Annotated in this window: 52 protein-coding genes and 1 pseudogene (2 of these 53 running past the window's edge); 30 read left to right on the top strand and 23 right to left on the bottom strand. The window is 67.6% G+C overall.

Features of this window, described 5'->3' with window-relative positions:
* A protein-coding gene (locus OWC43_RS02090) for a CsbD family protein (protein ID WP_393955522.1) crosses the window boundary here: on the top strand, positions 1 to 218 show its 3' portion. Its footprint begins 166 nt before the window's first position; 218 of the gene's 384 nt are visible here — the last part of the coding sequence; its start codon lies beyond the left edge, outside the window; the stop codon is at positions 216 to 218.
* Between the two features lie 88 nt (positions 219 to 306).
* Positions 307 to 795 (top strand): YidB family protein, encoded by a 489-nt coding sequence (locus OWC43_RS02085; protein WP_393955521.1) that lies wholly within the window; start codon positions 307 to 309, stop codon positions 793 to 795.
* 210 nt (positions 796 to 1,005) lie between these two features.
* Here the strand turns inward: OWC43_RS02085 and OWC43_RS02080 are convergent, their stop codons facing one another.
* From OWC43_RS02080 to gntA, 3 genes are read right to left on the bottom strand one after another with little or no spacing between them, the layout of a single operon-like run.
* Positions 1,006 to 1,935: an L-histidine N(alpha)-methyltransferase gene (locus OWC43_RS02080; RefSeq protein WP_393955519.1), complete on the bottom strand. Its 930-nt coding sequence runs from the start codon at positions 1,933 to 1,935 to the stop codon at positions 1,006 to 1,008.
* A 1-nt stretch (position 1,936) separates the two neighbouring features.
* A complete protein-coding gene (locus OWC43_RS02075) occupies positions 1,937 to 2,932 on the bottom strand; it encodes a methyltransferase (protein ID WP_393955518.1) in 996 nt (331 codons plus the stop codon).
* Positions 2,933 to 2,934: 2 nt separating this feature from the next.
* The gene (gene gntA, locus OWC43_RS02070; RefSeq protein WP_393955516.1) at positions 2,935 to 3,690 is read right to left on the bottom strand and encodes a guanitoxin biosynthesis heme-dependent pre-guanitoxin N-hydroxylase GntA; all 756 of its coding nucleotides are present in this window, start codon (positions 3,688 to 3,690) and stop codon (positions 2,935 to 2,937) included.
* A gap of 327 nt (positions 3,691 to 4,017) precedes the next feature.
* Between gntA and rpoZ the strand changes: the two genes are divergently transcribed.
* The 5 genes from rpoZ (at position 4,018) to OWC43_RS02045 (ending at position 9,704) form a co-directional block, all read left to right on the top strand.
* Entirely contained in the window at positions 4,018 to 4,428 is a 411-nt protein-coding gene (gene rpoZ / locus OWC43_RS02065) for a DNA-directed RNA polymerase subunit omega (RefSeq protein WP_091946491.1), read from the top strand.
* 225 nt (positions 4,429 to 4,653) lie between these two features.
* The gene (locus OWC43_RS02060; RefSeq protein ID WP_137829298.1) at positions 4,654 to 6,864 is read left to right on the top strand and encodes a bifunctional (p)ppGpp synthetase/guanosine-3',5'-bis(diphosphate) 3'-pyrophosphohydrolase; all 2,211 of its coding nucleotides are present in this window, start codon (positions 4,654 to 4,656) and stop codon (positions 6,862 to 6,864) included.
* 209 nt (positions 6,865 to 7,073) lie between these two features.
* Complete coding sequence (locus tag OWC43_RS02055) at positions 7,074 to 7,826, top strand: AAA family ATPase (RefSeq protein ID WP_393955514.1); 753 nt, start codon at positions 7,074 to 7,076, stop codon at positions 7,824 to 7,826.
* Between the two features lie 240 nt (positions 7,827 to 8,066).
* Positions 8,067 to 8,657 carry an orotate phosphoribosyltransferase gene (gene pyrE / locus OWC43_RS02050; protein WP_137829300.1) on the top strand — a complete coding sequence of 197 codons (591 nt, stop codon included), beginning with the start codon at positions 8,067 to 8,069 and terminating at the stop codon, positions 8,655 to 8,657.
* Positions 8,658 to 9,044: 387 nt separating this feature from the next.
* Entirely contained in the window at positions 9,045 to 9,704 is a 660-nt protein-coding gene (locus OWC43_RS02045; RefSeq protein ID WP_137829301.1) for an NYN domain-containing protein, read from the top strand.
* 158 nt (positions 9,705 to 9,862) lie between these two features.
* Here the strand turns inward: OWC43_RS02045 and OWC43_RS02040 are convergent, their stop codons facing one another.
* Both OWC43_RS02040 and OWC43_RS02035 read right to left on the bottom strand, forming a co-directional pair.
* A complete protein-coding gene (locus tag OWC43_RS02040) occupies positions 9,863 to 11,056 on the bottom strand; it encodes a site-specific DNA-methyltransferase (RefSeq protein WP_393955512.1) in 1,194 nt (397 codons plus the stop codon).
* 12 nt (positions 11,057 to 11,068) lie between these two features.
* Complete coding sequence (locus tag OWC43_RS02035) at positions 11,069 to 11,311, bottom strand: hypothetical protein (RefSeq protein ID WP_393955511.1); 243 nt, start codon at positions 11,309 to 11,311, stop codon at positions 11,069 to 11,071.
* 172 nt (positions 11,312 to 11,483) lie between these two features.
* Between OWC43_RS02035 and OWC43_RS02030 the strand changes: the two genes are divergently transcribed.
* From OWC43_RS02030 to OWC43_RS02005, 6 genes are all read left to right on the top strand, one after another.
* Positions 11,484 to 11,831, top strand: a complete 348-nt coding sequence (locus tag OWC43_RS02030) for a septal ring lytic transglycosylase RlpA family protein (RefSeq protein ID WP_393955509.1) — start codon at positions 11,484 to 11,486, stop codon at positions 11,829 to 11,831.
* A gap of 251 nt (positions 11,832 to 12,082) precedes the next feature.
* Positions 12,083 to 12,400, top strand: a complete 318-nt coding sequence (locus OWC43_RS02025) for a polyhydroxyalkanoic acid system family protein (protein WP_137829305.1) — start codon at positions 12,083 to 12,085, stop codon at positions 12,398 to 12,400.
* A gap of 348 nt (positions 12,401 to 12,748) precedes the next feature.
* The gene (locus OWC43_RS02020) at positions 12,749 to 14,572 is read left to right on the top strand and encodes an ABC-F family ATP-binding cassette domain-containing protein (protein ID WP_393955508.1); all 1,824 of its coding nucleotides are present in this window, start codon (positions 12,749 to 12,751) and stop codon (positions 14,570 to 14,572) included.
* A 381-nt stretch (positions 14,573 to 14,953) separates the two neighbouring features.
* The gene (locus OWC43_RS02015; protein ID WP_393955507.1) at positions 14,954 to 16,648 is read left to right on the top strand and encodes a porin; all 1,695 of its coding nucleotides are present in this window, start codon (positions 14,954 to 14,956) and stop codon (positions 16,646 to 16,648) included.
* Between the two features lie 244 nt (positions 16,649 to 16,892).
* Positions 16,893 to 18,848 carry a flagellar motor protein MotB gene (locus OWC43_RS02010; RefSeq protein ID WP_393955506.1) on the top strand — a complete coding sequence of 652 codons (1,956 nt, stop codon included), beginning with the start codon at positions 16,893 to 16,895 and terminating at the stop codon, positions 18,846 to 18,848.
* Positions 18,845 to 19,126 (top strand): hypothetical protein, encoded by a 282-nt coding sequence (locus tag OWC43_RS02005; protein WP_393955504.1) that lies wholly within the window; start codon positions 18,845 to 18,847, stop codon positions 19,124 to 19,126. The genes OWC43_RS02010 and OWC43_RS02005 overlap by 4 nt, the downstream gene beginning before the upstream one ends.
* Here OWC43_RS02005 and OWC43_RS02000 read toward each other — a convergent pair.
* Entirely contained in the window at positions 19,066 to 20,319 is a 1,254-nt protein-coding gene (locus OWC43_RS02000) for an adenylate/guanylate cyclase domain-containing protein (protein WP_393955503.1), read from the bottom strand. The genes OWC43_RS02005 and OWC43_RS02000 overlap by 61 nt on opposite strands.
* A 105-nt stretch (positions 20,320 to 20,424) precedes the next feature.
* Positions 20,425 to 22,752 carry a transglycosylase SLT domain-containing protein gene (locus OWC43_RS01995; RefSeq protein ID WP_393955501.1) on the bottom strand — a complete coding sequence of 776 codons (2,328 nt, stop codon included), beginning with the start codon at positions 22,750 to 22,752 and terminating at the stop codon, positions 20,425 to 20,427.
* Positions 22,753 to 23,012: 260 nt separating this feature from the next.
* Here OWC43_RS01995 and dapA point away from each other — a divergent pair, with 260 nt between their 5' ends.
* A complete protein-coding gene (gene dapA, locus OWC43_RS01990) occupies positions 23,013 to 23,903 on the top strand; it encodes a 4-hydroxy-tetrahydrodipicolinate synthase (protein WP_137829313.1) in 891 nt (296 codons plus the stop codon).
* Positions 23,904 to 23,976: 73 nt separating this feature from the next.
* A complete protein-coding gene (smpB, locus tag OWC43_RS01985) occupies positions 23,977 to 24,450 on the top strand; it encodes an SsrA-binding protein SmpB (protein WP_091946509.1) in 474 nt (157 codons plus the stop codon).
* A gap of 114 nt (positions 24,451 to 24,564) precedes the next feature.
* Here the strand turns inward: smpB and OWC43_RS01980 are convergent, their stop codons facing one another.
* The 3 genes from OWC43_RS01980 to OWC43_RS01970 form a co-directional block, all read right to left on the bottom strand.
* A complete protein-coding gene (locus OWC43_RS01980; protein ID WP_393955500.1) occupies positions 24,565 to 24,984 on the bottom strand; it encodes a hypothetical protein in 420 nt (139 codons plus the stop codon).
* 253 nt (positions 24,985 to 25,237) lie between these two features.
* On the bottom strand, positions 25,238 to 25,897 hold the full coding sequence (locus OWC43_RS01975) for a 3-oxoacid CoA-transferase subunit B (protein WP_137829315.1): 660 nt from the start codon (positions 25,895 to 25,897) through the stop codon (positions 25,238 to 25,240).
* Positions 25,898 to 25,998: 101 nt separating this feature from the next.
* Positions 25,999 to 26,745, bottom strand: coding sequence for a CoA transferase subunit A (locus OWC43_RS01970; RefSeq protein WP_137829316.1), 747 nt, complete (start codon positions 26,743 to 26,745; stop codon positions 25,999 to 26,001).
* A gap of 368 nt (positions 26,746 to 27,113) precedes the next feature.
* Between OWC43_RS01970 and OWC43_RS01965 the strand changes: the two genes are divergently transcribed.
* The gene (locus OWC43_RS01965; protein WP_393955498.1) at positions 27,114 to 28,979 is read left to right on the top strand and encodes an AsmA family protein; all 1,866 of its coding nucleotides are present in this window, start codon (positions 27,114 to 27,116) and stop codon (positions 28,977 to 28,979) included.
* Positions 28,980 to 29,109: 130 nt separating this feature from the next.
* Here the strand turns inward: OWC43_RS01965 and OWC43_RS01960 are convergent, their stop codons facing one another.
* Positions 29,110 to 30,348 (bottom strand): D-alanyl-D-alanine carboxypeptidase family protein, encoded by a 1,239-nt coding sequence (locus OWC43_RS01960; protein WP_171015459.1) that lies wholly within the window; start codon positions 30,346 to 30,348, stop codon positions 29,110 to 29,112.
* A gap of 187 nt (positions 30,349 to 30,535) precedes the next feature.
* On the opposite strand from OWC43_RS01960, the gene OWC43_RS01955 reads away from it, so the two are divergent.
* The 6 genes from OWC43_RS01955 to OWC43_RS01930 all read left to right on the top strand — a co-directional run bounded on the left by OWC43_RS01955 (position 30,536) and on the right by OWC43_RS01930 (position 34,146).
* Positions 30,536 to 30,898, top strand: a complete 363-nt coding sequence (locus OWC43_RS01955; RefSeq protein WP_393955497.1) for a hypothetical protein — start codon at positions 30,536 to 30,538, stop codon at positions 30,896 to 30,898.
* A gap of 72 nt (positions 30,899 to 30,970) precedes the next feature.
* On the top strand, positions 30,971 to 32,131 hold the full coding sequence (gene rnd / locus OWC43_RS01950; protein ID WP_393955495.1) for a ribonuclease D: 1,161 nt from the start codon (positions 30,971 to 30,973) through the stop codon (positions 32,129 to 32,131).
* Between the two features lie 139 nt (positions 32,132 to 32,270).
* Positions 32,271 to 32,558 (top strand): hypothetical protein, encoded by a 288-nt coding sequence (locus OWC43_RS01945; RefSeq protein WP_393955493.1) that lies wholly within the window; start codon positions 32,271 to 32,273, stop codon positions 32,556 to 32,558.
* Positions 32,559 to 32,579: 21 nt separating this feature from the next.
* On the top strand, positions 32,580 to 33,527 hold the full coding sequence (locus OWC43_RS01940; protein ID WP_393958470.1) for a DNA-3-methyladenine glycosylase family protein: 948 nt from the start codon (positions 32,580 to 32,582) through the stop codon (positions 33,525 to 33,527).
* Positions 33,528 to 33,647: 120 nt separating this feature from the next.
* Positions 33,648 to 33,860, top strand: a complete 213-nt coding sequence (locus OWC43_RS01935; RefSeq protein ID WP_137829321.1) for a hypothetical protein — start codon at positions 33,648 to 33,650, stop codon at positions 33,858 to 33,860.
* Between the two features lie 10 nt (positions 33,861 to 33,870).
* A complete protein-coding gene (locus OWC43_RS01930) occupies positions 33,871 to 34,146 on the top strand; it encodes a hypothetical protein (RefSeq protein ID WP_393955492.1) in 276 nt (91 codons plus the stop codon).
* 3 nt (positions 34,147 to 34,149) lie between these two features.
* Here the strand turns inward: OWC43_RS01930 and OWC43_RS01925 are convergent, their stop codons facing one another.
* The 3 genes from OWC43_RS01925 to OWC43_RS01915 form a co-directional block, all read right to left on the bottom strand.
* Entirely contained in the window at positions 34,150 to 35,067 is a 918-nt protein-coding gene (locus tag OWC43_RS01925; RefSeq protein ID WP_393955491.1) for a metallophosphoesterase, read from the bottom strand.
* Between the two features lie 45 nt (positions 35,068 to 35,112).
* Positions 35,113 to 35,328 carry a hypothetical protein gene (locus OWC43_RS01920; RefSeq protein WP_137829324.1) on the bottom strand — a complete coding sequence of 72 codons (216 nt, stop codon included), beginning with the start codon at positions 35,326 to 35,328 and terminating at the stop codon, positions 35,113 to 35,115.
* Positions 35,329 to 35,679: 351 nt separating this feature from the next.
* Positions 35,680 to 37,071 (bottom strand): aminotransferase, encoded by a 1,392-nt coding sequence (locus OWC43_RS01915; RefSeq protein WP_393955490.1) that lies wholly within the window; start codon positions 37,069 to 37,071, stop codon positions 35,680 to 35,682.
* A 115-nt stretch (positions 37,072 to 37,186) separates the two neighbouring features.
* On the opposite strand from OWC43_RS01915, the gene OWC43_RS01910 reads away from it, so the two are divergent.
* Positions 37,187 to 37,726: a hypothetical protein gene (locus OWC43_RS01910; protein ID WP_393955489.1), complete on the top strand. Its 540-nt coding sequence runs from the start codon at positions 37,187 to 37,189 to the stop codon at positions 37,724 to 37,726.
* Positions 37,727 to 37,731: 5 nt separating this feature from the next.
* Here OWC43_RS01910 and OWC43_RS01905 read toward each other — a convergent pair whose 3' ends face one another.
* Together OWC43_RS01905 and cobF are read right to left on the bottom strand one after the other, a co-directional pair.
* Entirely contained in the window at positions 37,732 to 38,100 is a 369-nt protein-coding gene (locus OWC43_RS01905; RefSeq protein ID WP_393955488.1) for a hypothetical protein, read from the bottom strand.
* A gap of 401 nt (positions 38,101 to 38,501) precedes the next feature.
* Complete coding sequence (cobF, locus tag OWC43_RS01900) at positions 38,502 to 39,275, bottom strand: precorrin-6A synthase (deacetylating) (protein WP_393955487.1); 774 nt, start codon at positions 39,273 to 39,275, stop codon at positions 38,502 to 38,504.
* Between the two features lie 585 nt (positions 39,276 to 39,860).
* Here cobF and OWC43_RS01895 point away from each other — a divergent pair.
* From OWC43_RS01895 to OWC43_RS01885, 3 genes and pseudogenes are all read left to right on the top strand, one after another.
* Complete coding sequence (locus OWC43_RS01895) at positions 39,861 to 41,174, top strand: glycosyltransferase (RefSeq protein WP_393955486.1); 1,314 nt, start codon at positions 39,861 to 39,863, stop codon at positions 41,172 to 41,174.
* Positions 41,175 to 41,270: 96 nt separating this feature from the next.
* Positions 41,271 to 41,594, top strand: a complete 324-nt coding sequence (locus OWC43_RS01890) for a hypothetical protein (RefSeq protein ID WP_393955485.1) — start codon at positions 41,271 to 41,273, stop codon at positions 41,592 to 41,594.
* Between the two features lie 46 nt (positions 41,595 to 41,640).
* Positions 41,641 to 42,192: pseudogene (locus tag OWC43_RS01885) on the top strand (Uma2 family endonuclease).
* On the opposite strand, the gene OWC43_RS01880 reads toward OWC43_RS01885, so the two are convergent.
* On the bottom strand, positions 42,189 to 43,232 hold the full coding sequence (locus OWC43_RS01880; protein ID WP_393955484.1) for a threonine aldolase family protein: 1,044 nt from the start codon (positions 43,230 to 43,232) through the stop codon (positions 42,189 to 42,191). The pseudogene OWC43_RS01885 and the gene OWC43_RS01880 overlap by 4 nt on opposite strands.
* Before the next feature lie 221 nt (positions 43,233 to 43,453).
* On the opposite strand from OWC43_RS01880, the gene OWC43_RS01875 reads away from it, so the two are divergent.
* A complete protein-coding gene (locus OWC43_RS01875) occupies positions 43,454 to 44,131 on the top strand; it encodes a GntR family transcriptional regulator (protein WP_137829333.1) in 678 nt (225 codons plus the stop codon).
* 18 nt (positions 44,132 to 44,149) lie between these two features.
* Here the strand turns inward: OWC43_RS01875 and OWC43_RS01870 are convergent, their stop codons facing one another.
* Both OWC43_RS01870 and OWC43_RS01865 read right to left on the bottom strand, forming a co-directional pair.
* Complete coding sequence (locus OWC43_RS01870; protein ID WP_393955483.1) at positions 44,150 to 44,965, bottom strand: enoyl-CoA hydratase/isomerase family protein; 816 nt, start codon at positions 44,963 to 44,965, stop codon at positions 44,150 to 44,152.
* Between the two features lie 147 nt (positions 44,966 to 45,112).
* Positions 45,113 to 46,333, bottom strand: coding sequence for a CaiB/BaiF CoA transferase family protein (locus OWC43_RS01865; protein ID WP_393955482.1), 1,221 nt, complete (start codon positions 46,331 to 46,333; stop codon positions 45,113 to 45,115).
* Between the two features lie 347 nt (positions 46,334 to 46,680).
* On the opposite strand from OWC43_RS01865, the gene OWC43_RS01860 reads away from it, so the two are divergent.
* Entirely contained in the window at positions 46,681 to 47,142 is a 462-nt protein-coding gene (locus tag OWC43_RS01860) for a hypothetical protein (RefSeq protein ID WP_137829336.1), read from the top strand.
* A 166-nt stretch (positions 47,143 to 47,308) separates the two neighbouring features.
* Positions 47,309 to 47,728 (top strand): FKBP-type peptidyl-prolyl cis-trans isomerase, encoded by a 420-nt coding sequence (locus OWC43_RS01855; protein WP_137829337.1) that lies wholly within the window; start codon positions 47,309 to 47,311, stop codon positions 47,726 to 47,728.
* A gap of 101 nt (positions 47,729 to 47,829) precedes the next feature.
* Here the strand turns inward: OWC43_RS01855 and OWC43_RS01850 are convergent, their stop codons facing one another.
* The 3 genes from OWC43_RS01850 to carA all read right to left on the bottom strand — a co-directional run bounded on the left by OWC43_RS01850 (position 47,830) and on the right by carA (position 54,607).
* The gene (locus tag OWC43_RS01850; RefSeq protein WP_393955481.1) at positions 47,830 to 51,858 is read right to left on the bottom strand and encodes a PAS domain S-box protein; all 4,029 of its coding nucleotides are present in this window, start codon (positions 51,856 to 51,858) and stop codon (positions 47,830 to 47,832) included.
* Between the two features lie 259 nt (positions 51,859 to 52,117).
* Positions 52,118 to 53,131, bottom strand: coding sequence for an adenosine kinase (locus OWC43_RS01845; protein WP_393955480.1), 1,014 nt, complete (start codon positions 53,129 to 53,131; stop codon positions 52,118 to 52,120).
* A 216-nt stretch (positions 53,132 to 53,347) separates the two neighbouring features.
* The gene (carA, locus tag OWC43_RS01840; RefSeq protein ID WP_393955479.1) at positions 53,348 to 54,607 is read right to left on the bottom strand and encodes a glutamine-hydrolyzing carbamoyl-phosphate synthase small subunit; all 1,260 of its coding nucleotides are present in this window, start codon (positions 54,605 to 54,607) and stop codon (positions 53,348 to 53,350) included.
* Between the two features lie 205 nt (positions 54,608 to 54,812).
* Between carA and OWC43_RS01835 the strand changes: the two genes are divergently transcribed.
* The gene (locus tag OWC43_RS01835) at positions 54,813 to 55,271 is read left to right on the top strand and encodes a GatB/YqeY domain-containing protein (RefSeq protein WP_137829341.1); all 459 of its coding nucleotides are present in this window, start codon (positions 54,813 to 54,815) and stop codon (positions 55,269 to 55,271) included.
* A 9-nt stretch (positions 55,272 to 55,280) separates the two neighbouring features.
* Here OWC43_RS01835 and OWC43_RS01830 read toward each other — a convergent pair whose 3' ends face one another.
* On the bottom strand, positions 55,281 to 56,192 hold the 3' portion of the coding sequence (locus tag OWC43_RS01830; RefSeq protein WP_393955478.1) for an L-dopachrome tautomerase-related protein. The gene runs 243 nt beyond the window's last position; only the last 912 of its 1,155 coding nucleotides appear in the window; its start codon lies off the right edge, out of view; it ends in the stop codon at positions 55,281 to 55,283.

The following is a 56,192-nucleotide window of genomic DNA, read 5'->3' as shown; positions in this document are numbered from 1 at the left end:
ATCTCGCCGATGACGGTCGCCATGCCGCCACCGTGATGCGCGAGCGCGCGGACGCCCTAATGCGCGATGGGCGTCGCTTCGCCCGCGAGGCCGGACGCCACGGCGACCGCTACGGGCGACGGGCGCTGCGCATCGCCGATTCCAACCGTGCCGGCACGCTGATCGGACTCGCCGCCCTCGCCTTTTCGGCCGGTTGGCTCGCACGCCGGACCCGCTGACCGCAATGATCGCCGCACGAGCTCGCCACTGGTTGCGGACGTCCTCCCCCGAAGGCCGCGAGGCCCGAAACACGTCAAGGAGAGCGCGATGAGCAAGGGATACCCGTCGATGACTGCCCTGTTGGGGCTGCTGGCGGTCGCCGGCTATCAGAATCGGGACAAGATCGCCGAATGGCTCGGCAGTCAGACCAAAGGCGCGCCGCACGCGCCCGACCTGGATCGCGCGCCGACGACGGTGCCCTCCGCCGCGACGGTTTCCGACCGCCCCTCGAGCCTGGACGGGTTGCTCGGCGGTTTGGGCTCCGGCGGTGTCGGCGGCCTCATTGCCGGTGGCCTGAGCGAACTCGTCGACCACTTCACCCGCGGCGGCCATGGCGAGACGGCGAAGTCCTGGATCGATCACGGCGACAACCGGGCCATGGATGAGTCCCAATTGGAGCGCGCCATCGGCTCCGAGACGCTGGACCACCTCACCCAGCAGACGGGCCTCAGCCGCGCCGCCCTCCTCGCGCGCCTGTCACGGGAATTGCCCTCGGCGATCGACCGCTACTCGCCCGACGGACGCCTGCCGGTCTGAGGTGACCCCGACTCCACGCGGCGACGGAACGCAATCTCGAAGCATCGTTCTCTGTCGGAGAAGGCTTGTCCAAAGCCTCCGAAGCGAAGCATCCGGCCCTTCGCTTCGGACGATACGATACAGCCGACTTTCCGATCCCGCAGAAACTTGGCCAGCCGAGGATGCCCCCCCGGAAGGCCACAGTCGAAGCGATGATCGCCGATCGAACGTTTACCCCCGCAACAGATGAAGGCTGAAACCACCCTGGGGATCGAGCCACAGGCGTTCCGGCGTCCAGCCGCTGCTTCTGGCGAGCGCCTGGAATGCGTCAGGAGCGTATTTGTGGGACGTATCCGTGCGGATGCTCTCATCTGCCTGGAAGAAAATATCCCGCCCGCCGAGCCGGTAGGTCGCAGCTTCGCGCGCGACGAGATGCGCCTCGACCCGGAAGGGGTCCTCCACCACCCTCGCCTCGTGGACGAAATTGGCCAGGTCGAAATCGGACCCAAGTTCGCGATTCATGCGGGTCAGCATGTTGAGATGGAGAGCGGGCATCAGCCCGCCGCACGCGCCGTAAGCCCGCCTCAACCGGTCCGGATCGCGGGTCGGATCGGCCCCGACCAGGAGCCGGCTGGTGCCGAGGGTGTCTCGGGTGCGGCGTAGGAAAGCACCGGCCTCGTCGGGTGAGAAATTGCCGATGCTGGTTCCGGCGAAGAAGCCGAGCACGTTGTCACCGACCAAGCCCGCGGGCAGGTGGATCGGCTTCGAATAATCCGCACTGACCGGCGTCATCGTCACGGCAGGATAGTCGGGCGCGAGCCGGCCAAGCGCGGCATCAAGATAGGAACCGCAAATGTCCAAGGCGATGTAGGCCTGCGGTGCATCGAGGGCGTCCAGAAGGATGCGGATCTTGCGGCTCGCGCCGGCGCCGAACTCGACGACGCTTACATCCTGCCCGACCATGCCGGCCAGTTCGGCGCAGGCTAAAGGGAAGAGCGTCATCTCGCGCTCTGTGGGATAATAGTCCGGATGTGCGCAGATCCGGTCGAACACATCCGAGCCGGTCTCGTCCCAAAGATATTTTCCGGGCAGTGTTTTGGAACCGTGAGACAGCCCGGCCAGGGCGTCGTGCAGGAATGCAGCCCTCTCGGCCTCTTCCATCTCAAGCACTCCGGGTCGCTGTGAGGACGCAGAGCGCGATGCGCTCGACTTTCGCGTAGACCGGCTCGGCGAGTTCCTCGCCATAGGCATCCGGATCGTACTCACGGTAGGTCCAGTCGAGACCGCTCCGGTCGCTCAAGGCGATGGCGGCCTCGCGGAAGCCGTCATGTCCGTCGACGATGGCCGAGCCCGTGAACAGAACGAGGCTTCCGTTCGGGTTGAGCCGTTCGGTGGCCGCCTCGACCACCCGCAGCGGCAGGCCGGCGCCGAGCGTTCCGCCACCGTCGCGGTAGGCCCGGCCACCGGCATCGATCATGAAGGGCGGATTCGAGATGATCAGGTCGAAGCCGCCTTCGACATCCTGCAGCATGTCGCTCAGAGCGGGACGGATATTGCTCACATCCGCGAGCCGGGCGTTCACCTGCGCGAGGTCCAGCGCAGCCGGGTTGATGTCGACCAGAACCATTTCGGCCTCGGGCAGACGCTTGGCGACGAGGATGCCGGCGGCCCCCGAGCCGCAGCCGAGATCGACCCCGCGTCGCGGCGCCGGCAGCCCCGCCCGCGCGCGATCATCGAGATGCGCCTGAACCGCGCCGACATAGCGCACGGTGTCGGGCCCGAAGAAGACGGCGTCGGCGGCGAGCGGCGGATAGGCCGCGTGCAGGAACAGCGCGTCATCGAGGCTGGAGAGGCGAAGCCCGGCCCGCATGAGACCGGTGTTGCGGTCGCGTAGAAGAATGCCCGCCTGCTCCATGAGATTCAGCAGATCCGACGGCACCAGCCCGGTCTCGAAGGGCCGGCTCCAGCCGAACACGTCGCGCAGCGAGCGGGCGCGGGCATTTTCCGGGCGCGCATTGACATGGCCGTGGGAGGCCGGCGTCACGGTCGTGAAGCGATAGCCCGTCTCGCGCAGCGCCTGCGCGAGTGCGAAGAGTGCATCGCGACGCGCGTCGTCCGTTCTTTGAAGATCGACAACCGGGCTGACAGCTTCCCGCATTGTCAGCCTTCCATCTGGTCGATGAGGAAGGCGCCCGAGCGCAGATCGGCGGCGATCTGTTGCGCATCGTATGCCGGGCTGCCTGTCCTGCGGCTGTAGGGACAGACCCAATCCTCCGGCACCGCCCGGCCGCTGAACTGGCGTGCCGCGGAGCGCTCGCCATGCTGGGCCAGCATCGGGTTGGGCGAACCCGCCCAGGCGACGTCGCGCTCGACGATCGAGTCGCGCAGCCGCTCGTAGCGGCCTTCCTCGCGCAGCCGCGCGAACTGGTCGTGCAGGTTGAACACGAGGACCGGGGCCTCGAAGCGCCGGGCCCGTCGGCTGGCCCGCGGATGCAGGCCGACGATGAAGAAGCCTTCTCCCCCAAGGCTCATCGAGAAATGCGGATCGTCCGGATCGGCAGCGACGCGCGGGTCGTGGCTGTGGCCGAGACCGCTGTCACGATCCGACAGCGATTGCATGCGCGCCCACAGGGCCGCCTCGAACGCTTCCTCGGACAGCGGCCCGGATGTCTCGAAGACGACGGCGAAGCTCTGAAACAGTTCGGGCCGGCTTCGGTACCGGCTGATGAAGGCGAGGATCGCCGGGTAGATCCGCCCGTCATCCCGGTCCGACGCGATGTCGTGCGCGACCATCACCTTAAGACGCCCGCGGGACAGGGCAGATTTGGCACCGACACAGGGGAACGGTTGTTGCCGAATGAAGTGCCGGAATCGTTCGGCGAGCGGATGGCCGGCATCGTCGGTAGGCAGCAGCATGACACCTCGTGCGTGCAGGCGAGCCGACGCGGGCAAGCGTCGACAGCGGGCCGGCTGGCCCGGCCACGGTGGGATGGTGGGGAAGTCCTCCGACATGGTCGTGCGCCCGGCGTACGGCTCGGGTCGGAGTGCGGTGGGAACCGCACGATTCCGTGAATGTTCCTGGCAGGCTCGAACGCCCGCTCGACCGTCCACAGGGTGCTGCGTGCCGTCGCCCGACCTCTGGACAGGTCAACCGCGCGCCGCTTGTTGCGCGGCGGCATCCGGTGTAGGAGACGCGTTCATCACGCACATCGTCCGTTCTGCCCGAGGAAGGAGCCGCCTCGCATGGCTCGCGTTACCGTCGAAGACTGCATCGAGAAGGTCGAGAACCGGTTCGAACTGGTCCTGCTCGCCAGCCACCGCGCCCGCCTGCTGGCTGCCGGCGCGCCGCTGACGATCGAGCGCGACCGCGACAAGAACCCGGTCGTGGCCCTGCGCGAGATCGGCGACGAGACGATCACTGCCGAGGATCTCAAGGAGCAGCTGATCCACTCGATGCAGAAATACGTCGAGGTGGACGAGCCCGAGGCCGAGACCGTGCCGCTGCTCTCCTCGTCGCCGGCCGCCGCCGCCGTGGCGCCGCAATCCTCGTCGGACGACAAGGATGTCCAGTTCGACCGCATGAGCGAGGATGACCTGCTCCGCGGCCTGGAGAACCTCGCTCCGCCGACCGAGACGGACGACGAAGCCGAGTAAGTCCGACCCTGTTTTCCCGAGAGGTTCGCGCCCGCCCTCGTTTCTCGAGCGGCGGGCGTCGTCGTTTTCGACGCATGCGCCGCAAGCGGGTTCGGGACGACGAAACTGCAACGTCTGCGACGCCTTGCATCTGGCGCAAAGGCGCTTGATGCGGGAAGCTGAGCGCAGGACGTCGCGGCCATCCCGGTCGGATTGTGCGATCTGCGTGTTAGGAATCCCCGGCGGATGATGCGCCAATACGAGCTCGTGGAACGGGTCAAGCGCTACAACCCGACCACGAACGAGGCGCTTCTCAACCGCGCCTATGTCTACGCCATGCGAGCGCACGGCACGCAGAAGCGTGCCTCCGGCGACCCCTTCTTCGCCCATCCCCTCGAAGTCGCGGCGATTCTCACCGATCTGCATCTCGACGATGCGACCATCGTTGCGGCGGTTCTGCACGACACGGTGGAAGACACCGCGGCGACCCTCGACGAGATCCGTGGCATCTTCGGCGACGAGATCGGCGCGCTGGTCGACGGCCTGACCAAGCTCAAGCGGCTCGACCTCGTGTCGAAGCGCGCGGTCCAGGGCGAGAATTTCCGCAAGCTGCTTCTGGCGGTGGCCGAGGACGTGCGGGTGCTGCTGGTCAAGCTTGCCGACCGCACCCACAATATGCGCACCCTCCACTTCATGCCTCCGGAGAAGCGCACCCGGATCGCCGAGGAAACCCTCGACATCTATGCCCCCCTGGCCGGGCGCATGGGCATCCAGGAGATGCGCGACGAGCTGGAGGACCTGTCCTTCCGCGTGCTCAAGCCCGAAGTCTTCGCCACCATCACCAAGCGGCTGGAAGACCTCTCGGCCAAATCCAGCAACGTCATCGAGAGCATCGAGCACGATCTGACCGCGCGGCTCGCCGCCCAAGGGCTCACGGCCCAGGTGAAGGGGCGGCTCAAGCGCCCCTATTCGATCTGGTCCAAGATGGAGCGCAAGTCGGTCGCCTTCGAGCAATTGTCCGACATCGTCGGTTTCCGCGTCATCGTCGGCACCTTGGCGGAGTGCTACGCGGCGCTCGGCGTGGTCCATACCAGCTGGCCGATGGTTCCCGGTCGCTACAAAGACTATATCTCGACGCCCAAGCAGAACGACTATCGATCGATCCACACGACGGTGATCGGCCCGAAGCAGCGCCGCGTCGAGCTTCAGATTCGCACCGCGGCGATGGACGAGATCGCCGAATACGGCATCGCCGCCCACGCGCTTTATAAAGAGGGTGCCGCCGCCGGCGAGGGCGAAGTGCATCCCCGGCTTGCGACAGAGAGCGGCGCCTATCAATGGCTGCGCCGAACCATCGAGTTGCTGGCCGAAGGGGATTCGCCGGAAGAATTCCTCGAGCATACCAAGCTCGAACTGTTTCAGGATCAGGTGTTCTGCTTCACCCCGAAGGGTCGGCTGATCGCCCTGCCCCGGGGGGCGACGCCGATCGACTTCGCCTACGCGGTGCACACCGATATCGGCAACTCGGCGGTGGGCGCGAAGATCAACGGTCGGCTCGCGCCGCTCCTGCACGAACTCGCCAACGGCGACGAGGTCGAGATCGCCTGCTCCGACGGCGCCGCCCCGCCTGCAGCCTGGGAATCACTCGTCGTCACCGGCAAAGCGCGGGCCGCGATCCGGCGGGCGACCCGTGCCGCCGTGCGCCGCCAATATGCGGGACTCGGTCGGCAGATCCTCGACCGCGCCTTCGAGCGCGCAGGTAAGAGCTTTTCCGACGAGAAGCTGCGGGGCGCCCTGCCCCGATTGGCCCGCGCCTCGACCGAGGACGTGTTCGCCGCTGTCGGGCGCGGTGAGATGTTCTCCGGCGACGTGGTCAAAGCGGTCTATCCCGACTTCAAGGATGAGCGTCGCTCCAGCAGCGCGGCGGCGAATGGCGGGGCCGGACGTCTCACCCGCTCCGGGGATCAGACGATGCGCCTGACCTTCTCCGGGGACGGCAGCGGACCGGGCGCGATCCCGATCCGGGGGTTGGCCGGCGATCTGCCGGTGAGCTTCGCCCCCAATGGCGGTGCCTTGCCGGGGGACCGCATCGTCGGGATCCTGACGCCGGGCGTCGGCGTGACGATCTATCCGATCCAATCGGCGGCGCTCGCGGCCTTCGACAACGAACCCGAGCGCTGGCTCGATGTCCGCTGGGACGTGGAGGATTCGAACGAGCGCTTCCCCGCCCGCATCGCTCTCGAATCGATGAACGAGCCCGGCACGCTCGCGCAGATCGCGCAGGTCATTGCCGAGCATGACGGCAATATCGACAACGTCTCGATGAAGCGCCGCACCCAGGACTTCACCGACATCGCCATCGATCTCTCGGTGCCGGACCTCAAACACCTCACCGCCATCGTCGCTGACTTGCGCGGCAAGCGCTCGGTCAGCCGCGTGGAGCGGATCAACGGTTAGGGCGCCGGCTGATAACTGTAGAAAGGCCGCTCCGCCAGCGACGGATCGCGCACCAGCGGACTTTCCAGCAATGCCGCCGCTGAGTTGTATCTGAAGTCGAGAGCGCTGAAAGCTTACACGGGAAGCTCTCATCATCCTGCCGGTGGGAAGACCGCGAGGTCGAACGAAGCGGCAGTCGCGGTGAGATACGCGATCATGGAGACGACCCGGTGGCGCGATCGGCTCGGAGGCCCCTGCCGCCCCCCTACTTGCGGAAAGTCTGGCTGGACGCGGGGCCAACTCATGATCCCTCCGTCTATCCTTACTGTCTTCCCCTGTTCAGCAGCGGCACGTTCGAAATCGCGTTCGATCGTCCGATCACGATCATTGCCGGGGAGAACGGCGTCGGCAAATCGACGCTCCTGGAGGGGATCGCGGTTCTCGCAGGGTTCGATGAGAGCGGTGGCGGCCCCGGCTATCGCGCCGTCGACAATGCGCGTGCGAAGGAAATGGGAGGCGGAAGCCTTGCCCGTTCTCTGAGGGCGAGCTGGTTACCTAAGGTTGGTCGAGGCTGGTTCTTTCGCGCCGAGAGTTTCTTCGCCGTCGCACGCTATCTCGACGAGGCGGTGAGTCCGTCCGCCGACTTCCTGTCCCATTCCCACGGGGAAGGCTTCATCCGCTTCTTCGAAGAGCGCTGCACGAAGCCCGGCCTCTTCCTGTTCGACGAGCCGGAATCGGCGCTGTCGCCGAAACGCCAGTTCGACTTCCTGAAGCTGCTCGATCGGATGGAGGTCGGTCGGCAGAGCCAGGTGCTGATCGTGACGCATTCCCCGATCATCATGGGGTATCCGAACGCGCATCTGCTGCGGATGAGCCGATACGGATTGGAGCCGGTCGCGTTGCAGGATACCGATCATTTCCGGATCATGCGTGAATTCGTGAGCGATCCGCACGGCATGATCAAAGCCATGATCGAAGAGTGATCCGCGCGGTGAGACGGGATCACGAACCGTCCGCGAAGCAAGATCTTGTCGTGCTCCACCGCGCTCTTCACCCTCCGCCAGCCAGCCGAAGCAACCCTCGTATCGCGTCGGGCCTTGAGGCTCGCGGCAGAACCGCCCTTTTGACCCTAGCGGAGTGCACACCGGTCGAGCGTGGGCCGCTTGCACCCTGCCCGCGCCGCTGCGACAAGCGCCGGCGCATGGGATTGAAGGCAGGTTGCGATGAACGCGGATGATGTTCTCGAAGAATTTCGCTCGGCAGGCGCGCTGTTGCAGGGGCATTTCATCCTGAGTTCGGGCCTGCGCTCGCCGGTCTTTCTTCAGAAGATGACGATCTTCTCCGATCCGGTGCGGACCGAGCGGCTGTGCCGCGCTTTGGCGGAGGCGATCACCGCACGGTTCGGGCGGATCGATATCGTCGTTTCGCCCGCCATCGGCGGCATCGTCCCCGGTTACGAGACCGCCCGCCATCTCGGGGCCAAGGCTATCTTCGTCGAACGCGATCCCGGCGGTCCCTTCACCCTGCGACGCGGGTTCACGATTCCCTCCGGCACCCGTGCCGTGATTGTCGAGGATATCGTGACGACCGGTCTGTCGGCGCGGGAATGCTTGGCATCCCTGAAGGACGAGGCCGGAGAGGTGGTGGGGGCCGCCTGCCTGATCGATCGCTCGGGCGGCCGTGGCGAAATCGGATTGCCGTTGGTGTCGCTCGCCGCCCTCGATATTCCGACTTACCCGGCGGACGCCTTGCCGCCCGAACTCGCCGCCATTCCGGCCATCAAGCCGGGTAGTCGTGCAATGCTCAAGCCCTGATAAGCGGGATTGGCCGCGATCAACCTCAGGTCGCTCAAATCATCCAGCGACATTAACTGCGTGATCGCGGCCAGGAATACGCAACCAGGGGTCGGGACATTTTCTGCCCAACTGGGCGCGATGCCGCCGCTACGAAACGTTTACCTTTCGCTCATCTTGACAGCCTGTCAGCGCTCGGTCAGACGAACCCTGTGAGTGTCGTCTTAGAAGAACCAGCTAGATAATATGCTCCTCAAATAGGCAACGCCTGCATCCCTCAATCGAAAGATGTGGGACATTTTGCTAACCTGTTCGATGAAAATATGCTCGTCTATGTCACAAGATAGTCATTTCACCACGAACTCATTTTCGTGATTTTTCAGACAACGCAAACACATGGATAGAACGATGAGCGATCGGCAACGTACTGCCATTTTCATAGATGGAGCAAATCTCTACGCGACCACCAAGGCGCTCGGCTTCGACATCGATTACAAGCGGCTTCTCAAGGATTTCCAGAGCCGCGACAATCTCATTCGCGCTTTCTACTATACTGCCATGATCGAGGATCAGGAGTATTCCTCAATCCGCCCGTTGATCGATTGGCTCGACTATAACGGGTATCGGGTGGTCACCAAACCCGTCAAGGAGTTTACGGACTCGTCGGGCCGCCGCAAGATCAAGGGCAACATGGACATCGAGCTCGCCATCGACGCGCTCGAACTCGCCCCGCATCTCGATCAGATGGTGCTGTTCTCCGGAGACGGCGATTTCCGTTCGCTCGTCGAGGCCGTCCAGCGCAAGGGCGTCCGGGTCTCCGTGGTCTCGACCATCCAGACCCAGCCCCCGATGATCGCCGACGACCTGCGTCGCCAAGCCGATGAATTCGTGGAACTGGCCCATCTCGCCAACCGCATCGGGCGCGATCCGAGCGAGCGCCCGGCCCGCGCACCTGGGGAAGGTCCCCGCCGCGAATTCGCCGAGCGAGCCCCGCGCTCGAATCCGGGCCTCGAGAGCCGCTACGGCATCCGTCCGCCGTCCGCGACCCCGGACGAGACCGACGCCTGAAGTCCTGGAGCGTCGATCCGCAACCGGGATCGACGCCGCAAAGGTGTGTCGGGCTGCCTTATGGGCAGCCGGGCATTCCGCAACGACAGGGCTTCCGCGGCAGGCTCCGTGCCGGCCGCGACGCCGTTGGACCGATCATAGAGCCTGGGGCGCGCCGTCTAGCCTTCCGCCCGTTCTCGCATCGTCGCGCGGAACCCATCGATGCAGACGAGTTGACCATCGCGCTCGGCCTGCCAGAAGGTCCAGCCGTTGCAGGCCGGAAGTCCCTGAACCAGCGCGCCGATCTTGTGGATCGAGCCCATGGCTGGGCCGACGGCCAATTGTCCGTCCGGACGCACCACCGCCTTGAAGCGGCGGCGCTCGTCGGTCAGCGTCTCACCGGGTCGCACGAGACCGGCCTCGACCACGCTGAGGAACGGCACACGCGGTTCGGCCCGCTTCGGCGTCGCCAGGGCCAGCGACGCTGCCGACAGCGGTTCGACCGAAGCGATCCGGGCACGGGCCGCCGCCGCGTAGGTGGGGTCGCGTTCGCACCCGATGAAATGGCGTCCCAGACGCTTCGCGACGGCGCCAGTGGTGCCGGTGCCGAAGAACGGGTCGAGCACCACATCGCCGGGATTGGTCGCCGCCATGAGCGTCCGGGCGATCAGCGCCTCGGGCTTCTGGGTCGGATGGACCTTGCGGCCCTGCCCGTCCTTCAGACGCTCCTCGCCGGTGCAGAGCGGCAGGAACCAATCGGAGCGCATCTGAAGGTCTTCGTTGCCGGCCTTCAGGGCATCGTAATGGAAGGTGTACTTGGCCTGAGGCGAGCGGGACGCCCAGATCAGGGTTTCGTGGGCGTTGGTGAATCGCTTTCCACGGAAATTCGGCATCGGGTTGGCTTTGCGCCAGACGATGTCGTTCAGGATCCAGTAACCGAGATCCTGCAACGCGCTCCCGACCCGAAAGATATTGTGATACGACCCAATTACCCACAGGGTCGCATTCGGCTTCATCGCGCGGCGAGCGGCCGAAAGCCAAGCCCGTGTGAAGTCATCATAGGCGGAGAAGCTCGAGAACTTGTCCCAATCATCGTCGACGGCATCGACGACGCTGTGATCGGGGCGCGTGAGCCCAGCCTCGCCCAGCTGAAGATTGTAGGGCGGGTCGGCGAAGACGCAGTCGACGCTCTCGGCCGGCAGCCGCTCCATCGCGGCGATGCAATCGCCGATCAGGATGTCGTCGAGGGGAAGTTGGGGGAGACGCTGGACGGAGGGTGCGAGACCCATCCGCGGCGTCGACGCGATCCGCCCGGTACGCGAGACCTGATTCCGGGCGGTGGCGCCGACGACCGCGGTACGCGGGGAAGCCATGGCAAACACCGGTTACGCGACTGACAACCGGACCATGCGGCGATCACGGTAAAGGGCGGGTTTGCCGTTTCCGAAATCATGCGTCTCGATATGGGTCGGCAGTTTTTGCCGGGCGCAGCCATGCAAGTGCTGCAAGCCTGAACCTCCGTTCGCAGTCGATTCCTGCAGGTTCCACCAGGCTTCAGAGCCACGCCGAACCACCGCTCGAACACTATCGCGATAAGCATTGATGATTTGGCGCGCCGGATCGCTCATGAATTGGCAAATAATCAATTCTTAATCGGATCCTGCAGCTCGGAAAATCGCGTCTTTAGTCGCATGCAAGGCATTTTTGCGACGCAACATCGCTGTCTTATTTTGGCCCGGTTCGGGCTCATTTTCCGCGGCCTTCGCAATAAGTCGCAACAATAAGGGAATGCGATCCACGATGAAGGTCACCAGCTGGACCGTTGCCGCCTGCCTCGCCACCATCGTCGGCACCGCTGCGGTGCTGCCGGCCCAGGCCCAGAGCGGCCGGGCATCTTGGTATGGGAGCGGACACCGCACGGCCAACGGCGAGCGGTTCAACCCCAACGGAATGACGGCCGCCCATCGCAGCCTGCCCTTCGGCACCCGCGTCCGCGTCACCAATCGGTCCAATGGTCGCTCGGTCGTCGTGCGCATCAATGACCGTGGTCCGTTCGTTGGCGGTCGCGTCATCGATCTGGCCCGCGGCTCGGCCAAGGCCCTCGGCATCGGCGGCGTCAGCTACGTCTCGCTCTCCGTGGTGCGCTGAGCGCCGGCAGCCGGACACACCCGGCGGACGTCGTGAGCCTCACCGTCCATGGGCGCGGCACCGCAGCGGCGTGCCGTATCAAGCCTCACCGGGCAGAGCTTCGACACCCCTGCTCCCCACGCGGAGCCTCCTCGGCAACGCCGTTTCACGGCACGTGCTACGGCCGGCGTTGCCGAGGGGATGGCCCATTCCCATAATCTCTTCCGTGCCCACGAAGTGGGTGACGCGAGAGTGCAGGAAACGAGGTCGAGATGGCGAAGCCGATGGTGGTCGAGATCCCGCACGAGCTCGGCCGCGAGGAAGCCCGTCGTCGCATCGAGACCGGAACGATCAAGGCGCGCGACGCCCTGGGCAAGAGCGGCGTCGTCATCGACACCCTCAACTGGACCGGTGATCGTCTCGACTATTCCGTCACCGCGCTGGCGCAGACGGTGACCGGACAAATTGATGTCGGCCAGGACTCTGTGCGGGTCGAGGTGCGATTGCCCCTCCTCCTGTCCATGTTCGCCTCGAAGATTCAGACGATCCTCGGTCGCGAGGGCAACAACCTCCTCATCACCAAGAAGTAGCGGAACTCGCGCGGGGCGGGGCTGTTGGCCCCGTTCGCGGCCCCACGGAGCCGCACGAGCAAGGTCCGTTGCCCCATGTCGAATCCCGGCTCCATTCCGGAAGCGCCCCAACCCACGACACCCGACCCGGCGCCGCCGGTCGAGCCGCCGCAGGCACCCGAGCCCGATCCCGCACCGGAGATCCCCGGCAACACACCGGCCGAGGCACCAGGGGACACGCCGACGGAGATTCCGGTGGAAGCCCCCGGCCTCCCAGGCTCCACACCGACGGGCCCCGCCAACCCGATCGCCTGATCACCCCATCGAATCGGGTTTGTTCCGGGCTGCGGCTGCTGCCATAAGCCCGGCATGGCCGCCCCCCCCCTCCTCACCCTCCAAGACGTTGCCCTCACCTTCGGAGGGACACCGCTGATCGAGCGGGCGGAGCTGACCATCGCCCCGGGTGAGCGGGCCTGCCTCGTCGGCCGCAACGGTTCGGGCAAGTCGACGCTGATGCGCATCGCCGCCGGGCTGGCCGAGCCCGATCGCGGCGAGCGCTTTCTCCAGCCCGGCACGACGGTGCGCTATCTGGCGCAGGAGCCCGACTTCTCGGGTTTCACCTCCACCCTCGACTTCGTGCAGGCAGGTCTTGCCCCCGGCGACGACGCGCACCGGGCCCGTTATCTTCTCGAAAGCCTCGGGCTGACCGGCGACGAGGATCCGAGCCGCCTGTCCGGCGGCGAGGCGCGCCGCACCGCCCTGGCCCAGGCGCTCGCGCCGGAGCCCGACATCCTGCTTCTCGACGAGCCCACCAACCATCTCGACCTTCCGGCCATCGAGTGGCTCGAGACCGAGCTGAAGCGCACGCGTTCGGCCCTGATCCTGATCAGCCACGATCGCCGGTTCCTCACGGCCTTATCACGGGCGACGATCTGGCTCGACCGCGGCGTCACCCGCCGGATCGAGCAGGGCTTCGGCAGCTTCGAAGCGTGGCGCGACGCCTTCTTCGAGGAGGAGGAGCGAGACAAGCACAAGCTCGACCGCAAGATCGCGGCCGAGGAGGATTGGTTGCGCTACGGCGTCACCGCCCGCCGCAAGCGAAATGTCCGCCGCCTCTCCGACTTGCACGACCTGCGCAAGCAGAGCCGCGATCATCGCCGCCCGGTCGGCCAGGCGGTGATGACGGCGACGGAGGGCGAGGCCTCCGGCACGCTCATCGCCGAGGCGCGGCGGGTTTCGAAGGCGTATGGCGACAGGACGATCGTCGATGATCTGTCTCTGCGCGTGGCGCGCGGCGACCGACTCGGCATCGTCGGACCCAACGGGGCGGGCAAGACCACGCTCATCAATCTTCTGACCGGGGCGCTCGCGCCCGATTCGGGCGAGATCCGCCTCGGCACCGGCCTCAACATGGTTCATCTCGATCAGAGACGGGCCAGCCTCGATCCGAACGCCACCGTCGCCGAGGTGCTGACCGGAGGACGTGGCGACAGCGTTTCGGTCGGCGGACGCAGCCGTCACGTGATCGGCTACCTCAAGGACTTCCTGTTCGCGCCCGAGCAGGCCCGCACGCCGGTGAGCGTGCTCTCGGGCGGCGAGCGCAACCGGCTTCTGATCGCCCGGACGCTGGCGCAAGCGTCGAACCTGCTCGTGCTCGACGAACCGACCAACGATCTCGATCTCGAAACCCTCGATCTCCTCCAGGAGATGCTCGGCGATTATGCCGGCACGCTGATTCTGGTGAGCCACGATCGCGACTTCCTCGATCGGGTGGCCGGAAGCGTGTTGGTCAGCGAGGGCGAGGGATGCTGGGTCGAGTATGCCGGCGGCTACACCGACATGCTGGCCCAGCGGGGTCGCGGCGTCGAGGCGCGGGAGACGAAGGACGGGAAGGCGCGTGAGCGGGCCGAACCCAGGGAGCGTGCGCCGCGTGCCGAAGCGAAGGATACGACCAAGACCAAGCTCGGCTTCAAGGAACAGCACGAGCTGAAGACTCTGCCGGGGCGGATCGCGGAACTCGAATCAGGCATCGCCAAGCTTCGCGATGTACTGTCGGATTCCGGGCTGTACGGCCGCGATCCGGAGCGCTTCAAGAAAGCCACGGCCCTCCTCGGTGCCGCCGAGACCGAACTCGCGACGGCGGAGGAGCGATGGCTGACCTTGGAGATGCTGCGAGAGGCGCAAGGCGCGTGATGGATTCGGGGGCCGGACGTCCACCGAGACCGCAGCGCAACATGATGGCCTGCCGTTAGTCAGCAAAGTTGTCCTGTAATTACCGCGCGTTGGGGAAAAACCCCTTTGTAAGCCGACCAATACGTTGCTGGCCTGCAACAGCCCCCGGAGAAGCCGGTTTCGGAAGCTTTTGAGACGTTCGAGTCGGTTGCCCGTACGGCCGCGCTCGCTCATGGTGCCCTCGCGAACGGGAGAACCCCGGCGCAAGCTTGGCCGAAGCCCCGGTGGGGAGGGCCGAAGCACCAAGGGACAGAAGGACGAAGCGGGTGCCGTCCGCTGAGAGGCGGGCGCCCCCAGAAGAAGTCCGATCCCATGGGTCTCGAAACTTCTGGAGGTTCCACAATGAAGCTCGTCAAGAGCCTTCTCCTCGGATCGGCGGCGGGGCTGTCCGTCGTGGGCGGGGCTCAGGCCGCCGACCTGCCGGTGAAGAAGGCCGTTCCGATCGAGTACGTCCGCGTCTGCACTGCCTACGGTGCCGGCTTCTTCTACATCCCTGGCACCGATACCTGCCTTCGCGTCTCGGGCCGCGCCCGCGCCGAGTACGGCTATATCGGCAGCGATAGCCGGAACGTTCCCGGCGGTGGCGATCTCTCGGGCTTCACGGGCCTCGCCCGCTTCAACATCGACGCCCGCACCCAGACCGGCTACGGCACCCTGCGCGCCTTCCTGCGTCTCGACGCTGCGAGCCGCACCGGCCACACCAAGTTCTCCTCGGGCACCAACGAGCGCATCGGCTACGCCTTCTCCGGCACCGGCCAGGACCAGCGCGGCCGCGTGCAGAACTTCATCAACGTCGACAAGGCGTTCGTGCAGTTCGCCGGCCTGACCGCCGGTCGCGCCTCCTCGTTCTTCGACTTCTACGCCGCCGATTACGAGATCATCGGCTCGTCGCTGGGCTCCAACCTGCCCTCCACGAACCTCCTCGCCTGGACGCAGAAGTTCGAGGGCGGCTGGTCGGCCACGATCTCGATGGAAGACCCGAACTACCGCAAGAACCCGCTCTTCTCCGACGCCTTCACGGCGACGGCGCAGCCCGGCTCCGGCGGCCTCTCGGGTGTGAACAACGTGTTCACCACCGCTCCGACGCCGATCATCCTTGCGACCGCCGCCAACGGCAACGCCACCGCGGTGTACTTCCTCGATGCCGTGCAGCGCTCGCGCATGCCCGACTTCGTCGCTTCGCTGCGCTACGACGCCCCCTGGGGTTCGGCTCAGCTCTCGGCCGCTGTGAAGGACGTCAACATCGGCGGCCCGATCGCCAACTCGGCCATCACCAACTCGGCCGCCCTCGGCGCGCCGACGAACGCTGCCGGCGCCGTGACCGGCATCGCCAACCTCACCACCGCCCAGATCGCCGCTCTGCAGGCCGCTCGCGGCATCAATGCCGGTTCGCAGACGGAATACGGCTGGGCCGTGCAGGGAGGTGCGAAGTTCAACCTGCCCTTCATCGCTCCCGGCGATGGCCTGTACCTGCAGGGCGCTTATGGTGAGGGCGCTTCGCTCTATACCGGCATCAACCGCTTCACCGCCGGCTACCTGAGCAACGCCGCCGTCTACACCGGCAACCCGTTCAACCAGTTCTTCTCGGACGCGATCGTCAACCCGCTGACCGGCCGTATCGAACTGTCGAACAGCTTCACCGCGGTGGCTTCGTTCCTTCACTACTGGTCGCCCGAGTGGCGCTCGGCCTTCTACGCCAGCTACGGCGAGATCTGGTTCTCGCAGGGCGCCCGCCAGGCGGTCAGCCAGACCAGCGCGATTGTCGGCCAGAGCGCTGCCAACTCGCCTCCGTCCTACCTGACCAACCCGTTCGGCTACGCCAACAGCGCCGCGCTCCGCGACACCTACCAGGTCGTCACCGGCGCGAGCCTGATCTGGTCGCCGGTCAAGGATCTCGATATCGGCGTCGAGGGCCAGTACATCAAGACGGGCGTCAAGAACGGCCGCGTCTTCGACACGAACCGCGGTGGCAATCCGTTCACGGTGTCCTCGGAAGACGTGTACCAGGCTCGCTTCCGCGTTCAGCGCGACTTCTAAGCGGACCTGCAAGTCAACTCCCCCGCTCCGATGGGCGGGGGAGCCATTTACCAGAACCTCCGACCCCGGCCTCACGGCCGGGTTTTTTGCTTTCTCGGGCGTTCGACGCTCCACAGGTTCGGTCGTCGCCGCCGATATCCTGCGCACGCAGCCTTCAAGTCGCCCCGAACATCCGTATCCTCACGCTCCTGTGCATCCTCGGGCGTCCCGCCGATGCGGGCGCCGGCATGCGAGGTCGGCCTGCTTGTCCCTGCCTTCTCCATCCTCATGGATCCGCACCCGGTTCGGCTGGCTTGCCGGGTTGCCGGCGCTCGGCCTGGTCGGCGTCGCCACCGCCTATCTCGCGGTCCCGAGCATCGAGGATCAGATTGCCCGCGCCGCTGCCGAGGTCGCGCGCGGGACGGGCGACGGCCAGCCCGAACCGTGGCTGCGGGTCTCGGTCCAAGGCCGCGACGTCGTCGCCGCGGGCGAAGCCCCGCACGCCCCGGACCGGGAAGCGGCCCTCGGACGGCTCGCGGGGATCCAAGGGGCGCGACGGCTGATCGATCGGACCGGGCTGATCGAGGAAGTCTCTCCGTTCGTCTGGACCGTAGAGCGACCGGCCATCGACCGCCTCGAATCGGTGGGCAGCCGCCCGGCGGAGATCGGTGCCTTCGAACTGGCTCAGCGTCTCAAGCCGGCTCTTCCTCGCGCCGCGACCCTGGAGGACCGGACACGGGCCGCCCGCGGCGCTCCCCCGGACTTCCCCGACGCCGCGGCCTACGCCGTCGAGCGCCTCGGCGACTTGACGACCGGCTCCGTCGCCACGGTCAACGACACCGTGATCTCGTTCCGGGGCGAAGCCGCGAGCCTCGCCGCCTACGACGCCGTCCGCACGGCCCTGGCGCATCCGCCGGAAGGCTTCAGTCTCGGCTCCGTCGAGATCCTGCCGCCGGTCGTGGCCGATCTCCGTCTCACCGTGGAACGGCGACCCGACGGCAGCCTCGAACTCGGTGGGCACGTCGCCTCCCCGGAGGCGCGCGAGGCGATCCGGGCCGCCGCTGCGGAGACCGCCGACGGCGGCGCCGTCGATGACCGGATGCAGGATGCCCGCGGCGCGAGGCTCGACGGCCCGACTCTGGCCGCTCACCTCCTCAAGATCGCTGCCCTGCTGCACGAGGGTCGCGTCGCCTACGAGCAGGGCCGCGTCTCGGTGTCCGGTAAGGCCCTGGATGACGGCGCGGTCGGCGAGATCGAGGCGCTCCTGCGCGAAGGGCTGCCCTCCGGGATCGAAGCGGGCACCATTGCGCTCACCGCCCGGCCGATCGTCCCCTACATCCTCCGCATTCGGCGCGGCGCGGAGGCAGTAGCGCTGAGCGGTCATCTGCCGGACCGGGCCACCCGCGAAACGCTGCTGAACCGGGCCCAGACCCGACTCTTCCGCGAATCGGTCCAGGATCGGTCGCGCCTCGCGCCTGGCGCACCGGCCGGGTTCGCCGCAGCGGTCGCGACCGGACTCGATGCGCTGATGACACTGGCGAGCGGTGAGGTCACCGTCACCGGCACAAGCCTGCGCCTGTCCGGAACGAGCCTCTATCCGGAGGCCGCGGCGCGGCTTCCGCGCACGCTGTCGGCGGCGATGCCGACAGGCTGGACTGCCACCGTGTCGGTCTCGTCCGGCGAGCCGGTGGTGCGGCTCGACCCGCAGGAATGCGGGCGGCGCCTCGCCGAACGGGTCGCCGGGCATCCGCTGCGATTCGCCCCCGGCAGCACGGCGTTGGCAGCGGATTTCTATCCCGTCCTCGACGCCGTGGCGGCCCTCGCCCGCGACTGTCCGTCTGAACGCATCGAGATCGTCGGCCATCTCGACGCGCCGAATGCCAAGCCGGCCGAAGCCGATCCGGTTGCCGCCGAGGCGGCGCGCGAATCGGCGCCGAAGCCGAAACCTGCGGCGCCCAGGAAGGATGCGAAGCCGGCCCAGGGCGACAAGAAGGACGATAAGAAGGGCGGCAAGACCGAGAAGGCGGAAGCGAAACCGCCTCAAGCGGATAAGCCCGACATTTCCCCCTCCGAGACCGGCGCCGACCTCGCGCGGGCGCGGGCCCTCGCCGTCATCGACTACCTGCAGAAGGCGGGCGTACCGCTCGACCGCGCTTCGATCGCGGAGGGCGCGGTCCCTCTTACCGAACGGCAGGGCATCGGACTCGCCCTTCGCTCGTGACCGCCCTCCTTCTTCCGCTTTGGCCGGCCCTCGCGGTGGCGTTCGGGCTCGGTATCGCGTGCGGCCTGATGACGGGCTTTCCGCGAAGCCGGACGACACTCGTCGCGGCAGCCGTGCCGATCCTCGCGCTCACCGTGCTGACGGGGCTCGCGCGGACCGAGCCCGTGCCCGGGCGCGCCGGCCTGTATCTCGAGATCGCGGCCCTTCTGCTCGCCGGCTATGTCGCCGGCTGCGTGCTGGGCGCACTCGCCGCACGAGTGTCCGGTCGCGGGTCCTGAGGCAAGGCCCAGATCCGCTGCGCCCGTTCGATCCCGCGCAACGAGAACGCGCCGACCTCGGTCAACGGCGCGGCGCAGCGGCCCGCGAAGGCGTCCGAGATCAGCAGATGTCGGTCCAGCGCGTCGCAGAGGCGCTCGATCCGACTCGCCTCGTTGACGGCGCGGCCGATGACGGTGAAATCGAGTCGCCGGTCGGTTCCGACATTGCCGTACACCACCGGTCCGAAATGCAGCACGATATCGGCGGTCAGGACCGGCAGGCCGCGACGATGGCGGGCGGCATTGAGTTCGTCGTTGCGCGCCAGGGCCTCCTGCGCGGCGGCCAGCGCCCCGGTGCAGGCCGGACAGGCCGACGCATTCGAATCGGTGACGGAAAAGACCGCGAGGAAGCCGTCGCCGAGGAATTTCGAGATCTCACCGCCATGCCGTCGCACCGGCTCGCCGAGCGCGTCGAAATGCTCGTCGAGCCAGCTGACGACCTTCAGCGGATCGTCACGGTCGGCCAGCGCAGTGAAGCCGCGCAGGTCCGCGAGCATGATCGCAGCCGGCACCACGGCGCTCTGACCGCGCCGCGTCTCGCCCGCAAGGACGCGGGCGGCGCTGGTCGGGCCGAGATAGGTGCCGGCCACCTCGCGCAGGGTATGGGCAAAGCTCAGCTTGGCGGTCGCCAGGGCGATGGCGGGGACCAGGGCCGTCAAGGCGTCCAAGTCATCCTGGGTGAAGCCGCCCGTCCGATCGGTACAGAAGGAGATGCCGGCTCCCTCGATGGCGCTGCCCGGCGCGAACCCGACCAAGTGGAGCAGATAATCCGTACCGCCCGCCGCACGAAGCTCCCTCAGGAGCGGTAGAAGCGGTTCGTCGGGACCGTCGAGGCACCAGCGCACGAGGTCCCGGTCATTCTCCTGCAGCCATGCGATCGGAGAGCGGGCATAGCTCGCCTCCCCTTCCGGGCCATGAGCAGCGGGAAACAGGGACAACCCCTCGCCGCGCCGCCACGCGAGGCTCGCGCCGCGAAACAAGGGATCGATGGCCGGAACGGACAGGCTGAGACGCCAGAGCGGCAGGCCCGCCGCGACGATCCCCTCGCAGAGTTCGGTGACGATCGCGTCCCCGTCATCCGAAGCGACCGCCCGTGCGACGAGCCGGGCCTCGACGGCGCGCAGGGCAGAGGACCGGGTCGACGGCTGAGGCATGATGGTGGACAGCCTAACCCAAGGGCGACGCCGGTGTCCCGGTCACCGCCCATTTTCCAGCGCGAAACCGCCGATTCCGTCGGCCAGGGCGCCTGCGGAATGACGTTACGGCGTCGCCGGTTGCGCCTCGGCGCTGACCGCCGTCCGGGTACCGCGGGCGAGGTCGCGCTCGATGGCGAGCGTGCTCTTGCCGTCGAGGCGGTTGCGGTAGACCTGCAGGTTCTCCATCACCCGCTGCACGTAGTTGCGGGTCTCGGTGAAGGGGATGCGCTCGACCCAGTCGATGGGATCGACGTCCGGACGGCGCGGGTCGCCGTAGGCATCGATCCACTTCTTCACGTTGCCGCCGCCCGCATTGTAGGAGGCGAAGGCGAGGATGTAGGAGCCCTTCCAGTCCTCCATCAGCTCACCGAGATGGGCCTGCCCGAGACGGGCATTGTAGGCGGGGTCGCTGGTCAGCCGATCGGTGTCGTAGCTCGTGGAGACACGCCGGGCGGTGCGCTGGGCGGTGGCCGGCATCATCTGCATCAGGCCACGTGCCCCGACACCGGACTGGGCGCGGGGATCGAACTGGCTCTCCTGGCGGGCGATGGCGAAGACCATGGCTCGCTCCACCTGTGGCACCGCCGTGAAGGTCTCGTAATCGGGAATTCCGATGGTCGGGTAGGCATGGGTGTCAAGGGCGAGGCCGCGCTGCGTCGCGAGCTTGCCGATGGCCACGAGGGCGCGGGCGTCCTTCGCTTCAATTGCCGTCTCGCCGAGGGCGTTGACCTGCGCCTCATCGGTGAGCGACTTCGCCGCGTCGATGTAGAGCGGCAACGCCAATTCCTTAAGGCTCGCCGCGGCGAGCAGCTTGAGGCCGCGCACGAACAGGCGATCGTCGAAGGCGGCCCGTGCCGCGGAGGACAACTCCGCCGCCCGGCGCAGCGGAAGGCTGTTCTGACCGAGCTTGGCCCGGGCAAGCTGGCCGTAATAGGCGATCGGCTGGAGCGCCGCGCGCTCGTAGAAACCCTTGGCTTCCGGAGCCTTGCCCGCCGCCTCCGCCGCGCGGCCCTGCCAGTAGGCAGCGCGGGCCAGTGAGATCGGCGTCTCCGCGATGGTGGCGGCCTGCGCGAAGTGATGCTCGGCCGCGCCCGGATCGTTGAGGAAGCGCAACGCGATCCAGCCAGCGTGGAACTCGGCCTCGATGCGCTTCTCCGTGGTGCGGGCGGAATGGCCGGCGGCGACGGCCTGGGCGGTCTTGGCGTCGCCGGAATCCATCAGCTTGCGCGCGACGATGCGGCGCTCGACCCACCACTCGTCGCCATCGACCAGAATCTCGGGGTTGGTCGGCGCGGCGAGCAGAACCTTGGCCGCGTCCTCGGCCTTGTCGGCACGGCGGAAATACTGGGCCCGGGACAAGAGGTAGGAGGAATCGTTGCGCAGGCTCGGCGGCACCGCGTTGAGGGCGCTGGCGCCACCGCTCTTGGTCTCGACGGCACGGCGCGCCCGCACGAGGCTGGCATAGGAGCCACCCGCGTAATCGGCGGCGCGGCCGGCCGTGGCCCAATCCTCCTTGAGGAGGGCGCGCTCCATACGGGCACGGTGGTCGATCACCGTGAGGATACCGGGAAACGTGTCCGTGACCCGGGTTTCGAGGTTTCGGCCGAAGCTGTCCTCGCGCCAGAGGTCGCGAACGAGCGTGGCGGCGTCGGCCTCCAACCCGTCGGCGCGCAGCGCCAAAGCGAGAGCGAACTTGCCCGGCGCGCTGGCCGGCTTCGAGGTCGCGAAAAAGGCCCGCACGATGGCCGGGCTCTTCTTCTCGGACAGTAGCATCTCTTCGGCACGCCGACGCAGCAGGGGCCCGGCCGGCCAATCGGGATTGGCGCGGGTGAAGGCGACGACCCGCTCGAAACCGATTCCCGCGCCGGCCCGGATCGCCACCCATTCGAGCAGGGCGCGGGCAGCCGGATCGGAAAAGCCCGCGGCCGATCGGTCACCGTCGGCAACCTTGCCCTTTCGGTAGAGATCGATCGCCTGCCGAAGCTGGCTCAGATCGGTCTCGCCGGACAGGACCGGGCGGTTGGGGTCGGGCACCTCCGGCGCGGGGGCTGCCGGCGAGACCGTGGCATCGGGCAGCGGGAAGGCGATGGGCGCATCCGAATCGGTCGATGCGTAGCCGGAAGCGGCCGCCGGCAGAGCCTTGTCGGGCGCCGCTTCGCCCGTTCCGGTCGGGTCGATCCGCAGGGCATCGGCCGCGACCGGATCGGCAGCGGCCTTGCCGGCATCCTTCATCTGCGCCGCCGGCGCGGTGGCGTCGCTCGCCGGCACGGCCGGGGCCGAGGCCGGATTCGGGTTGCGGATCTCGGCCTGACCCTGCTGCGCGGCCAACACGGCGCCGCCCGTCAGGGCGAGGCCGAGGAGCAGGGGCAGGGTGCGGGCGGGGAAGGTCATGTGTGAAGACACCCCGACTCGTGGGCCAAGCCTTAAGCTGGCCCCCGGGTCGTTAAGAAGGGATAAACCAACCCGGGAAAGAACGAGCGATCCTGGCGGATCGTCGCCCCTCCCCGGGTCTCGGTTTCACGGTGAAGGCCGCCCGCTCGAAGCGTTTGCCTAGGAACAAGCGACAGCCTATGTCTGCGCGTCCCGTCGGCGGCCGGCCCTGTGAGCTGCATCCGCGCGCGGACACGAGAAGTACGGCCGGGAACGCCAGGATGACCGAGACCCACGCCCGCCTTCGCGGTTCGATGACCGCGCTCGCGACGCCTTTCCGCGACGGCGAATTCGACGAGGCGGCCTTCCGAAAGTTCGTAAACTGGCAGATCGAGCAGGGGACGCACGCGCTGGTGCCGACGGGCACCACCGGGGAAAGCCCCACCCTCACCCATGCGGAGCATGATCGCGTGGTCGAGACCTGCATCCGCGAGGCCAATGGCCGGGTGCCGGTGATCGCCGGCGCGGGCTCGAACTCGACCGCGGAGGCCGTGGCGCGGGCGCGTCATGCGGAGAGCGTCGGCGCGGACGCAGTTCTCACCGTGACGCCCTACTACAACAAGCCGACGCAGGAGGGGCTGTACGCCCACTTCAAGGCCGTCAACGACGCCGTCGGCATCCCGATCATCATCTACAACATCCCCGGCCGCTCCGTGGTCGACATGAGCGTCGACACCATGAAGCGCTTGTTCGAACTGAAGAACATCGCCGGCGTGAAGGACGCCACGGCCAAGATCGACCGTGTCAGCCTCCAGCGGCAGGCCCTTGGGGAGAGCTTCATCCAGCTTTCTGGCGAAGATGCGACGGCGCTCGGCTTCAACGCCCATGGCGGCCACGGCTGCATCTCGGTGGTGTCGAACGTGGCCCCCCGGCTCTGCGCCGATCTTCAGGAGGCGACCCTCAAGGGCGATTTCGCCAAGGCTTTGTCGATCCAGGACCGCCTCATGCCGCTGCACGTGCAGATGTTCTACGAGTCGAACCCGGTGCCGGCGAAGTATGCCCTGTCACGCCTCGGCCTGATGTCCGAGGAGGTCCGCCTGCCGCTGGTGCCGGCGACCGAGGGCTGCCGCAAGGCGGTCGACGCGGCTCTGGCCCATGCCGGGCTGATCTGATCGAGGCTCGCCGCCGGGCGGCCGGGTTCCCATATGGGGGAGCCGCCGCCCGAAGGCTCCGAACGACACGAGAATGGCACCCAAACCCGAACCCGGTCGGCGCGTCGTCGCCGACAACCGCTCCGCGCGCTATCACTACGCCATCGAGGATGTGATCGAGGCCGGCATCGCCTTGACCGGCACCGAGGTGAAATCCCTGCGCGGGGGCAAGGCGACGATCGGCGAGTCTTATGCCGGCCCGTCCGGCAACGACCTGATGCTGTTCAACGCCTACATCCCGGAATACCTGGAAGCGAACCGCTTCAACCACGACACCAAGCGCCCGCGTCGCCTGCTGCTGCATCGGCGGCAGATCAACAAGCTGATCGGTGCCACGCAGCGCCAGGGCTATACGGTCATTCCGCTCAAGATCTATTTCAACGACAAGGGCCGGGCGAAGGTGGAACTCGGCCTCGGCAAGGGCAAGCAGCTCCACGACAAGCGCGAGAGCGTGAAGGAGCGCGATTGGCAGCGGGACAAGGCCCGGCTGATGCGGGACAAGGGCTGAGGCCGGCTCGGCCTGCCCTCTTTCGGATGGATGCGCTGCTCGAGGCCCGGCGTTCCGGTTGTCGGGGCGGTCGGCGTTGTTCGTCGAGCCGCCCCAGGTTTGCCGCGTGTCGGCTCAGACGGGCATGCCCGTCGGCTCGAACAGAAAGTCGTCGACCGACGGAATGGTGACGGCGAGGCTGGTCCCGTAGCTCGCCTTGGACAAGCGCCAGGGGCGCTCCGAGCGCGCGCGGATCGCCTCGGAAGGACGCAGGCGACGCAGGGCGCCGTTCTCGTCCAATTCCTCGATCGTGAGGAAGCCGTAGACCTGCAGGCGGGAGGCGATCAGCTTGGTGTCGCGGTCCCCGGCTGCCACCTGCAGACTGCCGGTGGCATAGACCGCATCCATCAGACTCCGCTGGTCTGCCCTCGAACGGCTGCGCGGCCCTGCCTCGCCCCCGTAACCATTGATGGCCGATCCATTCATGCCCGCCGGCCGCACCGGCGCCGGACGCCGAAAGGGAATGACGTTGTCCGTTCCCGCAACGCTACGCATACGCGAAAGCCTTCTCGTGTCGTCATGTGCCTCCGGTCGGGACGCTCTGGGGCGCCTTGCCGGCCGGTGCACAGCTTTCGACGAGTCGGCTTAATGCCAGCTTAGCCATGTCCGCCCGCTCAGCGGGCGGAGCGTCCCGAAAAGGGGCGTTCTCGAGAAACGTCCCGGATGGCAGGTCCGGAACGTTTCGTCAGGCTTTTGAATCGCATCGGCTTTCTCCCGAAAGCCGGCACTGACCTGTCGGCTCGAGGATTTAGCCGAGAGCGGTGGTGAAGTGAGCGTCGGTCTTGGCGCGGATCTCGTCCTCGGTGACGCCGTCGGCGAGCTCGATCAGCCGCATGCCGCCGCTGCCCTTCTTGTCGATCGTGAACACCCCGAGATCGGTGATCACCAGATCGACCACCTGCGTGCCCGTCAGCGGAAGGTCGCACGAGGCCAACAGCTTGGCGCTCTCCGTGCCGTCCTTGGCCCGCGCCACGTGCTCCATCACCACCACGACCCGCTTCACCCCCGCCACGAGGTCCATCGCCCCGCCCATCCCCTTCACCATCTTCCCCGGGATCATCCAGTTGGCCAGGTCGCCGTTCTGCGCCACCTGCATCGCCCCCAGGATCGACAGGTCGATATGACCGCCCCGGATCATCCCGAACGAATCGGCCGAGGAGAAGTAGCTCGTCGTCGGCAGCGCCGTGATCGTCTGCTTGCCGGCGTTGATCAGGTCCGGATCCTCCTCCCCCTCGTAGGGGAACGGGCCCATCCCCAGCATCCCGTTCTCCGATTGCAGCTGCACCGACATCCCCTCCGGGATGTAGTTCGACACCAGCGTCGGGATGCCGATGCCGAGGTTCACGTAGAAGCCGTCCTCCAGCTCCCGGGCGGCGCGCGCCGCCATCTGCTCGCGGGTCCAGGCCATTGCTTGCACTCCTTCCTCGTTGGGCACCATCGGGGCGTCGGGCCCCAGCGGGGCACCGCGCGGTGAGGCCTCGCGGCCGGATGTCGGGCGGGCGTGCCGGATCAGATCGCGCCGCCGCCGGCGGCCGCGGCCTCGCCGGTCTCGGGCGCCCGGCGCGGGCGCACGGTGCGCTGCTCGATGCGCTTCTCGCGCACCGGCACGTGCAGGATGCGGGAGACGAAGATGCCCGGGGTGTGGATGTGGTCCGGGTCGATCGCGCCGGGCTCGACGAGGTGCTCGACCTGGGCCACCGTGACCGCGGCGGCGGTGGCCATCATCGGATTGAAGTTGCGCGCGGTCTTCCGGTAGACGAGGTTGCCCTCGGTGTCGCCCGTCCAGGCATGCACGATCGCCAGGTCGGCGAACAGGCCGCGCTCCATCACGTAGGTCTCGCCGTCGAACTCGCGCAGCTCCTTGCCCTCGGCCACGGAGGTGCCGACGCCGGTCTTGGTGAAGAAGGCCGGGATGCCGGCCCCGCCGGCGCGGATGCGCTCGGCGAGCGTGCCCTGGGGGTTGAACTCGATCGCGAGTTCGCCGCCGAGATACTGTCGGGCGAACTCCTTGTTCTCGCCGACATAGGACGAGATCATCCGGGCGACCTGGCGGGTTTCGAGGAGCTTGCCGAGGCCGACGCCGTCGATGCCGGCATTGTTGGAGATCACGGTCAGGCCGGTCACGCCCGAGGCCCGGATCGCCTCGATCAGCTCGTCCGGGATGCCGCACAGGCCGAAGCCCCCGGCCATGATCGTCATCCCGTCCCGCAACAGGCCCGATAAGGCCGCCGTGGGGTCCGGATACACCTTCTTCATCGCAGCCGTCCCTCCGTCATCGCCTGGGCGGCACCGGCGCGGTCATGTGTTCGCGGCGGGCTGGCCCCTCGATCGGTGCATGTCGCGGATGTGCACCGCAGCAGAGCGTTCGTCAAACCTGCGACGCATTTCCCGGCGACGAACGGCGTCGCGTGTCGCGTGAAGTCGATGAGGAAGCTCTGCATATCCGGTTCTCGCCGTGGCGGCGCGCGAGACAACCCATCGGCGAACCGTTAAGAGTCCGACCCGGCGCGTTCGATCGCGCTACCGCGGCGAGCCCCGTGTCCGGGGCGCGCCCGAAGCGGGAATGAGTGGTTGCCCACCGAACCGGTACCGGCCGCTCCCGCCTCGCCCCCTCATGGAGTGCCATGTCGCCGCGCCGCGCCCTCTCTGCCCTCGGCCTCGGTATCGTCTCTGCCGGGCTGATCGCTGCGTGCCTGCCATGGTCCATCGAGGCGCCGGGGCTCTCGCGCTTCGTCAGCCGAAGCTTGAAGGAAAGTTGGGGCGTGTCCCTGAACGCGAGCGGTGCGACCGAGATCGTGCTGCTGCCGCTGCCCCGCATCACCTTCGAGAACGTGCGCCTCGACGACGGCGCCGCCTCCGGAGCCACCCTGGCTTCGGGCGGGCGGCTTGCGCTTCAGCTCGACACCGCCGCCCTCCTGACCGGCCACGTCACGGTAGAATCGCTGACCTTCGACGGCGGCACAATCCACCTGCCGCAGGATGCGGATGACAACCGCTGGGCCGGCCTCGCCGAGCGCATGGCGAAAGGTGTCGCCGAGAACCGCGCCCATCCCCGCCGGCTCGTCCTGACACGGTCCACCGTAACGGGACGCGATCCCCGCGACGGTCGTCCCCTCACGGCGAATGATCTCGAACTAACCGTGGTGTGGCGCTCGACCATCGCCCTGATCGGCGGCCTCATGTGGAACGGCGAGCGTGCGCAGTTCGCCCTCACGGAGCTTCAGCCGCACGCCTTGTTCGAAGGTCAGTCCAGCCCATTCTCGGCCAACCTGGCATGGCCTACCGGTGCTTTGACCGCCGAGGGCAGCGGCAGCCTCGGCGAGGGCGGGCTCAAGGCCACGGGGACCGGCACCCTGCGCATCCGCTCGCTCGCCGGGACCCTGGCCTGGACCGGCGGCGACATCGCGCTCGCTCCCCTGGCCGAAGACCTGACCGTCGAGGGAGCTTTCGAGGCGATCTCGCGGGAGATCCAATTTCCCAGCGTGAAGGTGACCACCGGCGGCAACGTGCTTGAAGGCGCGGGTTCAGCCGATTTCGGGGGTGACCGCAACGCCGTTCAGGCGACCCTCGCCGCCGACAACCTCAACCTCTCGCCCCTGCTGGCTGGGCTGATGCGGCTCGGCGGCTTCGACGGCGACGCCGAGCCACCGGCATGGCGCCAGCGTTCGCTTGCCCTGGCGCCGCTGACCAGCGGCGACCTCGACCTGCGGATTTCCGCCGGCAACGCCCGCCTCGGTCCTGTCCAAGTCACCGATCTCGCCTGTGGCGTGATGGTCCGGGCCCGCGGAATCGAGGCATCCCTCGGTCGGGCGGGACTGCGCGGCGGGACGGTCAAGGGCCGCGTCGTGCTCGCCTCCGACGAGGGCGATGACGGCCTCACGCGCGTCAAGGCACAGGGGCATGTCAACGGTATCGATCTCGGCACATTGATGGGCGATCTCGGCGGCGAGCGCTGGGTCCAGGGAACGACCCGCGGCAGCCTCGTTCTGGAGGGGGCCGGTCGCGATGTCGGAACGCTGACTGGCAGTCTCGCGGGCCGCATCGCTCTGCGCAGCGAGGATGGCGCCATCACCGGCCTCGATCTGGCGGACATGCTTCAGCGCAACGGCACCGTCGCCCCGGGAGCCCTGGCTCGTCGCAACGGCCGCACCACCTACGAGCATGCCACCCTGTCGCTGTTGATCGCGGACGGGGTCGGCGAGGTGGCCGAGGGAAGCCTCGTTTCCCGCGCACTCACCGCCACCGTCGGCGGGCGCCTCGACCTCCTCCGACGCCGCATCGAGGCGCGGGCGGAAGTCGCGTCGCGCCCCAGCGGCGAAGGCACGCACCGTCCGGCCTTCACCTTCGATCTCTCCGGCCCCTGGGACGGGATGAGCGTCGGCCCCGCCGTTCCAGCGCGACCGGTGGAGAATGCCTCCGTCCAGTTCCGTCGGCCGGGCGCGGACCTGCCCCTGGGGATCAGGGCCTACGCACCGACCTCGGCTCCGTAAGGTCTTCAGCCTCGCTCAGTGTGCGACTCGCTCCGGTGACATGCGTCGTGCGACTCGCTCCGGTGACATGCGTCGCGAGGCTGACGCCGGGCGAGGACCTTTCCAATCCCCGGCGCTTGTCCGACTGGCTTCAAGAGTTCCCATTCGCCGTGCCGGCCTGCGAACCGCCCTTGGCCTTGTCGAAGGCCCGCCGGATCAGATCGGTGCCGACCTCCATCGCGGCATCCAGAGCGCGCTGGGTCAGCGTGCCCTCCGCCACCGCCTCACCCGCATAGAGCGGCTGCTCCAGGGCGAGCGTATCGCCCCGTGTGACGCGCAGGCGGGCGACCTCGCGACCCGGCTCCACCGGGGCGGCAAGGGGACCTTGATAGACCACGCGGGCCGAGACCTTCTCCGACGACCCCCGTGGCAGCAGGAGGCGAACCGGCTTGTTCGCCACGACGGGCACCGAGCCCTTCACGCCGCCGAATACGGAAACCTCGGCCACCGTCTCGCCCTGGGCGAAGACCTGACGCGGCTCGAAGGCGCGGAAGCCCCATTCCATCAGCTTGCGCGTCTCGGCCGCCCGGTCACGCGCCGTCTTGAGCCCGGAGACCACCATGATGAGCCGCTGGCCGTTCTGCACCGCTGAACCGGTCAGCGCATAACCCGATTCCTCGAGATAGCCGGTCTTGAGACCGTCGGCACCGATATCGAGGGTCAGCAGCGGATTGCGGTTCTGCTGCTTGATCTTGTTCCAGGTGAACTCACGCTCGGAGTAGATCTTGTAATATTCCGGATAAGTATCGATTAGATGCTGGGCGATCCTCGCCATATCGCGGGCGGTGACTTTCTGGTCGGGAGCCGAGTAACCGGTCGCGTTGCGGAAGGTCGATCGCGTCATGCCGATCTCCTTGGCACGACGGTTCATGATGTTGGCAAACGCTTCCTCGGTGCCGGCCATGTTCTCGGCAATGGTGATCGCCGCATCGTTGCCCGATTGGACGACTAGGCCGCGCAGCAGATCCGACAGCTTGATGCGGCTGTTGACCTGGGCGAACATCGAAGAGCCGCCGCCGCCCGCTCCGCCCCGGCGCCACGCGTCCTCGGTCACCGTGAACTCGGTGTCCATGGTGAGGCGGCCCTCTTTCAGGGCGCCGAACACGATCTCCGCCGTCATCAACTTGGCCATGCTGGCCGGGGAGAACAATTCGTCGGCGGCCTTCTCGAACAGCACGGAGCCGGACTCGGCATCGACCAGGATCGCGTGCGGCGCCGCCGTCTGAAAGTTCTGGGCGCGAGCCGGTGACGCGTCGAGAATGCCTCCGAGCGCGAGGGCCAGCATGGCCGGCACCGCGAGACACGCCGTCCGGAATCGTCGCGTGAGCATGATCGCCTCTCATCGGCCCCGCCTCGCACCGGCGAGGACGGGAGCCTTCTTCAACAAGCGTGACCTTAGCTTGGTTCGGTGACGATTTCGAAGCGCAAATGCGCGCGAATCCCCCGCACGAAGCGGTGGGCATGGGGGGATCCCGACGGCACCTGCCACGCTTGCTCGGCCCCCCCCCCGATCCCATATGAAGCTCATGGATTTCCACAGCTTTTCTCATCGGACGAGGCCGCCGGCGGCGGCTCGTTCCGCGTGGCAGGTCATCCCGCTCGCCGGCCGTTTCGAGGTCGTCTACGAGGATGCCCGCGGCGCCTGGACGACCCGCATTCTCGACGCGCGCGAACTCAAGCTCGGGCCCGGCAGGACGCTCCTCGGCGGCACCGACAGAGCGCACGGGCTCTATCGCGGCCTGCGTGCCGACCGCATCCGTCGTCTCGTCGACGTGAAGACGGGTCAGCGGATCGAGACCGGCATCCTCGACTGGCTTCTCGCGCGAGCCGACGCGCAAAGACGCGCCGCATATCCGCGCGGCGTCCGACGGGCCGCATGAAGACGCTCTCGGCCTGGAAAATCAGCTTAACGTCGTCTCGCGGCCGGCCCGGAGGTTCGGTATAGCCAAGCGATGGAACTGATCGCCACCACCCAGGCCCTTGCCGAAACCTGCGCCCGCCTCGCCGAACAGCCGTTCGTCACGGTCGATACGGAGTTCATGCGCGAGACGACCTACTATCCGAAACTCTGCCTGATCCAGATGGCAGGGCCGGACGGTACGGCTTGCCTGGTCGATCCGCTGGCGCCGGGCATCGATCTTCAGCCGTTCATCGACCTGATGGCGGATGAGAGCACGGTGAAGGTGTTTCATTCGGCGCGTCAGGACCTTGAGATCATCTGGCTGATGGGTGGGCTGTTGCCGCATCCGTTCTTCGACACCCAGGTCGCCGCGATGGTCTGCGGCTACGGCGACTCGGTCTCCTACGAACAGCTCGTCAACGACGTCGCCAAGGCTCGCATCGACAAGTCCTCGCGCTTCACGGACTGGTCGCGCCGCCCGCTTTCCGAGGCGCAGCTCGCCTACGCGCTGTCCGACGTGACCCATCTCGTTACGATCTACCAAGTGCTCGCCGCCGAGCTGCTGCGCACGGATCGCGGATTGTGGCTCGACGAAGAGATGGCGGTGTTGACCTCCCCGGAAACCTACCGGGCCGATCCGGCCTTCGCCTGGAAACGGCTCTCGGGCCGCATGCGCAAGCCCCGCGAGATCGCCGTTCTGATGGAAGTCGCGGGCTGGCGCGAGGCCGAGGCGCAGAGCCGCAACGTGCCGCGGGGGCGCATCCTCAAGGACGAGGCGGTCATCGACATCGCGACGGCTGCGCCTCGCAGCGTCGAGGCGCTCGGGCGTCTGCGCACCATTCCGGCCGGTTTCGAACGGTCCCGCACCGGCGGCGAAATCCTCGCCGCGGTGGAGCGCGGCTTCGCCCGCGATCCCTCGCAGATCGCGATGCCGGAGCGCGTCCGCACGCGCGGCGGCAACAACGGTGCGCTCATCGATCTTCTGAAGGTTCTGCTCAAGGCGGTGGCCGAAGCGGAGGGCGTCGCGCCCAAGATCATTGCCACGGTCGACGACCTCGAAGCTTTGGCGGAGGATGGCACCGAGGACACTCCTGTGCTGCAAGGCTGGCGCCGCGGCCTGTTCGGCGAGAAGGCGCTGGCGCTCAAGGCCGGTCGCATGGCGCTCTCCGTCGAGCGCGGCCGGGTGGTGGTTCGAGACGTGCCTCAGCCGTGACAACCGGACGCGACATGACCGGAAAACGCGGATGACGGCGCGTCGAGCCCTTGGCGGCGGGGATGCGATGCCGTAACCCGGGATCAACAGGCAATTCATCTTGCCTCATGATCCCGTTTTGGCGTAGCGGCACGCGTCCATGTTCGAGCCGAACGAAGTCCTCCAGGTCGCCAGCGGACGGGGCACCGTCTCGGCCGAGGGCACGGCGCCGGCCAAGGTGCGCTACAAGCTCGTCATCGAGCGCCGATCCGGCTCGGTGACCGCGTATGGGACGCTGATTGGAACTTATGCCGCGCTGCGTCCGATCTGGCTCGTGCCGGATTCGGTGCTGACCCTGAAGAATGGCCGCACCGTTGCCATCTCGATCACGGATCTCGTCGGCGACACTGCGGAGTTCGAGGCGACCGAGCCGGTTGCCCGCGTGTGAGTTCTGCCAGAGAACCGTCCTCTGACAGTGACGGATCGATTGCCTCACCCGTTGCGCCGGCCGGATCACGCCCTCCCCTTCCGGGCGCCCTTCGATTGGGCCCGGCTGACAGCTTTCCTCGCGGATCACGCGACGCCCGGCATCGAGACGGTCACGGCGGAGGCTTACGCCCGAACGGTCCGGACCGGCGATGACATCGTCATTCTACGGGTCGCACCCGCTGAGGATGAGACGGCCCTTCACGTTTGGCTCGATGCGCCACGAGGGGCTTCCGGTATTCGGGGAGCGATGCAGACGCGCCTTCGGACAATGTTCGACCTCGATGCCGATCCCGAATCCATCGCCGCTGGCCTGAGCCACGATCCCTTCATGGCCGAGCTCGTACAGCGGCGGCCGGGATTGCGGATTCCGGGTGCATTCGATCCGTTCGAACTCACGGTTCGGGCGATTCTGGGTCAGCAGGTCTCGGTCGCGGCGGCGACCCAACTGGCGGGGCGTCTCGTTTCCGCCTTCGGCACGCCACTCCCGGCCGCCATGGCCGTGGCCGGTCTGACGCATGTCTTTCCCGAGCCGGGCCAGCTCGTGGAGGCGGACATCTCGTTGAGGCTCAACATGCCGCGCGCCCGCGGACGGGCGATCCAATCGCTCGCCTCAGCCTTCCTTCATGCGCCCGACCTGTTCGCGATCGGGCTCGGCCTGGACGAGAGCGTCGCGCGGCTGACGGCGCTGCCCGGCATCGGCCCATGGACAGCCCACTACGTCGCCATGCGGGCGCTCGGTCAGGCCGATGCCTTTCCTCCGGGCGATATCGGGTTGATGCGGGCGCTCGATGGCGGCCAGGGTCGTCCGAGTCGGACCGCAATACTGGCCCGCTCGCAAGCCTGGCGGCCCTGGCGGGCCTACGCCGCGCTCCACCTCTGGGCGGAGGATGCGGAGAGGCGCGGCGCATCGCGTCAGGCGCTCCGATAGATCTTGTTTTCACAGTGAGTTAGCGGGCTCCTCCCGGGCTCGGAGGCCGGTCCGGCGCTGCGTGAATTAACGCGCTGTTTACCAAAAATCGGGCACATTCTGCCGAGCCCAGGAGGAGCCATGACCCGACGAGCCGGCCGGAGTTTCGACGTCCTCAGCGAGGCGCAGATCGTCGCCGGCCGCACCGCCGGTCGCCGCGTCGCCCCGCATTTGCTGGCCCCACCGGAAGCGCCCCGACCGATCGCGCAGCTCCTCGACACGATCCAGCACGTCGCCGAGGCGGCTACCGGCGAACGCAGCTTCCTGCACGTCCCGCCGACCGCACGACGCTGAACCCGATGTCATGGCGGCCCTCGTCTACACGCGACTGAAGGACCACCCGCGGGAAACTTACTTCGCCACGAGCGGTGCGCTCATCGTCGGGCGCATCGACTGCATCAGCGCCCGGCCCGGATCCGAGCAATGGTCCTGGGGCATGAACCTCGACATCGGCGGCCTGCCCTTCCGGCGCGGCGGCGTCGCCGAGGACCGCGCGGGCGCGATCACCGCGCTCAATGAGGCCTGGGGCGACTGGAAGACCTGGGCGGGCCTGCGCGATCTCGATGCCGTCGAACCGTGAGGGTCAGGCGGTCGGCGATGCTTGCCCGAGCGTCAGGAGCACGATCTCCGGGGGGACTCCGAACCGCACCGCTACCTTGCTGACGCCGAGACCGCCCGAAACGATCAGGTGACGCCCATCCTCCACGACGTGGCCGTAAGCGTAGCGCTCCCGCGATGATCCGAGGAGGGCGGGCGAGATCCCGAACATGCGGATCTGCCCACCATGGGTGTGACCCGACAGCGTCAGGGATACCCGGCGCGGCACCTTCGGGAAAATGTCGGGCTCGTGCGCCATCAACAGGACGGGCGCGTCGTCGGTGACTCGGGCCAAGGTTCCCGGAATGTCGGCAAGGCTGCGAGGATCACCAAGGGGCAGGAAGGGCTCCTGGTCGCCCAGACCGGCAAGCCAGAACGGGTGCCCGTCCTTCGTGAGCCGTCGCGCGTCGTTGTCCAGTACCGGGATGCCCCGCGCCTCCAGCAGCCGATGCGATTCGACCGGCCCACGCCGCGCGACCATCGCCGCCCGGTCATCCCACCAATCGTGGTTGCCGAGCACCGCGTAAGTGCCCAACGGCGATTTCAGGCCATCGAACAACCGGACGAGATCGGGCAGCGGCACCTTGTGCCATGCGACCGTGCGGGATGCCGGATAATCACCGAGCAGTAGGACGAGATCGGGAGCGAGGGCATTGGTCGCGTCCACGATCTCGGCCACCCGGCCGAGCGGCATCCACGGCTCGCAGACATGGATGTCCGCGATCACCGCCACGCGGAGGGTCAGTCCCGGGGTCCAGCCCGGCGGCGTCAGCGAATAGGGGGTAACCACGAGCCGGAAACGCGGCTCGATCGCGAAAGCGTAGGCGCCCGTCGATGCGCCGAGGCCGAGCACCGAAGCGCCCAAACCTGTCAGGACCTGCCTGCGTGTGGGGAGGATGAGCATGCCGCCAGAGCTATCGCTCCGGCGGCCACGTCAAGTCCCAGCCCCTTATTCTACGGGTTCGTCCTCGTGGACGAACCGAAACTTCTGCCGGGCGGCGGCTTCCGCGCGGGCCGACGCGGTGGCGGCAGCATTGACCTGCATGGCGGCGGCGAGCGCCGGCAGGGCGACGGGACGGAAGCTCTCGCGATCCTCGGACACCGACACGCGGGCGGCACTGCCCGGCTGTATCGCGAACGTCGAGGTGCGGCTGGGGGCGTACATGGATCCTGTCCTGGTTCGGTGGCGGGACGACCCGGCGGGGCGTTTCGGTTCGATCTCCGTCCGGCTTGGGGCCGGACGCCGCCCACTCAACAATCGCTTGATGGCGAGATTGCGAAGTCGGCTATGCCACATTGATCGAACCGTTCACCTGAACGGAAGCTTAAGGTTTCCGATAAGGCTGCTTTTCGGGCACGATGCCGAAATGAGCAGCCTCGATGCCACACGTTTTCCGCTCACCGATACTGCTGTGCAACATCCCGTATCTTGCAGCGCATTCAGCAAAGATGTGTTGGATGAGAAGGCTGCTTCGCCCGTACTCTCCGCCAGCCCGCGTATTCAAAATTCATCATCTCAGACTGCCGGCATCGGCTCGAGCCCTTCCTGAGCGATCCAGGCCGCGGTGCGGTCGAGGGCGCGGCGCAACCGCTCGAACAGCGTGTCGATCTCATCGCGTTCGATGACGAGCGGCGGGCAGACCGCGACACGGTCACCCATCAGGAAGCGAACGATCAGTCCTTCGTCTTGGGCGAAGGCGACACACCGGGCCGCGACCCCGGCCTTGGGCGGGTATTGTCGTTTGTCGACCTTGTCGGCGACGAGTTCGACACCCCCGATCAGGCCGAGTCCCCGCGCCTCGCCGACGAGGGGATGATCGGCCAATTCCGAGAGCCGCGCCTGGAAATGCGGCGCCTTCTCCGCCGCGCGCTCGACGATGCGATCGCGCCGGTAGATGTGGAGGGCGCGGTTCGCCACCGCACAGGCGACCGGATGACCCGAATAGGTCGTGCCGTGGCCGAAGCCGCCGAGCTTGGCGCTCTCGTCCAGCATCGCGCGATAGAGCGGTTCGTCGATGCTGATGCCGCCGAGCGGCAGATAGCCGGAGGTCAGCGCCTTGGCGAAGGACAGGGTATGGGGGCGGATGCCGAGCGCTTCGGAGCCGAACCATGTACCGAGGCGACCGAAGCCGCAGATCACCTCGTCGGCGATGAGCCGCACGTCGTAGCGGTCCAACACCGGCTGAATCGCCGCGAAATATCCGGCCGGCGGCACGATCGCACCACCCGCTCCCATCACCGGCTCGACGAAGAATGCCGCGACCGTCTCCGGATCCTCGGCGAGGATCTGCGCCTCCAGTTCGGCCGCAAGGCGCTCGGAATAGGCCTGCTCGCTCTCGCCGGGCTCGGCGCCGCGATAATGATGCGGACAGGCGGCGTGGAGGAAGCCGGGGATCGGCAGATCCCAGTCGGCGTGATTGGCTGGCAACCCGGTCAGCGACGCGGTGGCGACCGTGACGCCGTGATAGCCCTTGCGGCGGCCGATGATCTTCTTCTTCCGCGGACGCCCGAGGGCATTGTTCATGTACCAGAGAAGCTTGATCTGCGCATCGTTGGCCTCCGACCCCGACGACGTGAAGAAGATCTTCGAAGTCGGGACCGGCATCAATTCCTTGAGCGTCTCGGCCAGCTCGATCGCCGGATCGTGGCTGCGACCGGAGAAGAGATGGGCGAAGGGGAGCTTGCCCATCTGCTCGGACGCCGCCTCGACCAGCTCCTCGTTGCCGTAGCCGAGCGCGGTGCACCACAGCCCGGCCATGCCTTCGAGATAGGGTCGCCCATCGGAATCGTAGACCCAGACGCCGTGTCCGCGCTCCAATACCAGCGGGCCCGTCTCTCGGAAGGTGGAGAGGTTGGTGTAGGGATGGATCAGGGTCTCGACGTCGCGGGCGGCGATGTTCGACAGCATGGCGGCGGATCATCGGCTTCGCCGACGGGAATGGCCGGCACACCGCCACACTAACGACCGCAATCCTGCGCAGGAAGGCATTGCACCCGCGCAGGCCGCCCGGAACGTTTCGCCGATGCTCGATCCCGCCACCGTCATCGCCAAGCCCGCCCCGGGCCGCGCATGCGGCCCGTGCACCCTGTGCTGCAAGGTCTACGAGGTGCCGGCGGTGGAAAGTCCCGCCGGGCGCTGGTGCAAGCACCTGAAGGCGGGCAGCGGTTGCGGTATCCACGCGCAACGGCCCGACCATTGCCGTGCCTTCCACTGCCTCTGGATGACGGAGCAGTGGATGGGTCCGGAATGGCGTCCGGATCGGGCCAAGATGGTGCTGAGCCTGGACCCCGTCACCCGCTTCATGAATGTGCAGGTCGATCCGGGGCAGGCCAATTCCTGGAAGCGGGCGCCCTATCACGATCAGCTTCGGCGGTGGGCGGCGGCGTCCCTACCACTTCAGCGCTATGTGCTGGTCCACACTGGCGCTGTCACGACGGTAGTGCTGCCGGATCGGGACGTGCCGCTGGGGTCGTTCGGCCCCGGAGATCGACTGGTGGCCCGCGAGCGCATGACGCCGGCCGGACTCACGGCGGATGTCGAGAAGGTGCGCGGCTCCGCCTGAGCCGCTCAGGCCATGCAGCGGCCCGGCACCATGCGACGGGCCTCCGGCCCCGCGAGCGAACTGATCGGCGTCTCGCATCCCTCGCGCGTCAGACGACGCGGCTTGACCGGGATCTCCTCCACCGCGCGGGTCGGTGCCACCGGCTGGAGCTGGTGGACCGGGCGGGGCGCCGTGGCGACGTGGATCGGGCTGATGGCGGTGTTGTAAGGACGCAGGCCCGGCAGGGGCGAAGCGACCGGCGCTTCGAGAGCGATGCGAGGCGCCGGAGCGGGCGCGGCCATGGCATCGGCGCCGTAGCGAACGAGCGGCAACGTGAGCAGGGTCAGGATCGCAGCAGGACCAGTCACGCAGAGAACGAAGCCGGGCCGAAGCATCTTTGCGATCTCCGAGGGGAGCTTGACAGGATATCGGCACAACGCGGCAGCGAGTTGGCTGGTTCCTTCACTGTGCCGCTCCGATGCAGAACAGTATTACCTGCGCTTTGGTCCGCGTGATTCGGCGCTGCGGCACCGCGGAGAGGCCATTCGGGACGTTGCAGAAATGCCTCGCGCCCGAAAAAAGCGGGCCGTTCCGAAGCCAAAAACGGAACCCTGACCGGGGCCGGTCGTTAGGCTCTCAACCCGGCCATCTGGTCCTCCCCGCATTCCCCTTGTGCATCGGCCGGAACCTTTCAGCGGGTCGGACAATGGTCCGGCCCGTTTTTTCTTGGCCAATCCACCGAGACTTGCTGCGCATCGCGAATATGATCGCGCTCGGTCGAGCGGATCTTGCCGCCTCACGCGCGGCGGCCTTGTCGCTCCTGCGGCATCAGCAGATAGATATCCATGATCCAGCCGTGCCGCTCTCGGGCCTCGGCGCGCATGACACGGATGCTTTCCGCCACGTCGCCGATACGCCCGGTCGATAGAAGCTCGTCCGGCGTTCCGAGATACGCGCCCCAGTAGATCACGAGATCGGGATCGAGTTCGTCGAAGGTGGGATCACCGTCCAGCATCACGACCGTCGCGCCGGTAACGGCTCCGCCTTCGTCGCGCAGCCGCCGCCCGGTGGTGATCTGTACGGGCTCGCCGATGCGGTGGAGCGGGATGCGGTGACTCGCGGCGAGTGCCTGCACGGAGGTGATTCCGGGCACCACCGACACCGTGAAGGCGACGCGTCCGCGCGCGCTCACGCGCTCCAAGATTCGCAGCGTGCTGTCGTAGAGCGCGGGATCACCCCAGACTAGGAAGGCGCCGGTCTGGTCCTCGCCCAGATGGGTCGCGATCATGTCCTCGTAGAGCGCCGCCCGCGCCGCGTGCCAGTCATCGACGGCAGCGCCGTAATCGGTCGGTCGGCGGTCGCGCTCGGGATCGGGCGCCTCGACGAAGCGGCAACTGGGCCGCTCGGCGTAGAGCTGACAGATCGTCCGGCGCACGGCGTTGAGGCCGGCTTTGGCCTCGCCCTTGTCCAGCGCGAAAACGACGTCGGTCGCGTTGAGGGCACGGATGCCCTGAATGGTCAGGTGCTCCGGATTGCCGGTACCGATGCCGATGACTTGGATGGTTCGCACGACCGCGTCCTACACGGAGACATCCCGTCCCCGGAAAGGCCCCCTCAGAACGGGAGCGATGGAAGCGGCTTCTTAACGGATTTGCCCTAAGAAGGGAGTGCGCGACGTGAGGCTTCAGCCGAACAGGGCGGTCAGGCAGGTGCCGAAGAGGGTGACGAAAGACATCGTCGCCATGAACTTGATGTCTTCGATGCGCTGGCTCATCGCTTATCTCCGTCGGCGGGCCCGCTCGGCCGCCACAACCGTTAAGTAACTCCTAATCTGTTTCGCCGGGATGGCGCGGTGCGTTTCGTCACCGTAACTCACGCAATCCAACGCTCCAGCGGGCGAAACGTCCTTAACAGAGACTTAACAACCCCATGACTGGTCAATCTCCGTTCCGGGACTGCTGAACGCGCACGGAGGACGTGGGTTGCATCCGGATGCTGCACTCCGTGCGCGCGACACGTTTCTTTGACGACGCAGCGACGCGCTCGTGATCCGTGCCGGATTTTCATCCCGCCCAGCCCGTCGGACCGTGACAGCACGAAACGACGACCACGGCGTCACGGCTTCCGTCGCAGTCCTCACAAGATCGGACCTTCCGTGATCGGTCGCATTCCACGCACCGTCATCATCACCCTCGGCACGGGCGACGATCTGCCTCCGTTCTGCATCCTGGGTCAGGCGCTGGTGGAACGTGGCCACGAGGTCCGCGTCGTCACCACGCGCGATCCGCACGGGCGCATCCGGGCGTCCGGACTGGAGGCGATCGAGGCGGGGGACGGCTTTCGACAGGTACTGGACGATCCGCGCTTCGAACTCATCCGCCGGACCGAGCCCGCCGCCCTGCTCGCGAATCTGCCGCTGCTCGGTGCCTTGCGCCGCGCGCTCCAGGACCGTCTCACGGCGCTGATCGAGACGAGTCTCATCGAGATGCGCGGCGCGGACATCGTCGTGTTCGATCCGCTGGCCTTCTTCGTCGGGCCGCTCGCCCGCGAGGCCGGCTTGCCCGCCGTACGGGTGATGCGCCATCCCATGCTGCCGACCCGGACCATGTCGGCCGCCCTGTTCGGCGGCCATGATCGCGGCCGGATCGAGAACCGCCTCAGCTACGAGGCCTTCCGCCTCCTGTCGTGGTTCGGGCGACGCTCCTTCGCCGAGATCCGTCGGCGCCACGGCGGTCACTCATCCGCGAGCGCCTTCGGCAACCCGATGACGGCCGATCTCGCCGGTCTGCATCACGTCGCCGCCTGGAGCCCCGTGCTGAGCCCCGATCCCGGCGACTGGCCCGTACCCGTCCTCATGACCGGGTTCTGGCAGGCGTCGCCCCATCCGGATGCGCGGCTACCGGACCCGATCGAGGCCTTCCTCGCCGCCGGACCGCCGCCGATCTACGTCGATCTCCGGCCGATGGGTTGGGGTGCCGAGAGCCGCCGCGCGGTCATCGAATCGGCCCTTGAGCGCTGGGGCGGGCGGGCGATCCTGAGGACCGCACCGGGAGAATTCACTCCTCCCCTGCGCCCATCGCCGAACCTAGCCTGGAGCGAGGCGATCGATCCCCCGCTGTTGCTCCCCCGCACCGCCGCTGCGGTGCATCACGGCGATCCCTCGACCCTGGCGGCGGCCCTGCAGACCGGGCGCCCGAGCGTGATCCTTCCGCAATGGGGTGATCAGGTCTTCTGGGGCCGGCGCGTCGCAGGCCTCGGCGCGAGCGAGGTGCCCGTTCCCTTGCGGCAGGTCGGCGCCGAGGATCTCGCCGGGCGGATTTCCCGCGCTGTGTCCGATCCGGGCTTGGCGGAGGCCGCGGCAGCAGTCGCTCAGCGCTTGGCCGGAGACCCCGGCGTGAGCCTCGCCGCCGCGCGGATCGACGCCCTCGCCCGCGCGCAACTCCGGGATCGACCGATCCCTGCCGCCTGAAACGACGTGGGCAGGATCCCGAACCGTTTCCTTGACGCACTTCCCCCGGCTCGGGAAAAGCGGCGGCGACTATGGATGGGTGGGGAGAGGGCGATGATGACGCTTCCGAGATGCGCGGCGCTCTGCCTGTTCGGCCTGTTCGTCGATCCGGCCCTGGCCGCTCCCTGCACGCCGCCGGCTCCGCCCCCCGCCGAGGCGCGCCCCGAGAAGCCCAAGCGTCCGGACAAACCCGCTTGCCTCGATGCCAAGGGGGGATGCCCCGGCTGGGAAGCCTATACCTACAACGATGCCGTGAAGGCCTATAATGCCCAGGCTCAGGCGTTCCGGCCGCTCGCGGAGGCCTATCTGCAACGGCTGAACGCCTATGTGAAGGCGAGTTCCGACTACGCGCAGTGCGAGGTCAAGGCACTCCAGCCGTAGCGATTTCGCCGTCGCGACCTAGGGGTCCCGTGAAAGGGTTACGCCTATGAGCGTCCAGGGCAAGCCCGGCATGAATGTCGACGCGTTCCTGGCCTGAGCCGAGGGACAGCCGGGACGCCATGAGCTCCTCGACGGGGAGGTCGTGGCGAAGTCGCCGGAGCGTGTTCGGCACGCGGAAATCAAGTTCGCCGTGCAATTGGCGCTGAGGTCTGCGGCACGGGTCGGCGACCTCCCGTGCCGCATGTTGCCCGACGGTTTGTCCGTTAGGATCGATGACGGAACGGTCTTCGAGCCGGATGCGCTCGTGTATTGCGGTGAACCTCTCGATCCCGACGCGATTGCCGTCCCCGCGCCGTTGATCGTCGTCGAAGTTCTGTCGCCCCGCACGAAGGGGATCGACAACGGAATCAAGCTCGACGGCTATTTTCGTCTGCCGAGCGTGATGCATTACCTGATCGTCGATCCCAAGCGGCGCACGATCACCCATCACCGCCGCGCCGCCGATGACTTGATCGAGACCCGGATCGCCGCCGGCGGAATGGTGGATCTCGACCCGCCGGGCCTGGGCCTGCCCCTAGCCACCCTGTTCGACGGTTAATCGCGCGCCGCGAAGGCGAGTGCCGTTGCCCGCAGAACCTCGGACGCCTGCTCGATCTCGGTCTCGCTCACATCGAGATGGGTGGTGGCGCGGATATGATGGGTGCCGAGCGCCCGCACGCGCACACCCTCTTCGAGACAGGCAGCGGCGAACGCGGCGGCCGTGATTCCAAGGCCCTCGACCGAGAAGTAGAGGATATTCGACTGCCCCGCCGTCGGATCGAAACCGAGGCCCGGCAGGTCGGCGACGGCGCGATGGAGCCGAGCCGCGTTGGCATTGTCCTGCGCGAGCCGATCCAGGTGGTGATCGAGGGCGTAGAGCCCGGCAGCCGCGAGCACGCCCGACTGGCGCATGGCGCCCCCGAGCCGGTACTTCCACTGCCACGCCGCCTCGACGAAGGCGGAAGACCCGCACAGAACCGCACCGACCGGGCAGCCCAGACCCTTGCTGAGGTCGATCCAGGCGCTGTCGAAGCCGCGAGCGTAGTCGGCCGCCGGGATGCCGGTGGCGGCGACGGCGTTGAGGAGACGTGCCCCGTCGATATGCGCCACCAGCCCGCGCGCCTGCGCGACGTCGCGGATGCGGCGCATCTCGGCGAGATCCCAGACCGTGCCGCCGGAGAAACTGGTGGTTTGCTCGATCGAGACGAGCGACGAACGCGGTGCCGTGCGCTGCGGCGCGCGGATCGCGGCCGCGACAGCCTCGGCCGTGAACAGCCCGACCCGCGTCGGGAGGGCGCGCACCGAGACGCCGCCGAGGGTCGCCGCGCCCGCGGCCTCGGTGTTGTAGATGTGGGACTGGTCGTCGACGATGATCTCGTCGCCCCGGCGCGTATGAACCAGGATCGAGGCGAGGTTGCACATCGTCCCGGATGGCATGAACACCCCAGCTTCCAGTCCCAGCATCGCTGCCACGCGCTCGCACAGCGCGTTGGTGCTCGGGTCCGAGCCCGATTGTTCGTCACCGACCTCGGCCCGCGCCATGGCCTCGCGCATGCCCGGCGTCGGCCGGGTCTGGGTATCGCTGAACAGGTCGATCATCGGAAATCTGTGTCTCGGCACCGGGTGCAGGAGGCCTCGGAACGATATTGCATGAAAAATACAAACCGTGCCAAGCTCGTTCTCAGGCATGGTTCAAGATGGTCGACCAAGTTTTCAACCGGCTCACGAAGTCGGGAGGTGGGCACTGCCTCGACATCGGACGAGCCTATCCTTAGACCTTGAGACGGGATGTCTCGCTTCAAGAATGATTTGACTGCTCGATGAATAGAATTGAGCCCAGTATCGGGATCAGCCGTCGATACCTCCACGACGAGGTGGCGGATCGCATGCGCGAATTGATCAATGACGGCGAGCTGGAGCCACGCGCGCGAGTCAACGAGAGCGAATTGACAGAGCGATTTGGCATCTCGCGCACGCCCCTCCGCGAGGCGATCAAGATCCTCGCCACCGAAGGCTTGCTGGAGTTGCTTCCGAACAGGGGCGCACGCGTCGCCAGCATCTCGCGCACCGAACTGGAAGAGATGATCGAGATCGTCGCCGGCCTGGAAGCCACCGCTTGCGACATCGCGTGCCGGGTCATCAGCGATGCGGAGATCGAGGCGATCGGCGTGAAGCACGACGCGATGATCGAGGCCTGGAAAGCCCGTGACGAGGCGCCCTATTTCCGGCTCAACCGCGAGATCCACGAAGCGATCATGCTGGCGAGCCGCAACACCAAGCTGCGCAGCCTCTATATCGGCCTCACCGGCCGCATCCAGCGCACGCGCTACACCGCTCATCAGACGGACGAACAATGGTCCCAGGCCGTCGATGAGCACGAGCAGATGATCCGGTATCTGCGCGCCCGCGACGGAGACGCGCTCGCCGCCGTGATGCGCCACCACATCCGCTCGAAGAAGCCGGTGATCGCGGCGATGTACGGCGAGGAGGACGGTTGAAAGACCGTTCGACCGCCCTCACCGCCCCTTGAATGAAGGCGGACGCTTGGACAGGAACGCGTCCATTCCCTCGCGAAAATCCTCGCTGGTGTAGCAGAGCACGATCAGATCGTCGCCCGATGCAGCCGGCCCCTCCCCGGCCTGCTCAGAGAGCCGGCGCAGCCCCTCTTTCGTCGCCTGTAGCGTGAGCGGGGCATGGCTCGCGAGCAACGTGGCGAGTTCGCTGGCGCGGGCCTGTACGGCGGCGGCATCGGCCACCACCTCGTTGGCGAAGCCGATCGCCCGCGCCTCCTCAGCGCCGACGAGGCGGGCAGTGAACAGGATATCCTTGACCCGCGGCGCTCCGATCAGACCCGACAGCCGCCGCAGGGTCGATTGCGACAGGCAATTTCCCAGCGTCCGCGCGATCGGGATACCGAAACGGGCGTCCTGCGAGGCGATCCGCATGTCGCAGGCGGCGGCGATGGCCATGCCGCCGCCGGTACACGCACCCGCCACCGCGGCGATCGTCGGCACGCGCAGCCGCTCCAGGCTGCCCAGGACCCGATCCATGAAGCGCTCATAGCCGAGCGCTTCCTCAGCCGTGCGGAAATCACGGAACTGGCCGATATCGGTCCCGGCCGCGAAGGCCTTATCGCCCGCGCCGGTGAGGATCACCGCCTTGACCGAGCGGTCGGACTCGATCCGCCCGCAGAGATCGACCAACCCCTCATACATCGCGAAGGTCAGCGCATTGCGCGCCTGCGGCCGATTGAGGGTGATGCGGGCGATCCCGGCGTCGTCGATCGAGAACAGGAGTTCATCGGTCGGTGCGGCCTCGGCGGCGATGCTCATCGAACAGCTCCTGAAACGTCCGGTCATTTAGAGGACGATGATCCTGCCGCATCGTCTCCTGGCCCCCGCGAGCGCCGAGCGGTGATCATCCGACGGGTGCGTGGAACGGGGGTCAACGATCCTTCCCCCGCGACCCGACATGATCGGTCAGACCCTCGTCTCGCCCACGATACCCCGGGCGATCAAGTCGTCGATTTCCGCCGCAGCGTAACCCGCGTCGGCCAGGATCGCACGGCTGTGCTCGCCGAGCAGCGGGGCCGGTCCGTGCACGCGGCCGGGGGTCTCGGAAAATTTGACCGGCAAACCGAGCGTCTCCATCCGGCCCGCGCGGGCGTGATCGACCGCGACCACCATCTCCCGCGCCCGCGCCTGAGGGTCCGTCTGCATCGCCAGCACGTCGAGCACCGGCCCGGCGGGCACGCCCCCCGCTTCCAAGCGTGCCAGCCAGTCGGCGGAGGTGGCGTGCCGAAAATACGGCGCCAGCGCCGCAGCCAGAGCCGTGCGGTTCTCCATCCGATCGCGATTGGCCGAGAAACGCGGATCGTCGGCCAGATGCTCGGCACCCAACACCGTCAGCAACCGCAGCCAATTGGTCTGGTTGGCGGCGCCGATGGTGATCCAGCCGTCGGCCGTCTCGAAGGCTTCGTAGGGAGCGTTGAGGGGATGGGCCGAGCCCATCGGTCCCGGTGCCGCGCCGGTGGCCATGGCGATGGCCGATTGCCAGTAGGTCAGGGTGATGCCGGCCTCGAACAGGGAGGTGTCGACCACCTGGCCCTGCCCCGTCTTGAGGCGATGCACATAGGCCGCGAGCACGCCCATCGCCGCGAGGATGCCGGCGGTGATGTCGGTGACCGGGGGGCCGCACTTCATCGGCGGGCGACCGGGCCCCTCACCGGTGACGCTCATGAGACCACTCATGCCCTGCGCCACGAGATCGAACCCCGGCCGCTCGGCATAGGGTCCGGACCGGCCGAACCCCGAGAGCGAACAATAGATCAAGGCCGGGAATTCGGCTTTGAGTACATCGTAACCGAGGCCCAGCCGCTCCATCGTCCCGGCCCGGTAGTTCTCGATGAGGACATCGGCATCCGCCAGCAGACGCCGCAGCACGGCCTTTCCGTCCGGGCTCTTGAGGTCGAGGCTGAGTCCGCGCTTGCCGCGATTCATCATCATGTAGGCGGCGCTCTCGCCGGCTAAGGCGGGAGGAACCGAGCGTCGCGTGTCGTCGCCGCCGTCGATTTTCTCGACCTTGATCACCTCGGCTCCCATGTCGCCGAGCATCAGTCCGCAGACCGGCCCGGCCATGATGTGAGCGAGTTCGACGACGCGGAGACCGGTCAGCGGTCCCGAGCGATGCGGATGATCCATCGCGCGCCTCAGCCTGTCCGATCAGCAACGTGCACAGGAACGGCCGAATCCGCCTCTCGCCCCAGGCTCTGGTCCATCTCGGATCCTCCCATGCACGGCGACCGGTGGCGCTCGCGCTGCCCGCAACGCTCCGGGCAGATGAATTATGAATTGAGTTTATGAAGCGGGTCGTCCGGTCGCAACCTGGTTTGCATGCGATGCGCCGCGTCAGGCTCGCCCCCAGGACTCCGTTCTCCATACCGAAGCGACGGTGGTGATGGAGGGGAACGCCGTGCACCTGCAAACGGTTGACGCTGCGAGCGTGACTGTAAGATGCCGGTGAGAGCCGGGCGACGAGGAGACGACGAATGTACGGGGTGAGAGGGGCGTTCGGCCTCGCGGTCCTCATCGGAGGCTTCGTTTCCGCCCATACGGCCGAGGCCGGATGCACCCGCCAGATCATCAATCGATCCGGCTACACGGCCCTCGTCAGCCGCGACGGCGGTCCCTGGGTCGCGGTGCGCCCGCACCGTTCACAGGCGATCCGCTTCCACCAATCCGGCCGGATCGATGTGGCGCTCACCTGCGGCCCGGCGGCGGGGCCGGAAAATGCGGCCTTCCGGGCGAGCTACGGCACCGTGGCGGTCATCGACCGATGCTACATTCAATTCGGTGACGGCTTCTTCGAAGAGCAGCTCGGCGGCGGCTTCATCGGCCGGAAGGACACCGCGCCGCTCGCTCTCAACAACCCCCGGCAGGGCGATCTCGTGGTCGGCCCGGCCGCCGGTGCCTGCATCGCGGAACGAAGCGCCATCACGGCCCGCTACTGAGCAGCGGATCGAAACGGTCTGAACCCTGTGGCGCGTCCCCGTCGGAGGCGCCCTCTTCGAGTAGACAGCTGGGGGAGCGGCGCTCGCAGGCCCGCATTCGCCTTCGGCGCGGCGGCATGGTAACCCGCCGGCCCGTCGTCACGAACGACGCGTCGAGAAGAGATCCATGCGTTCGATCCTTCCCATCGCCGGAGCCATCGCCCTCGCCATGACCGCAGCCGCCTCCGCCCAGCCCGTCACCCTGCCTTCGGGCCTCTCCTATGTCGACGAAGTCGTCGGCACCGGCCCCGAGCCGCAGACCGGTCAGCAGGTCACGGTGCACTATACCGGCTGGCTCGATGCCGGCGGCGGCAAGCAGGGCAAAAAGTTCGACTCCTCCCGCGATCGCGGCCAGCCCTTCAGCTTCAAGATCGGCGCGGGCCAGGTGATCCGCGGCTGGGACGAGGGCGTTGCCACCATGAAGGCCGGCGGTCGTCGCATCCTGACGATCCCGCCGGAGCTGGGCTACGGCGCCCGCGGCGCGGGTGGGGTCATCCCGCCGAACGCCACATTGATCTTCGACGTCGAGCTGATCGGCTCGCGCTAAACCGGTTCGTCCGCCCGTTTCAGGGCGAGCCTCATCAGGATCACCGGATCCGGGGTGAGGCTCGCGCGTGGCGGGCGGTGCCCGACCCGATCGGTTTGCGCCTACGCCGCCCGGGCGTAGGGGCAGGTAGAGATGGCCGTGCGGGCGCGTTCCAGCGCTGCCCGCAATTCGGGGACGCGTTTGCGTCCGTCCTGTCCCGTCGCGCGTCCTTCCAGCTCACGGCATAGGTTCGACAGCTCGGTGAAGCCGAGCTGACCACTGAGCGAGATCAGGACATGCGCCTCGGCGGCAAAGGACGCCGCTTCGATGTCCGGCTCGCAGAGTAGGGCGATGCGGCGTTCGATCTCGCGCATGGCCACGGCGAGGAGGTCCCTGATCCGATCGAGGCCGACGACGCCCGCCATCATCTCGAGCATGTCCTCGTCGAGCACGGGACCGTCGATCTCCGCCGGCTCGCCCTGCGGGCGGCACAATCGATCGATCGTCACGAACAGGTCTGGCCAATGCACCGGCTTGGCCACGTGCGCATCGGTGCCGGCGGATCGGCAGCGCTCGATCTCCTGGCTCATGGCATTGGCGGTCAGCGCGATGATCGGCGTGCGGACGCGCGCCTCGGTCCGCTCCAGTGCCCGGATCGCCGCAGTGGCCTCCAGCCCGTCCATTTCGGGCATCTGCACATCCATCAGGATCACGTCGAAACCCGTACCGGCCTGAACGGCGGCGAGGGCCGCGCGACCGTTCTCGACCAGGGTCACGGTGTGCCCCTTCCGTTCGAGAACCGTCGTGAGGATTTCCTGATTGATGCGGTTGTCCTCGGCGAGCAGGATATGCCGGACACGCGGCGATGCCCCGAGTAGCTCCATCTGCCCTGATGGCGTCCGCTCCGGCTGGGTCAGCGGCAAGGCCAGCGAGAACCAGAAGGTCGAGCCCTCGCCGATCCGGCTCTCCACGCCGATCTCGCCGCCCATCAAGGCCACCAGCCGCTTGCAGATCGCGAGACCGAGACCGGTGCCGCCGAAGCGTCGCGCCATCGAACCGTCGGCCTGGCTGAAGCGCTCGAACAGGGATGGGATCGCCTCCTCGGCGATGCCGATACCGGTATCGGTCACCGCGATCCGCACGCGCACGACACCGTCTTCCATGGCTTGGCGCGTGACGGCGATGAGAACGCGTCCCTCCTGGGTGAACTTGACCGCGTTCGTGGCGAGGTTGAGCAGGATCTGGCGGATCCGGGTCGGGTCACCCTTGAGCCAGTCCGGAACATCCGGGGCGATCGACACGGTGATCGCGAGATCCTTGGCACGGGCGGCCTCGGCGGCGAGACGGCGACAGCTCTCGACGAGATCGGAGAGACTGAAGGAGACGTTCTCGACGGACAATTCGCCGGCCTCGATCTTCGAGAAGTCGAGGATGTCGTTGACGATGGTCAGGAGCGAGCGGCTGGATTCCTGGGCGAGTCCGACGAGGCGGCGCTGGGCCGGCGTGAGGCTGGGATCGCTCTGCAGGAGATCGTGGGTGCCGAGCATGCCGGCGAGCGGCGTGCGCAGCTCGTGGCTCATATTGGCCAGGAACTCGGCCTTGATGCGCGCGCCTGCCTCCGCCTCGGCCTTGGCCTGTTCGAGATGACGGGCCTGTTCCTGCCGCTCGGTGACGTCGCGGATGGCCGTGACGATCCGAACGTCCCCGGCATCGCCGGCCACGAGGCGGAAGGCCGCCTCGGTCCAGACGTAATGCCCCGCCTTGTGGCGCAAGCGGTAGACGACCTTCGCGTGGGGGCGCTCATTGGTCAGGCCGGCCGTGGCGGCGAAGGCCTTCTCGAGGTCGTCCGGATGGACCCATTTCCGCATGGTCATCTTGTGCGCCTCCTCGACGGTCCAGCCGAGGATCGTGGTGACGGCCGGCGAGTAGTAGCTGCGCCGCCCATCGGCATGACCGAGCACGATCAGGTCCGAGGCATTGTCGGCGAGGAGCCGGTAGCGGTCCTCGCTCTCGCGGCGGGCTTGGTCGGCCCGGCGCCGTTCGTCGATGTTGCGCACGGAAGCCACGAAGCCGCCGGAACGACCGTCGGGCAGGCTCAGGGTCTTGAGCGACGTCTCGACCCAGATCCAGCGTTCCTCGCTATGGAGCAGGCGGCTGACGCTGACGGCGCGGTCCCCTTGGCCGGAGGCGAGATCGGCCAGGATCCCGGCGAACTCGCCCTGATCGTCGGGGTGGATCAGGCTGGCGAAGGCGCTCCCCGTCAGCGCTTCCGGTTCGCGACCGAGCAGATCGCGAATGGCCGGCGACACGTAGAGGCAGATCCCCGCTGGATCGACCTGAACCACCATGTCGGTGGCGGCATCCGCGAGCATGCGGTAGCGCGCCTCGCTCGACACCACCGAGGCATCGGCCCGGACGCGCTGAGAGATGTCGGAGAACACGCCGAACAGCCCGACGACGGTCGGCTCCCCGTCCTCCCCCGCCCCGCCCAGCACGCAGATGCCGCGTGCCTGGACATGGCGAATATCCCCGTCCGACCGCACAAGCCGTAGGGTGAACTCGAAGCTGCCGCGCCGCTCGATGGCATTCGCCACCATGGCGGCGACGATCTCGCGATCCTCTGGGTGATAGGCAGCGATGCCATCCTCGAGGGTCGGGCGGAACGTCGCCGGATCGCGACCGTGGATGCGGTAGACCTCGTCGGACCAGCGCAGGCGACCGCTCACCACGTCGAGATGCCAGTGACCGACCTGCGCCATCTGCTCGGCCAGGAGCAGGAGGCGATTGGCATCGAGGGCCGCGGTCTCGGCCGCGCGCAGATGCGTGATGTCGCGCGCGCCCGCGAAGACGCGGGAAATCTGCCCGTCCGGCCCCCGCAGGGGCACGTGCACGACCTCGAAGATGCGTCCGCCCGCTTCCTCACCCTCCCGCAGCTCGAAGGCCTGCGGCTGGCCCCTCTCGATGGTCGCGCGAAGGTCGGCCGTCACTTGATCGTACAGGCTCGGCGGCAGGACCTCGCTCAAGGCCCGACCCTTGAGATCGCTCGCTTGTCCGCCGAGCATGCCCGCGGCCCGGCCGTTCAGGGTCTCGAGGGTGATGCTGTCATCCGTCCCGATCCGGTGGACGAAGAGCGCATCGGTCGCGTGATCGAACAGGGCACGGAACAGGGATTCGGCCTCGGCGGTCTGGGCTTCCACGGCCCGAATCCGACGCTCGCGCCGCTCCAGGCCGATGCCGAGGCCGATCAGGGCGAGCACCGAGACCCCGAGGGCCGTCGCCTCGATCAGGGCTTCCTGACGCCAGCGGGCGACGAGCCCGTCGAGACTCGCACCCACCGCGACGATCAGCGAAGGGTATGGGGCGAGGCGCTCGTAGCCGGTCAGCCGCCATACGCGGTCGACGGCACCGGGCAGTTCGAACGAGTGGGAGGTTCCGGTTCCCGCCACGAGCGCCCGGAAGAAGTCAGTCTCGGCAAAATCGCGATCGATCGAGTCGATTGCGGGCCGGCGTACGAGCAGGCGCCCGTCGTCGCGCCACAGGGCGATGGCGCTCTGCGCGTCGAGCCGGACGCCGTCGTAGACCCCCTGGAGGATCGCGGGATCGAAAGCGGCCAGGACGATGCCGCCGAAACTGCCGTCCGGCCGGTTGAATCGTCGCGAAAGCGGGATGATGGATCCGGCTCGGGGACGATCCGGACGCGGCGTACCGATGTGAAGCTCGGCGCCAGGATGCTCGCGGTGCCAACGGATGTCGTCCCGACCGGCCTCGGGTGTGCGACGCGTCCCCTCCGGATCGCGCGAATCGGCGAGCCAATGCCCCTCGGCGTCGAGGACGGCGAAGGAGCGGACATGCCCCGACGTCGCCCCGCGACGGCGGATGAAGTTCGCCAAAGCGGGCGCATCATCGGCGGCCGCCCGCTCCGCCATGCCGGCGAGCGTCTGATCGATGCCGTCGATGAGGCCGGTGGCGTGCTGGGCGAGCGATCGGCTGAGATTGGCGACGTCGTCCCGCGCGCCGCTCATCGCCGCGTCCCAGGCCCGCGAGACGTGCCATAGACCGATCACGACGATGAGGATGGCGCAGCCGAAAGCCGTGACCGCCCCCGGACCGAGACGGAGAAAGCGGGAGCGCTGGCGCAGGTTCTGGCGCACGACTCGGTCGGCCTTTCGTGAGGGCGGCCACCTCGGGGCAGCCGGCATCGCGACAAGAATGCCGAATCAGTATCCGGCACCGCGTAATCTCTACCAGACCGGACAAATAATGGTTAACAGGGCAATGAGCAGGTCGAACGTTTTGTCATCCTACCGATAAAGGCTGGAAGACACTTGATAAATCGACGTGACCCGAGGGCCTAAGCCGCCGCGCGCGCCCTCGGCGGCACCGAGAAGCGCACCGGCGATCCGCTCCGCATCAGATCAGGCGCCGCTCACGGGCGAGCGCCAGCAGGTCGCGCTGCGGGCGGGCGCCGATATGCTCGATCACTTCCGCCGCCGCGAGGGTGCCGAGGCGCGCACTCGCCACGTAATCGAGGCCGCGCGCGTGACCGGCCAGGAAGCCCGCAGCGAACAGATCGCCCGCGCCCGTCGTGTCGACGACTTCGCGCACGGGCGAAGCCTCCACCGGGCGAACCTCGCCGCCGCGCACGACCAGGGCACCGTCGGCCGAGCGGGTGACGAGACCAAGCAGATGCTTGCCATGTCCGCCGCGCTCGTCGCGCAGAGCCGCCACGGCCTTGTCCGGGTCGTCCGTGGAGTAGAGGCTCTGCAGCTCGCCGATATTGGCGAACAGGATGTCGATGCTGCCCTCGTGGATCAGGCCGAGGAACTCATCGCGGTAGCGATCGACGCAGAAGGCGTCGGAGAGCGTGAGGGCCACGGCATTGCCGGCTCCGTGGGCGATGCCCACCGCCTTGCGGAACGCGTCCTTGGCGGCCGGCGGATCCCACAGATAGCCTTCGAGATAGGTGACGCGGGCGGCGCGGACCGCGGCCTCGTCCACGTCGTCCGATGACAGCTTCTGGCAGGCGCCGAGATAGGTGTTCATGGTGCGCTCGCCGTCCGGCGTCACCAGGATGAAGCAGCGGGCGGTGGCCGGGCCGTCCCCCGCCGGAACGGTCTCGAACCCGACGCCGGTGGCCTTGAGGTCGTGGCTGAACAGGCGACCGAGCTCGTCATCGCGGACCTTGCCAACGAAACCGGTGTTGGCGCCGAGCAGGGCCGCGCCGACGGCGGTGTTGGCGCCGGAGCCGCCGGAGACGACGGTGGCCGGGCCCATCACCGAGAACAGGGCCTCCGCCCGCTCTTCGTCGATCAGCTGCATCGCGCCCTTGGCCACGCCCTGATCCGCCAGGAAGGCGTCGTCGGCATGGGCGATGAGATCGACGATGGCATTGCCAAGGACGAGGAGATCGAGGGGCTGCGACATCGGTCTGTCCTGTCTCGCGGGTCAGCGTATCCCGCGCCTGTCGCACCGCCCTCACGGGGCGTCAAGCAAAGCTGCGGTGAGGCGTGTGAGGCGCTTTCTCGATCGGATCGGTCGACGTCCGGATTGCGAAGAGCTTCCAACATCGCGAAGCGTCGCGTCCGATCGACCGTCACGATCGGTGGGGGCGGAGCCAGGGCCCGCCCCCATTGGATGCGGTCAGCCCGCCGCCTGCGCGCTCTCGGGCTTGTTTTCCCGCATCAGCTTCACGAAGCGCTCGAACAGGTAATGGCTGTCGCGGGGGCCGGGCGAAGCCTCCGGGTGGTGCTGCACCGAGAAGGCGGGCCGGTCGGTCAGCGAGAGGCCGCAATTCGATCCGTCGAACAGCGAGACGTGGGTCTCGACCGCCGTTTCCGGCAGGCTCTTCGGATCCACCGCGAAGCCGTGGTTCATCGACACGATCTCGACCTTGCCGGTGGTGTGGTCCTTCACCGGATGGTTCGCGCCGTGATGGCCCTGCCCCATCTTCACGGTGCGGCCACCGAGCGCGAGCCCCATCAGCTGGTGGCCGAGGCAGATGCCGAAGGTCGGCACCCGCTCGTCGAGAAGCTGGCGGATCACCGGCACGGCATATTCACCGGTCGCGGCCGGATCGCCGGGACCGTTGGAGAGGAACACGCCGTCCGGCTTCATCGCCATGATCTCTTCGGCGCTGGTCGTGGCCGGAACCACCGTCACGTCGCAGCCGGCCTCGGCGAGAAGCCGCAGGATGTTGCGCTTCACGCCGTAGTCGATCGCCACGACCTTGAGGCCCTGCCCCGCCGCGCGGGAGCCGTAGCCGCCCTTCACCGCCCAGACGGTCTGGGTCCAGGCGGTGGCCTCGCGGGAGGTCACCGGCGGCACGAGGTCGAGTCCCTCCATCGGGGCGAGCGCGGCGGCCCGCGCCTTCAGGGCCTCGCGGTCGAACCGGCCTTGCGGGTCGTTGGCGATGACGGCGTTCGGCATGCCGTGGTCGCGGATCAGCGCGGTCAGCGCCCTCGTGTCGACCCCGGTGATGCCGACGATGCCGCGCGCCTTGAGCCAGCCGTCGAGATGGGAGGAGGATCGCCAGTTCGAGGGCTTCGTGACCGCCGAGGCGATCACCGCACCGCGCACGCCGGAGGCCGGTGCCTGATCGAGGCTCTCAAGATCCTCGTCGTTGGTGCCGACATTGCCGATATGCGGGAAGGTGAAGGTGACGATCTGTCCGGCATAGGACGGATCGGTCAGGATCTCCTGATAGCCCGTCATGGCGGTGTTGAAGCAGACCTCGCCGTCGGCGACGCCCGTCTGCCCGATGCCGAAGCCTTCCAGCACGGTGCCGTCGGCGAGCACGAGCAGCGCCGTGGCCAGCGGCTCGGCCCAGGGCTCAGGAATCTTCGGCTCGGGGGTGTTGCGCGCGGGATCGGCGCGCAGGGTCGCGGGTTCGTCTTGCAGCATGGGTCCGATCCGGCTTATGTCCGCCGCCTCGCGCGGCCCGTCGTCAGGGCCGCGGGGATGTGCGGGATCTCGGCCGGGCTCATAGCGAGCCGGCGGCTTCGGGGTCAACTTGGTCGCGCCCCTACGCTCGCGCAACGTCTTGGACAAGCAAGCCCGGCGGAAAACAGGCCGGACCCGCACTCATTCACGCCTGGAGTGGAATATCATGCTGCGCGAGCGCATCACCGCCGAGATGAAGGACGCCATGAAGGCCGGCGAGAAGCAGAAGCTCTCGACGGTGCGCATGATTCAGGCCGCGCTCAAGGACAAGGACATCGAGGCCCGCGGCCTCGGCAAGAGCCAGACCAGCGACGAGGACATCCTCGCCCTGCTCCAGAAGATGATCAAGCAGCGCCAGGAGGCGGCGGGCGTCTACGAGCAGGGCGGACGGCCCGAACTCGCCGAGACCGAGCGGGCGGAAGCCCAGATCATTCAGACCTTCCTGCCGCAGCAGCTCGACGAGGCCGAAACCAAGGCCGCGATCGCGGACGCCATCGCCGAGACCGGCGCGGCGAGCCCTAAGGATATGGGCAAGGTGATCGCCGCCCTGAAGGCCAAGTATACCGGCCGCATGGATTTCGGCCGGGCGAGCGGGCTGGTGAAGGACGCCCTCGCCGGCAAGTAGGCCGGCCCGTTAGGCCGGCCCGGCGTCGATCCGCATCCGGAAGATGGCGTAGGGCGGGTCCTGCCGATCGGTGCCGCCGTTGTGCTCCGGCCGGCGATTCGCCTGGGCGGCGGAGAGGTAGAGCCAGCCGTCCGGGGTGATCCAGAACGTGTCGGGCCAGACCAGGCGCGGATCGCGGGCCAGAACCTCGATCCGCCCCTCCGAGTCGCGCCGGCCGATGGCGTTGAATTCCTGAAGGCTCAGGTAGATCCGGTCGCGGGAATCGGCGGCGAGCCCGCCGGTCAGACCCTTCTCGCCGAGATCGCGCACGGTCGCGGCGACCGCCGCCTCGTCCTTGGCGGAATCCAGCAGGGCGGCGGTGTCCACCGCGTAGAGGCGGCGGCTCATCAACGGCGTGTAGTAGAGGCGCGCCCCGTCGGGGCTCAGTGCGATGCCGTTGGCGCCGCCCTGGATGGGGCTGGTGGAGCCATCGGCCTTGCGTTTGAGAAGAACGCGGCCTTCGATGATCTTCACCGTGCCCTCGACCGACTGCGTGCTGGCATGACCGGCGAGTCGGCGCTGGGCCCGGCCGCTGGCCAGGTCGACGGCGATCAGCGCCCCCTGTCCGTCCTGCCCCTGATCCGTGACATAGGCCACGTCGCGGCCCGGCCGGGCATCGACCCGCAAGTCGTTCAGCGACGATGTCTTGGTCACGACACCCTGCAGCGGGATCGTCCGCACGATCGCGTTCGTCGCGAGATCGATGCAGACGAGCTTGGCCGCACCCTGGACCGGCTCGCCGGAGGACGCCATCAAGCCGGCATCGAGAAGCCACAACCGGCCGCGGGCATCGACGACGCCGTTGGGCACATGGAACAGGCGTTCCTCCGCCCGGTCCGGATCCGGGCGATTGGTCGCCTCATTCGGATAGGGAACGACGCG

It is taken from the genome of Methylorubrum sp. POS3 (genome assembly GCF_043352485.1).
Classification (GTDB): domain Bacteria; phylum Pseudomonadota; class Alphaproteobacteria; order Rhizobiales; family Beijerinckiaceae; genus Methylobacterium; species Methylobacterium suomiense.
The sequence above is the reverse complement of the archived record's forward strand: the minus strand, read 5'-3'. Positions and strand labels throughout refer to the sequence as shown.

Coding starts and splice junctions, on each gene's coding strand:
- OWC43_RS02085 (WP_393955521.1), top strand. CDS start 307: ATGAGCAAGGGATACCCGTCGATGACTGCCCTGTTGGGGCTGCTGGCG.
- OWC43_RS02080 (WP_393955519.1), bottom strand. CDS start 1,935: ATGGAAGAGGCCGAGAGGGCTGCATTCCTGCACGACGCCCTGGCCGGG.
- OWC43_RS02075 (WP_393955518.1), bottom strand. CDS start 2,932: ATGCGGGAAGCTGTCAGCCCGGTTGTCGATCTTCAAAGAACGGACGAC.
- gntA (WP_393955516.1), bottom strand. CDS start 3,690: ATGCTGCTGCCTACCGACGATGCCGGCCATCCGCTCGCCGAACGATTC.
- rpoZ (WP_091946491.1), top strand. CDS start 4,018: ATGGCTCGCGTTACCGTCGAAGACTGCATCGAGAAGGTCGAGAACCGG.
- OWC43_RS02060 (WP_137829298.1), top strand. CDS start 4,654: ATGATGCGCCAATACGAGCTCGTGGAACGGGTCAAGCGCTACAACCCG.
- pyrE (WP_137829300.1), top strand. CDS start 8,067: ATGAACGCGGATGATGTTCTCGAAGAATTTCGCTCGGCAGGCGCGCTG.
- OWC43_RS02045 (WP_137829301.1), top strand. CDS start 9,045: ATGAGCGATCGGCAACGTACTGCCATTTTCATAGATGGAGCAAATCTC.
- OWC43_RS02040 (WP_393955512.1), bottom strand. CDS start 11,056: ATGGCTTCCCCGCGTACCGCGGTCGTCGGCGCCACCGCCCGGAATCAG.
- OWC43_RS02035 (WP_393955511.1), bottom strand. CDS start 11,311: ATGAGCGATCCGGCGCGCCAAATCATCAATGCTTATCGCGATAGTGTT.
- OWC43_RS02030 (WP_393955509.1), top strand. CDS start 11,484: ATGAAGGTCACCAGCTGGACCGTTGCCGCCTGCCTCGCCACCATCGTC.
- OWC43_RS02025 (WP_137829305.1), top strand. CDS start 12,083: ATGGCGAAGCCGATGGTGGTCGAGATCCCGCACGAGCTCGGCCGCGAG.
- OWC43_RS02020 (WP_393955508.1), top strand. CDS start 12,749: ATGGCCGCCCCCCCCCTCCTCACCCTCCAAGACGTTGCCCTCACCTTC.
- OWC43_RS02015 (WP_393955507.1), top strand. CDS start 14,954: ATGAAGCTCGTCAAGAGCCTTCTCCTCGGATCGGCGGCGGGGCTGTCC.
- OWC43_RS02000 (WP_393955503.1), bottom strand. CDS start 20,319: ATGCCTCAGCCGTCGACCCGGTCCTCTGCCCTGCGCGCCGTCGAGGCC.
- OWC43_RS01995 (WP_393955501.1), bottom strand. CDS start 22,752: ATGACCTTCCCCGCCCGCACCCTGCCCCTGCTCCTCGGCCTCGCCCTG.
- dapA (WP_137829313.1), top strand. CDS start 23,013: ATGACCGAGACCCACGCCCGCCTTCGCGGTTCGATGACCGCGCTCGCG.
- smpB (WP_091946509.1), top strand. CDS start 23,977: ATGGCACCCAAACCCGAACCCGGTCGGCGCGTCGTCGCCGACAACCGC.
- OWC43_RS01980 (WP_393955500.1), bottom strand. CDS start 24,984: ATGCGTAGCGTTGCGGGAACGGACAACGTCATTCCCTTTCGGCGTCCG.
- OWC43_RS01975 (WP_137829315.1), bottom strand. CDS start 25,897: ATGGCCTGGACCCGCGAGCAGATGGCGGCGCGCGCCGCCCGGGAGCTG.
- OWC43_RS01970 (WP_137829316.1), bottom strand. CDS start 26,745: ATGAAGAAGGTGTATCCGGACCCCACGGCGGCCTTATCGGGCCTGTTG.
- OWC43_RS01965 (WP_393955498.1), top strand. CDS start 27,114: ATGTCGCCGCGCCGCGCCCTCTCTGCCCTCGGCCTCGGTATCGTCTCT.
- OWC43_RS01960 (WP_171015459.1), bottom strand. CDS start 30,348: ATGCTCACGCGACGATTCCGGACGGCGTGTCTCGCGGTGCCGGCCATG.
- OWC43_RS01955 (WP_393955497.1), top strand. CDS start 30,536: ATGAAGCTCATGGATTTCCACAGCTTTTCTCATCGGACGAGGCCGCCG.
- rnd (WP_393955495.1), top strand. CDS start 30,971: ATGGAACTGATCGCCACCACCCAGGCCCTTGCCGAAACCTGCGCCCGC.
- OWC43_RS01945 (WP_393955493.1), top strand. CDS start 32,271: ATGTTCGAGCCGAACGAAGTCCTCCAGGTCGCCAGCGGACGGGGCACC.
- OWC43_RS01935 (WP_137829321.1), top strand. CDS start 33,648: ATGACCCGACGAGCCGGCCGGAGTTTCGACGTCCTCAGCGAGGCGCAG.
- OWC43_RS01930 (WP_393955492.1), top strand. CDS start 33,871: ATGGCGGCCCTCGTCTACACGCGACTGAAGGACCACCCGCGGGAAACT.
- OWC43_RS01925 (WP_393955491.1), bottom strand. CDS start 35,067: ATGCTCATCCTCCCCACACGCAGGCAGGTCCTGACAGGTTTGGGCGCT.
- OWC43_RS01920 (WP_137829324.1), bottom strand. CDS start 35,328: ATGTACGCCCCCAGCCGCACCTCGACGTTCGCGATACAGCCGGGCAGT.
- OWC43_RS01915 (WP_393955490.1), bottom strand. CDS start 37,071: ATGCTGTCGAACATCGCCGCCCGCGACGTCGAGACCCTGATCCATCCC.
- OWC43_RS01910 (WP_393955489.1), top strand. CDS start 37,187: ATGCTCGATCCCGCCACCGTCATCGCCAAGCCCGCCCCGGGCCGCGCA.
- OWC43_RS01905 (WP_393955488.1), bottom strand. CDS start 38,100: ATGCTTCGGCCCGGCTTCGTTCTCTGCGTGACTGGTCCTGCTGCGATC.
- OWC43_RS01890 (WP_393955485.1), top strand. CDS start 41,271: ATGACGCTTCCGAGATGCGCGGCGCTCTGCCTGTTCGGCCTGTTCGTC.
- OWC43_RS01880 (WP_393955484.1), bottom strand. CDS start 43,232: ATGATCGACCTGTTCAGCGATACCCAGACCCGGCCGACGCCGGGCATG.
- OWC43_RS01875 (WP_137829333.1), top strand. CDS start 43,454: ATGAATAGAATTGAGCCCAGTATCGGGATCAGCCGTCGATACCTCCAC.
- OWC43_RS01870 (WP_393955483.1), bottom strand. CDS start 44,965: ATGAGCATCGCCGCCGAGGCCGCACCGACCGATGAACTCCTGTTCTCG.
- OWC43_RS01865 (WP_393955482.1), bottom strand. CDS start 46,333: ATGGATCATCCGCATCGCTCGGGACCGCTGACCGGTCTCCGCGTCGTC.
- OWC43_RS01860 (WP_137829336.1), top strand. CDS start 46,681: ATGTACGGGGTGAGAGGGGCGTTCGGCCTCGCGGTCCTCATCGGAGGC.
- OWC43_RS01855 (WP_137829337.1), top strand. CDS start 47,309: ATGCGTTCGATCCTTCCCATCGCCGGAGCCATCGCCCTCGCCATGACC.
- OWC43_RS01845 (WP_393955480.1), bottom strand. CDS start 53,131: ATGTCGCAGCCCCTCGATCTCCTCGTCCTTGGCAATGCCATCGTCGAT.
- carA (WP_393955479.1), bottom strand. CDS start 54,607: ATGCTGCAAGACGAACCCGCGACCCTGCGCGCCGATCCCGCGCGCAAC.
- OWC43_RS01835 (WP_137829341.1), top strand. CDS start 54,813: ATGCTGCGCGAGCGCATCACCGCCGAGATGAAGGACGCCATGAAGGCC.